General features: G+C 48.7%; 55 protein-coding genes and 2 riboswitches (1 of these 57 running past the window's edge). Of the genes, 8 read left to right on the top strand and 47 right to left on the bottom strand.

What is annotated here, in order from left to right; translation table 11 throughout:
- Positions 1-81 precede the first annotated feature (81 nt).
- The gene (locus EL268_RS11390; RefSeq protein WP_106653554.1) at positions 82-507 is read left to right on the top strand and encodes a Gmad2 immunoglobulin-like domain-containing protein; all 426 of its coding nucleotides are present in this window, start codon (positions 82-84) and stop codon (positions 505-507) included.
- 4 nt (positions 508-511) lie between these two features.
- Here the strand turns inward: EL268_RS11390 and EL268_RS11385 are convergent, their stop codons facing one another.
- From EL268_RS11385 to EL268_RS11365, 4 genes are all read right to left on the bottom strand, one after another.
- A complete protein-coding gene (locus EL268_RS11385) occupies positions 512-1,282 on the bottom strand; it encodes an enoyl-CoA hydratase/isomerase family protein (protein ID WP_106653307.1) in 771 nt (256 codons plus the stop codon).
- An 18-nt stretch (positions 1,283-1,300) separates the two neighbouring features.
- The gene (locus EL268_RS11380) at positions 1,301-2,476 is read right to left on the bottom strand and encodes a CaiB/BaiF CoA transferase family protein (RefSeq protein ID WP_106653306.1); all 1,176 of its coding nucleotides are present in this window, start codon (positions 2,474-2,476) and stop codon (positions 1,301-1,303) included.
- A gap of 131 nt (positions 2,477-2,607) precedes the next feature.
- A complete protein-coding gene (locus EL268_RS11375) occupies positions 2,608-2,958 on the bottom strand; it encodes a DUF4870 domain-containing protein (protein WP_106653305.1) in 351 nt (116 codons plus the stop codon).
- 490 nt (positions 2,959-3,448) lie between these two features.
- Positions 3,449-4,381 (bottom strand): GntR family transcriptional regulator, encoded by a 933-nt coding sequence (locus EL268_RS11365; protein WP_106653304.1) that lies wholly within the window; start codon positions 4,379-4,381, stop codon positions 3,449-3,451.
- A 137-nt stretch (positions 4,382-4,518) separates the two neighbouring features.
- Here EL268_RS11365 and EL268_RS11360 point away from each other — a divergent pair, with 137 nt between their 5' ends.
- Positions 4,519-4,689: a YjzC family protein gene (locus tag EL268_RS11360; protein ID WP_017249478.1), complete on the top strand. Its 171-nt coding sequence runs from the start codon at positions 4,519-4,521 to the stop codon at positions 4,687-4,689.
- Positions 4,690-4,737: 48 nt separating this feature from the next.
- Here the strand turns inward: EL268_RS11360 and EL268_RS11355 are convergent, their stop codons facing one another.
- The gene (locus EL268_RS11355; protein WP_106653303.1) at positions 4,738-4,989 is read right to left on the bottom strand and encodes a hypothetical protein; all 252 of its coding nucleotides are present in this window, start codon (positions 4,987-4,989) and stop codon (positions 4,738-4,740) included.
- Positions 4,990-5,080: 91 nt separating this feature from the next.
- Between EL268_RS11355 and EL268_RS11350 the strand changes: the two genes are divergently transcribed.
- Positions 5,081-5,614, top strand: coding sequence for a DUF309 domain-containing protein (locus EL268_RS11350; protein ID WP_106653302.1), 534 nt, complete (start codon positions 5,081-5,083; stop codon positions 5,612-5,614).
- On the opposite strand, the gene EL268_RS11345 is transcribed toward EL268_RS11350, so the two are convergent.
- Both EL268_RS11345 and EL268_RS11340 read right to left on the bottom strand, forming a co-directional pair.
- Positions 5,611-6,162 carry an RNA 2'-phosphotransferase gene (locus tag EL268_RS11345; RefSeq protein WP_106653301.1) on the bottom strand — a complete coding sequence of 184 codons (552 nt, stop codon included), beginning with the start codon at positions 6,160-6,162 and terminating at the stop codon, positions 5,611-5,613. The two genes, EL268_RS11350 and EL268_RS11345, sit on opposite strands and share 4 nt — an antisense overlap.
- A 21-nt stretch (positions 6,163-6,183) precedes the next feature.
- Positions 6,184-6,864, bottom strand: coding sequence for a CPBP family intramembrane glutamic endopeptidase (locus tag EL268_RS11340; RefSeq protein ID WP_106653300.1), 681 nt, complete (start codon positions 6,862-6,864; stop codon positions 6,184-6,186).
- Positions 6,865-7,058: 194 nt separating this feature from the next.
- Between EL268_RS11340 and EL268_RS11335 the strand changes: the two genes are divergently transcribed.
- Both EL268_RS11335 and EL268_RS11330 read left to right on the top strand, forming a co-directional pair.
- Positions 7,059-8,258 (top strand): MFS transporter, encoded by a 1,200-nt coding sequence (locus tag EL268_RS11335; protein WP_106653299.1) that lies wholly within the window; start codon positions 7,059-7,061, stop codon positions 8,256-8,258.
- Between the two features lie 98 nt (positions 8,259-8,356).
- Positions 8,357-8,836, top strand: a complete 480-nt coding sequence (locus tag EL268_RS11330) for a CcdC family protein (protein WP_106653298.1) — start codon at positions 8,357-8,359, stop codon at positions 8,834-8,836.
- Positions 8,837-8,876: 40 nt separating this feature from the next.
- Here the strand turns inward: EL268_RS11330 and EL268_RS11325 are convergent, their stop codons facing one another.
- Genes EL268_RS11325 through EL268_RS11315 form a run of 3 tightly spaced genes read right to left on the bottom strand, consistent with a single transcriptional unit; the run spans position 8,877 to position 11,036 of the window.
- Positions 8,877-9,758 carry a hypothetical protein gene (locus tag EL268_RS11325; protein WP_106653297.1) on the bottom strand — a complete coding sequence of 294 codons (882 nt, stop codon included), beginning with the start codon at positions 9,756-9,758 and terminating at the stop codon, positions 8,877-8,879.
- Positions 9,759-9,782: 24 nt separating this feature from the next.
- A complete protein-coding gene (locus EL268_RS11320) occupies positions 9,783-10,190 on the bottom strand; it encodes an NUDIX hydrolase (protein WP_106653296.1) in 408 nt (135 codons plus the stop codon).
- Between the two features lie 27 nt (positions 10,191-10,217).
- On the bottom strand, positions 10,218-11,036 hold the full coding sequence (locus EL268_RS11315) for a VOC family protein (RefSeq protein ID WP_106653295.1): 819 nt from the start codon (positions 11,034-11,036) through the stop codon (positions 10,218-10,220).
- 77 nt (positions 11,037-11,113) lie between these two features.
- Here EL268_RS11315 and EL268_RS11310 point away from each other — a divergent pair, with 77 nt between their 5' ends.
- Complete coding sequence (locus EL268_RS11310; protein ID WP_106653294.1) at positions 11,114-12,283, top strand: CapA family protein; 1,170 nt, start codon at positions 11,114-11,116, stop codon at positions 12,281-12,283.
- Positions 12,284-12,345: 62 nt separating this feature from the next.
- Here EL268_RS11310 and EL268_RS11305 read toward each other — a convergent pair whose 3' ends face one another.
- From EL268_RS11305 to EL268_RS32740, 31 genes are all read right to left on the bottom strand, one after another.
- Complete coding sequence (locus tag EL268_RS11305) at positions 12,346-13,611, bottom strand: homoserine dehydrogenase (protein ID WP_106653293.1); 1,266 nt, start codon at positions 13,609-13,611, stop codon at positions 12,346-12,348.
- Positions 13,612-13,697: 86 nt separating this feature from the next.
- Positions 13,698-13,809: riboswitch (SAM riboswitch) on the bottom strand.
- A gap of 65 nt (positions 13,810-13,874) precedes the next feature.
- Positions 13,875-13,981: riboswitch (SAM riboswitch) on the bottom strand.
- Positions 13,982-14,075: 94 nt separating this feature from the next.
- Positions 14,076-14,210 carry a hypothetical protein gene (locus EL268_RS33675; protein WP_269149400.1) on the bottom strand — a complete coding sequence of 45 codons (135 nt, stop codon included), beginning with the start codon at positions 14,208-14,210 and terminating at the stop codon, positions 14,076-14,078.
- A gap of 117 nt (positions 14,211-14,327) precedes the next feature.
- Entirely contained in the window at positions 14,328-14,843 is a 516-nt protein-coding gene (locus EL268_RS11300) for a DinB family protein (protein ID WP_106653292.1), read from the bottom strand.
- A gap of 183 nt (positions 14,844-15,026) precedes the next feature.
- On the bottom strand, positions 15,027-15,650 hold the full coding sequence (locus EL268_RS11295) for a cyclase family protein (protein ID WP_106653291.1): 624 nt from the start codon (positions 15,648-15,650) through the stop codon (positions 15,027-15,029).
- A 20-nt stretch (positions 15,651-15,670) separates the two neighbouring features.
- On the bottom strand, positions 15,671-16,660 hold the full coding sequence (locus EL268_RS11290; protein WP_106653290.1) for a Gfo/Idh/MocA family protein: 990 nt from the start codon (positions 16,658-16,660) through the stop codon (positions 15,671-15,673).
- A gap of 24 nt (positions 16,661-16,684) precedes the next feature.
- Positions 16,685-18,184, bottom strand: coding sequence for a glucose-6-phosphate dehydrogenase (gene zwf, locus EL268_RS11285; protein WP_106653289.1), 1,500 nt, complete (start codon positions 18,182-18,184; stop codon positions 16,685-16,687).
- Between the two features lie 97 nt (positions 18,185-18,281).
- Positions 18,282-18,902 carry an arylformamidase gene (gene kynB, locus EL268_RS11280; protein ID WP_106653288.1) on the bottom strand — a complete coding sequence of 207 codons (621 nt, stop codon included), beginning with the start codon at positions 18,900-18,902 and terminating at the stop codon, positions 18,282-18,284.
- Between the two features lie 139 nt (positions 18,903-19,041).
- Entirely contained in the window at positions 19,042-20,217 is a 1,176-nt protein-coding gene (locus EL268_RS11275; protein WP_106653287.1) for an ATP-binding protein, read from the bottom strand.
- Between the two features lie 185 nt (positions 20,218-20,402).
- Entirely contained in the window at positions 20,403-20,927 is a 525-nt protein-coding gene (locus tag EL268_RS11270; protein ID WP_106653286.1) for a phage tail protein, read from the bottom strand.
- Between the two features lie 15 nt (positions 20,928-20,942).
- Complete coding sequence (locus tag EL268_RS11265) at positions 20,943-21,452, bottom strand: phage tail protein (RefSeq protein ID WP_106653285.1); 510 nt, start codon at positions 21,450-21,452, stop codon at positions 20,943-20,945.
- 27 nt (positions 21,453-21,479) lie between these two features.
- Entirely contained in the window at positions 21,480-21,995 is a 516-nt protein-coding gene (locus EL268_RS11260; protein ID WP_106653284.1) for a phage tail protein, read from the bottom strand.
- A 54-nt stretch (positions 21,996-22,049) separates the two neighbouring features.
- A complete protein-coding gene (locus tag EL268_RS11255; protein ID WP_106653283.1) occupies positions 22,050-22,526 on the bottom strand; it encodes a GNAT family N-acetyltransferase in 477 nt (158 codons plus the stop codon).
- A gap of 390 nt (positions 22,527-22,916) precedes the next feature.
- Entirely contained in the window at positions 22,917-23,555 is a 639-nt protein-coding gene (gene pyrE / locus EL268_RS11250; protein ID WP_106653282.1) for an orotate phosphoribosyltransferase, read from the bottom strand.
- Positions 23,556-23,582: 27 nt separating this feature from the next.
- Positions 23,583-24,320, bottom strand: coding sequence for an orotidine-5'-phosphate decarboxylase (gene pyrF, locus EL268_RS11245; RefSeq protein ID WP_106653281.1), 738 nt, complete (start codon positions 24,318-24,320; stop codon positions 23,583-23,585).
- 15 nt (positions 24,321-24,335) lie between these two features.
- The gene (gene carB, locus EL268_RS11240; RefSeq protein WP_106653280.1) at positions 24,336-27,548 is read right to left on the bottom strand and encodes a carbamoyl-phosphate synthase large subunit; all 3,213 of its coding nucleotides are present in this window, start codon (positions 27,546-27,548) and stop codon (positions 24,336-24,338) included.
- The gene (locus EL268_RS11235) at positions 27,532-28,629 is read right to left on the bottom strand and encodes a carbamoyl phosphate synthase small subunit (protein WP_106653279.1); all 1,098 of its coding nucleotides are present in this window, start codon (positions 28,627-28,629) and stop codon (positions 27,532-27,534) included. Before EL268_RS11235 ends, carB begins: the two co-directional genes overlap by 17 nt.
- Before the next feature lie 57 nt (positions 28,630-28,686).
- Positions 28,687-29,967: a dihydroorotase gene (locus EL268_RS11230; RefSeq protein WP_106653278.1), complete on the bottom strand. Its 1,281-nt coding sequence runs from the start codon at positions 29,965-29,967 to the stop codon at positions 28,687-28,689.
- On the bottom strand, positions 29,934-30,875 hold the full coding sequence (locus EL268_RS11225; RefSeq protein WP_106653277.1) for an aspartate carbamoyltransferase catalytic subunit: 942 nt from the start codon (positions 30,873-30,875) through the stop codon (positions 29,934-29,936). The genes EL268_RS11230 and EL268_RS11225 overlap by 34 nt, the downstream gene beginning before the upstream one ends.
- Before the next feature lie 168 nt (positions 30,876-31,043).
- The gene (locus EL268_RS11220; RefSeq protein ID WP_106653276.1) at positions 31,044-32,402 is read right to left on the bottom strand and encodes a solute carrier family 23 protein; all 1,359 of its coding nucleotides are present in this window, start codon (positions 32,400-32,402) and stop codon (positions 31,044-31,046) included.
- Positions 32,403-32,565: 163 nt separating this feature from the next.
- The gene (gene pyrR, locus EL268_RS11215; RefSeq protein ID WP_007728461.1) at positions 32,566-33,105 is read right to left on the bottom strand and encodes a bifunctional pyr operon transcriptional regulator/uracil phosphoribosyltransferase PyrR; all 540 of its coding nucleotides are present in this window, start codon (positions 33,103-33,105) and stop codon (positions 32,566-32,568) included.
- A gap of 223 nt (positions 33,106-33,328) precedes the next feature.
- Positions 33,329-34,690 (bottom strand): TolB-like translocation protein, encoded by a 1,362-nt coding sequence (locus EL268_RS11210; protein WP_106653275.1) that lies wholly within the window; start codon positions 34,688-34,690, stop codon positions 33,329-33,331.
- A gap of 98 nt (positions 34,691-34,788) precedes the next feature.
- Positions 34,789-35,190 carry a VOC family protein gene (locus tag EL268_RS11205; protein ID WP_106653274.1) on the bottom strand — a complete coding sequence of 134 codons (402 nt, stop codon included), beginning with the start codon at positions 35,188-35,190 and terminating at the stop codon, positions 34,789-34,791.
- A 19-nt stretch (positions 35,191-35,209) separates the two neighbouring features.
- Positions 35,210-36,139, bottom strand: coding sequence for an RluA family pseudouridine synthase (locus EL268_RS11200; protein WP_106653273.1), 930 nt, complete (start codon positions 36,137-36,139; stop codon positions 35,210-35,212).
- Positions 36,140-36,184: 45 nt separating this feature from the next.
- On the bottom strand, positions 36,185-36,634 hold the full coding sequence (lspA, locus tag EL268_RS11195) for a signal peptidase II (RefSeq protein WP_106653272.1): 450 nt from the start codon (positions 36,632-36,634) through the stop codon (positions 36,185-36,187).
- Positions 36,635-36,711: 77 nt separating this feature from the next.
- Positions 36,712-37,353: a serine/threonine-protein kinase gene (locus EL268_RS11190; RefSeq protein ID WP_106653271.1), complete on the bottom strand. Its 642-nt coding sequence runs from the start codon at positions 37,351-37,353 to the stop codon at positions 36,712-36,714.
- A gap of 1,360 nt (positions 37,354-38,713) precedes the next feature.
- Positions 38,714-40,138, bottom strand: a complete 1,425-nt coding sequence (locus EL268_RS11175) for a phosphoglucomutase/phosphomannomutase family protein (RefSeq protein WP_106653270.1) — start codon at positions 40,136-40,138, stop codon at positions 38,714-38,716.
- 19 nt (positions 40,139-40,157) lie between these two features.
- Complete coding sequence (locus EL268_RS11170; RefSeq protein ID WP_106653269.1) at positions 40,158-42,119, bottom strand: glycoside hydrolase family 15 protein; 1,962 nt, start codon at positions 42,117-42,119, stop codon at positions 40,158-40,160.
- A gap of 18 nt (positions 42,120-42,137) precedes the next feature.
- Complete coding sequence (locus EL268_RS11165) at positions 42,138-44,543, bottom strand: sugar phosphate nucleotidyltransferase (RefSeq protein WP_106653268.1); 2,406 nt, start codon at positions 44,541-44,543, stop codon at positions 42,138-42,140.
- Between the two features lie 30 nt (positions 44,544-44,573).
- Entirely contained in the window at positions 44,574-47,411 is a 2,838-nt protein-coding gene (locus EL268_RS11160) for a 1,4-alpha-glucan branching protein domain-containing protein (protein WP_106653267.1), read from the bottom strand.
- A gap of 10 nt (positions 47,412-47,421) precedes the next feature.
- Positions 47,422-48,042, bottom strand: coding sequence for a DUF4912 domain-containing protein (locus EL268_RS11155; protein ID WP_106653266.1), 621 nt, complete (start codon positions 48,040-48,042; stop codon positions 47,422-47,424).
- A gap of 3 nt (positions 48,043-48,045) precedes the next feature.
- Positions 48,046-48,192 (bottom strand): hypothetical protein, encoded by a 147-nt coding sequence (locus EL268_RS32740; RefSeq protein WP_164724458.1) that lies wholly within the window; start codon positions 48,190-48,192, stop codon positions 48,046-48,048.
- A 188-nt stretch (positions 48,193-48,380) separates the two neighbouring features.
- On the opposite strand from EL268_RS32740, the gene EL268_RS11150 reads away from it, so the two are divergent.
- The gene (locus EL268_RS11150) at positions 48,381-51,302 is read left to right on the top strand and encodes a collagenase (protein WP_164724457.1); all 2,922 of its coding nucleotides are present in this window, start codon (positions 48,381-48,383) and stop codon (positions 51,300-51,302) included.
- A gap of 76 nt (positions 51,303-51,378) precedes the next feature.
- On the opposite strand, the gene EL268_RS11145 is transcribed toward EL268_RS11150, so the two are convergent.
- The 6 genes from EL268_RS11145 to EL268_RS11120 all read right to left on the bottom strand — a co-directional run bounded on the left by EL268_RS11145 (position 51,379) and on the right by EL268_RS11120 (position 57,467).
- Positions 51,379-52,170: a DUF4247 domain-containing protein gene (locus EL268_RS11145; protein WP_106653264.1), complete on the bottom strand. Its 792-nt coding sequence runs from the start codon at positions 52,168-52,170 to the stop codon at positions 51,379-51,381.
- A gap of 17 nt (positions 52,171-52,187) precedes the next feature.
- On the bottom strand, positions 52,188-52,694 hold the full coding sequence (locus EL268_RS11140) for a DUF4178 domain-containing protein (RefSeq protein ID WP_106653263.1): 507 nt from the start codon (positions 52,692-52,694) through the stop codon (positions 52,188-52,190).
- Positions 52,695-52,719: 25 nt separating this feature from the next.
- Positions 52,720-53,124 (bottom strand): DUF350 domain-containing protein, encoded by a 405-nt coding sequence (locus EL268_RS11135; RefSeq protein ID WP_106653262.1) that lies wholly within the window; start codon positions 53,122-53,124, stop codon positions 52,720-52,722.
- Between the two features lie 66 nt (positions 53,125-53,190).
- Positions 53,191-53,856, bottom strand: a complete 666-nt coding sequence (locus tag EL268_RS11130; RefSeq protein ID WP_106653261.1) for a PspA/IM30 family protein — start codon at positions 53,854-53,856, stop codon at positions 53,191-53,193.
- Between the two features lie 122 nt (positions 53,857-53,978).
- The gene (locus tag EL268_RS11125) at positions 53,979-56,234 is read right to left on the bottom strand and encodes a type IA DNA topoisomerase (RefSeq protein ID WP_106653260.1); all 2,256 of its coding nucleotides are present in this window, start codon (positions 56,232-56,234) and stop codon (positions 53,979-53,981) included.
- Positions 56,235-56,333: 99 nt separating this feature from the next.
- On the bottom strand, positions 56,334-57,467 hold the full coding sequence (locus tag EL268_RS11120; protein ID WP_106653259.1) for a DUF2515 domain-containing protein: 1,134 nt from the start codon (positions 57,465-57,467) through the stop codon (positions 56,334-56,336).
- Positions 57,468-57,524: 57 nt separating this feature from the next.
- Here EL268_RS11120 and shc point away from each other — a divergent pair, with 57 nt between their 5' ends.
- Positions 57,525-57,671: the start of a squalene--hopene cyclase gene (gene shc, locus EL268_RS11115; protein ID WP_106653258.1), read on the top strand. 1,752 nt of this gene lie beyond the right edge of the window; 147 of the gene's 1,899 nt are visible here — the first part of the coding sequence; its start codon is at positions 57,525-57,527; the stop codon falls past the right edge of the window.

Here is a 57,671-nt window from a genome sequence, read left to right as displayed (position 1 = left end):
CAACGGATAAAGTTCCCTAAGAATAGTTCCATTCCAATTTCGCCAACCTAGAGAGGAAAACGAATGAAGGGAAGGAAACACATGCAATTTCGAACAAACATGCTGACAACCTGCTTACTCGCCATGAGCTTGACTGCTGTCTCATTCCCCGCCATCATTCCGTCCACAGCAGCTAATACACATTCTCATCCTGTTGGCGAGGATAAGGGACGGTACGAGAATGAATCATTTCGGAATATTACGATCACCAAAACAGGCGAAGGGCAATATACGATCAAGGGGGAAGCCCGCGTGAACGAAGCCAACGTACGATTCGTCGTAACGGACGGAGACAAGACATTGGCAAATAGCTTTGTGACTGCAAGCATGGGCGCTCCCGAATGGGGGAGCTTTTCCATCGATCTCAAGCTGGACCCGAGTGCAAAATCACCTGTGCTTTCTTTATTCGAGGAAAGTGCAGCGACAGGACAGCGGATTCATGAATTAACCATTCCACTTCCAAAATAAAACGCTACGCCCGCTTTAGCTTCGCTTGTACAAGCGTCTGAAATTCAGGGCGTGCGATCAGGGACGGCTGCTGTTGCTTTTCCCAGGCCAGAGCATACTCTAGGCCGTTTGCCTGGCAGCGTCCCAACCCTTCTTTTGTTACGGCATACGCTTGCTTCGGCAGGCGTCGTACCGCAGCAACCAATTTTTCAACCTCACTTTCGACTTGACTGGCTTCTGCCGCTCGATAGATCAAGCCGATTTCCTCCGCTTTTTTCCCTGTAATCCTTTCTCCCAGCAGTGCGAGCCTCTTCGCCCACGCCGTACCAACAAGTCTCGGCAAAAGGTATGTCCCGCCAAAATCCGTTGTCAGACCGATTTGGACAAAAGGCTCCTGCAACAGGGCATCTTCCGTCGCAATGACAAAATCAGCATGCAACGCGAGATTGAGTCCCGCTCCGACGGCAACTCCCTCGATGACTGCAATTACAGGCTTTGGCATTTGATGCAAGTTGGTGATGAAATCATTAATGATCGTCAATGATTGATCAGCGTCACTCTTATCCGTCAGCGCGGTCAACACGCCTAAATCAGCACCGGAGCAAAAGTTCCCCCCTGCTCCCCGCAAAATAAGCACATCGACTTCCTCATCTGCTGAAGCTTTTGCGATAGCGTCCTGCAAAAGGGAAAACATTTCTACCGTCATCGCATTGAGTACGTGTGGTCTGTTGAGCGTAATCGTGCAGATTCCATCAGCTTTTGTTACGATCAGTTGCGTATGATGATCCTGTTCCATCATTTTTCTCACCCTTTCCTATGAAGAAGCGGCAGGAATAACCCCCTGCCTTTGCAGCCTGCTCAAATCTTCCTCTGTGAGGTGCAGCTTGCGTTTGAGCAACTCGTGCGTGTAATCGGTGTGCCATGGGGGTGACAATCTCTCCGCCCTGAAACGATGCGCGAAGCTCCCCTCTTGATCGGGCGACTTCTTTTCCAAATAAGGAAGCGTATACGCTATCTCCCTGTTCGCAACGTATGGATTGTCTGCCCAGTTCTCCCAATCTTCAACGGCAGTCAGACAGCAATCCACTTCACTGCCCAGCTCACTCCACTCGGCTTGGGTTCTGGACAGAAACAGTGCCTTCATATCGTCAAACACTTCTGGATGCTCAGCAACGCTCGCCAGGTGGCATAGCTCCCAGTCTGCTCTTCCTACCGCGCGGCAAAAATTGAGCCAAAACTTCTCTTCCAACGCAGCAAGTGCGACATACTGACCGTCTGCTGTCTCAAAGACCTGGTACGCCAGCAAATTTCCTCTCCCTGTCTCCCGTCCAATCGAGGAGCTGTACGACATAAACAGTGCATGCAGCCCTGTCCAAGAACTAAACAAGTCAGCCGAAGAAACATCCAAATATGCTCCTCGTCCTGTCCGCGCACGTTGAACAAGCGCCGCGCATATTTGTTCACTGGCATACAACCCGAGCGCATAATCAGAAAGCGGAATATCTGCAACGACAGGCTTGCCTTCCAGATCGCGAATCAGTGAGAGAAATCCGCTTACTGCCTGGACATTCAAGTCATGCCCCCCTATTTGGTATAGCTCCCCGCTTTGACCATAGCCCGTCACGGAGCAATAAATAACCGCAGGGTGCATCTCCCATAGGCGATCGTAATCAAGTCCCAAATGTCGCATCACACCTGGTCGATAGCTTTCCACCACGACATCAGCCTGTCTGGCCAGAGCAAACGCGAGCGCTTTTCCCTCATTCGTCCGCAAATTCAAGGAAATACTTTTATGATTGCGATGTGAACGCAGGTAAAACGCTCCCGTCTCTCTAGCTTCCGGATGAGAAGGCCTGGGTAACGGTGAGTGAGCTTTGTCGTAAAACGGCTCCACCTCAATGACCTCTGCCCCCAAATCAGCGAGGCGCATCGTACAAATCGGACCTGGAAGATGGCGAGAAAAATCAACTATCGTCACTCCCGTCAACATGATTTGACTCCCCCTTCACCGACTACACTCTCTTGTAATTCGAGATGAACGGCTGTTCACCCTCTTTTTTAATAGAAAATTCAAACAAATACAAAAAGCCGTCCCAAGCGGAACGACTTTTCCAAGAACGGTTATTTTATAAAACGGAGAGTGAGCGGGTAACGGAATTCTTTTCCCTCATTCGCTTTCACCGCAGCAATAATAACGAAGATCGCCCAAAAAATAAAGAGGGCTCCCAATAATAGTGCACCGATAAAAATGATGATCAACAAACTTGAAATTGCGGCATAAATCATTACCGAGATGCTAAAATTCAGTGCCTCTTTTCCATGCTGATAAAAAAAGGCTCCCTCTTCACGCTTGATCAACCATACGATTAAAGGTCCTAGTACGTTGCCGAACGGAACGATAAAACCAAGGAAGGCGGATAGATGTACGATCATCGCCCACATTCGTTCCTCTTTCCCATTCAGGAATTGCATATCCATACCTCCATTAACCCTTTTCCTCTATTGTACGACAAATTGCGCAAAACTTGCGAAAAAACGAAAAAAGCGCCATCACGGCGCCTTTCTCTATTAATACTTGCTCTCGTGACTTCCACCGTACCCGCCACTAGAGGAACCGTAACCATCATAGCCGCCATAGTGGCCACAATGTCCGTGTCCATATCTACGACCGTATGGTTTACAATACGTTTTGTAGTGTGGCTTGTAGTAGCAATGCTTTTTGTACACTTTCTTTTCGCAACATTTATAGCATTTGCGACGAGATCTTTTGCATCCGCAACTCATTAACCTCACCCCCTCCTGTTCGTTACATCTACAAGGTATGAAGGTGAAGACATATCGGCATGGACAGAAGTCTATACACTAGTCAAAATCAGCGGATGTCTCGTAGGCTATTCGATAGTATGAGGGGCGCATCGCTGATGATCGCGCTTTTTCCGACCACCATCCCCGAAAAAATGACTTAATGGGTAACGAGCTTGCGCAGCTCATTAATACCATGGTGGTCAGGGATTTCTTGAAATTCCTTTACTTTTGGCAACGTCAGCAAATGAGGCTTCACCATATAGCCAGGTTTGGAAATATACACGACGTCACAGGTTGTAATCAAATCAAACACTTCGGCATGGTTCGCTTCTATTGTCCGAATGTCCAAATGCGTAATGCCCGCGTTGTAGAGATCATTGATCATGCCTGCTCCACCGCGTATGGTCGCACAGATCAACCCGACTTTCGTATTTCGTGGGTAGGCCTCCATGGCAGGGATCACCGTCGTCGGGTCCGGGATAAAATCAAGGCTAACGATCGGAGGAGCATCCTTCGGGAGTTTCAGCTTAACGCAAGGTGGGATAACGATGGCTTTGTACTGCTGCAAAAAATTCGCATCGCCTTCTACCTGCTGGGAAAAATCCTCGATGGTTCTCCCTTCGACCATCACACTCGGAAGATGGTATTGTACCAAACGCATATATTCAGTGACCTCCAGCTCTGTGAACCGCAAAAAAAGAACCGGAAACTGATTGATTTCTTGCAACACACAGGACAGGACGCGCGAGAATTCATCCATGGAATAGCCCATTGCTTTTACTTTATGAATGGTTTCTTTGGCAAGTAAAGCAAGATGGATCGGATTACGTGTCAAGAGCGCGTCACTTGCGCTATTGCTTACGATCGTCCCCCTGCCTTGCCGAGAATCCACCAGCCCTTCTTGCTGGAGGCGCAAATACACGCTGCGAACGGTGTTGTAATTGACTTTCAACTGTGCCGCCAACTCCCTAACTGTTGGCAGCTGCGCTTGGGAGGGAAGCTCACCGCTTCGAATCGATGATGAAATTTGTTGGTATAATTGCTCGTGATAAGAGATATTTGATTCCTTTTTCAAGGTCAAAGGTAGCATGAATTCACCTCCCCCAAAAGTAATTGAAATGTTCGTATAGAAATTCAAAATCTATCGTCAATAGAAGGGAGGGCATGAAGCCCCCGTACCGGGTCATACTAATTCAGATGACAATTCCTTAGGAAGAAGGTGCTTTCGTGGGAGAACACAGCCGTTTTCGTGAAGGAGAAAAGTCTCCAAAAAATGCCGTATACATGGAGATTGGTGAGTCCGGTGCAAGTGTGCAAAACCCGATGATTATCGAACTTTCCAGAGGGGAAAAGTTCCCCGCTACACGAAATAAAAATCGCGTATGGACACAAAAGTAAGGAATGCAAAAACCAACCTGGCACCATGCACAAGGTTGGTTCTCTTTTTTACTCATTGTCGTCTTCGTCGTCGTCTTCTTCCTCTTCGTCTTCTTCATCGCCGCTCAAGTAAATAATGGTGACACCCAATCTCTCCAATAACGAAAGGACTTCTTTGTTCAACTCCTGATCCATGAGCAATCCCAGGCTTTCCACGAGCTCGAGCTCTTCCAGTTCTCCCTGCTCAGCATCCTCGATCAATTCTATGATTTCGGTCATTCGCTTTTTTTCCAATACGGCTACGAGTTCATCTCTTGTCATAAATGGTTTTACACCTCATTTTCTACTCTCTATGCTTTATAATAGTACATAAACGAACCATTGAAAACCAAGCAGTGAGGTGAAGATCACCATGTATCCGCAACCGTATTTGGATTATTTGATCCAGTTTCATGTAGAACGCGATTATTTTGAGTGTCATGAGATTCTCGAGGAGTATTGGAAAAGCGCTCCTCCACATGAGCGACAGCCAGTGTGGGTTGGCTTGATTCAAATCTCCGTCGCTCTTTATCACCAGAGACGCGGGAATCAGTCAGGTGCAATCAAAATGCTCACAAGCGCCATATCCCTTGTCAAAAAGCATCATGTAGACATCCAAAAGCTTGGGTTGGAAAGTGACAGTCTGGCGAGCCTGCTTGAAGAGCGCCTGACGGAAATGCAAAATGGTCAGCCCTATCGAAGCCTGTCCTTACCCATGTCCGATGCTTTGAAACAGGCGTATCAAGAGGCTTGTACGATGCAAAATCACCCTGAACATCGGGATAGCGATATGCAAGACGCCTACTTGCTGAATAAGCATACCCTGAGGGATCGAAGCGAAGTCTTGGCAGAACGCAAGGCCCAGTTGCAAATGCGCGAAGCACGACGAAACAACGAGTCGAACTAATCTGCGTACAGCTGCAAATAACTGGCGGGGATCGCATCGCTCAGACAATAGTGCTCACCCACTCGGTAAAAGCAAATGCCGGCTTCATGGGCCTCCTTTGCATTCACAGTGACGAGGCGCAATGTGTCTGTCGGCTCTCCAATGTGCTCCGGTCTTACCGCAAGCTGCACATACTCACTGGCAATCGGCAACAGGCCGCCAGTGAGTACCTGTTTCAATAACTTTCGATGTGTCCCGTAATAAAGAACATCAGGTGGTATGATCTCGATGAGCCTGCTTTTTGCAATTGAGGGCAAAAATCCGTAGGTAACTCGAATGAGTGCTCCACCGTCCCACTCGATACTCCGCTCCGGATCGAATTCAACGACTTGATGAAGATCTTGCCTGGTTATGTATGCGCACCCTTTCAGCGTATGAAGATAATCCAGCAACGGCTCAATCGGGGTATAACCATACGTGTCATAGTAGAGTTGAAATGCTTCACTGTTTTGCCGAAGTATACTGAGCAATCGCTTGCGAAGTCTAGCTTCTTCATGAATCGCCAGCATCAGTTTCGCCCTCCTATCCGATCAATAAATCCAGAGAACCACAGCTAGTGCGAGTCCCAAATCCGCGAACAAATGACTAAACCAATTTGGATAAATCGAAGGAAACATTCCTTTCATCCATCCCCAAATCAGCCCTGCACCAAAAACCATCGACGTAATGAACAAGCCATTTCGAAAACCAAATAGGATCGTAGAGATAATCAGGTGATACAAGGAATAAAAAAAGCTGGAAAGAAAAATGGACATCAAGTGGGATAAGGATGCACGCAACCGCTGCAATACGAAGCCTCGCCAGAACAACTCTTCCAGCAACGAGTTAATGAAAACGAGGTAGAAGGAAAAAAACCAAATCCAGTTGTGTTCAATCCCCCAAGCTTCCATACCTGTTCGAACGGCTTCAGGTCTTCCCGGTTCCTGCAGGAGCAACCAAAGTCCAGCCAGCACTCCTGTCAACATAAGAACGCCAAATGCAAGTCCGTATAAAGTACCCTGCCATTCAAAACTTCCCCATGCGAAACGCCAGTGCTTTCGCAAATCACCTTCCCACCATCCGTGAATGACGGGAATACAGATGCAAACGAGCACATGAAAAGAAAAGAACGTGACAATGACGCTATGCTTTTCCATCAGTCCGTAAAAGATCGTGAGTGTCGCAGCAAATCCATACACGATCAACAGTAGCAACGTTCGTTTTCGCGCCATTTACGAATAGCTCCTTTTGGGCGTAATGGCCGCAGTATTGTGTTAGTTTGTCCGTTATGAATACGAAGAATACCCACAAAGACAATAAATATACAAGCGTTTGCATGAATGCTATACTAGAGAAATCGTTTTTTATCAAATGAATGGATCTGTTCAAATTTTTACCTATCTAACGAATGTTTGGAGTGGCTCTCATGTTATGGCGTAATCGTACCTTTCTGCTTTTAATGAGCGGAGAGATCGTCGCGGGAGCGGGCATGTGGATTTCCATTATTGCCAATCTTTCGTTCATGCAGAAACTCGTTCCTTCTGATACGGTGAAGGGCTTGATTCTCATGTGTGGATTGGTGGTCAGCATCCTCCTTGCCCCTAAAGCGGGTGTGCTAATTGACATGTACGACAAAGGCAAGATCATGCTGTTTGCCAGCGTGGTCCGAACACTCAGCCCAGTCTTCATGTTCCCCGCTCTTGCAAACGATTCTCTTCTGTGGATGATCGTATCTTTGATCGTGATGCAATGCTCTGCTGCGTTTTATTTTCCGACCGTGCAGGCTTCCTTGCCAGCCATCCTTTCCCAGGACGAGTTACTCAAGGCGAACAGCGCATATTTGAATATCTCTACCCTCTCGCGTATTGGGGGAACAGCAATCGGGGGTATACTCGTTGCCTCCATGGACCTGTCCATGCTGTATGTGTGCTCCATCATCGCGTATGCTGTACTCGCTGTCGTCACGCTTTTTCTCCGCATTCCGCAAGTGACTTCTCGGAAAATTCAGGAAAAGGTGGAATTTCGCGAAGTACTGACGATCTCGCGACAGGACCCGGCCTTGTTTGTCGGATTGATTAATAACGGGTTGATCACCTTGTTCCTTGGCGGAGTGAACCTGATGATCTTGAACTTTAGCGAGCTGCAACAGGAACCTCAGCTCATGGGATGGATCTATGCAGCAGAAGGAATCAGCATTTTGATTGGGGGTCTCTTGGCAAAACGTTGGATAGGCCGAAGAAACCTCGTGGCAGCGTCCACCGTCATGCTCTTTTTCTTCGCGCTATCCCAGTTTGGCATGTCATTCGCCGATAACAAATTCATGGTGCTTGCTTCCTTCTCCGTGTTCGGCTTTGTCGTTGCTTTCTTCTTTCCGGTCATCGCAACGATTTTCCAGAAGCGCCTGCCTCCACACCAACAAGGGCGATTCTTTTCTTTCAAAAGCATGCTGGATCGTGGATTCTTCTTGTTGGCTCTCGCGATTACAGGAGTCGGGCTGGACCTTCTCGGCATTAGCGGCTACCTCCTCTTCATCGGCTCGGTGACATTGCTCTTTGGCTTGTTGACTTTCTTATACAGTAAAAAGCATAAGCTGGATGTTCGCTCCCACGATGAAGCAGCTGCCTAGCCTCGGAATGTAACATACCATGACAAACGCTTTCCCACAGACCATGCTTTGGTGTACACTAGTGGAAGTATGTTGAACACTTATGGAGGCGTTTTTCCATGCAGATCCTTTCCTCTCCCGTTTTGGGAATCCTGCTGCCTCTCGTGATGGCTATCGCAGTGATCTTTGTGAGAATGCGTCGGCAAAAAAAGCCGGCTTCTGCAAAAAGCATTATTTTGCCACCCTTCTTTATGGCGACAGGCTTTGCGATGTTTTTGTTCCCAGAGGCGCAATTACCGCCCAAGTTTGATATTGCTGCCTTTGTGGTTGGGCTAATCTTTTCGATTCCGTTGATTATGACTTCACGCTTCGAAATCATCGGGCAAGATGTGTATTTAAAACGGTCCCGTGCGTTTTTCTTCATTTTGTCCGGTCTGTTGGTCATCCGGCTGATTATTAAACTGGTGATCAATGACAGCTTTACACCGATTCAAACGGGCGGACTGTTCTTCTTGCTTGCATTCGGTATGCTCGTGCCTTGGCGTATCGCGATGCTGGTGATGTACCGGAATTTAACCAAAAAGACGTTTGGCACCTAATAGAAAACCACCTCTAATCCGAGGTGGTTTCTTACATGAGTCAGTCATCAAAAAAGAAATCTGCATTCGCTTCACATCTGTTTGCTACTCCAGAGCCAGTCGGTAATTCGTAAGGCTTCCCTTTCCCACAAACATTGATGGGGTACCCTTCCGTCGGAAGTTGATCCCTGGTAATGGTTTTGATTTCTTTCCCCAGGATCACATATTTTTGCTGATACTCGTTAGCATCTTTTATCCATTCTCCATCGAATCTGAGGGTATACCCTTCAAATGGTTGTTCCAGAGAAAGGTTTCGAACCTGAACCTCATCCAAAACTTCAAAAAATCTCGAAGCCTCTACGAATTCCACATATTCTAACCCTTCAACTCCAATTTTCTCAGCCCGGATTGTATATCGATTTGTGTCAGCAGAAAAATTGATATCATAATAAACAGAGTCCTTTTCTGAAATGTCGACTACATAATAGGACAAGCGATCTATCTGACCACTTTTTTGATAATCCGCCCTAAAATATACCAGACGTGCATACTCGTCGATTTTGATTTGATCTCGTATCGTCATCCAATCGTTTGTGAAATCGACTTGAAACATATTGTTGCTGGCAGCCACTGCATCTCGTGGACGTTCAAACAGCTCCCTCTCCACTGCTGGAAAAATCACATGCATGATGAGGAAAAATGCTAAACCGAGATAAGCGGAACGGTTTTTTGTTTTCACATTCGCCACCGGACGGAAAAGCAAAAGAAATAGCAAAAAGCCTAAAGGTAACGGGATCTCGTTTACCTTAAAAGCAAATGCCCCTAACCAAAAATATCCAACAACTTTCCACCCCAGCTTTGTTTCGGTTTCTTCACGCTTTTTGTAAATAAAGACAAGCAGAACAATTAGAATTATGGTCAATAAGATACTCATTATGAGCATCCCTATCACCTTCACTTCCTCAGATCAAAACTCTACATAAAACGGATGCTCTTCTTCTCGCAAACACAACTCAATGCGTTGCCGAAAATTTTTCCATGTTACCTTCTCCAGCGCTTCCTCTACCGGAAAAAAGCCTGCCTCCAAGCATTCCGGGGTCGTGATCAATTCTCCACCGACTGGTTTTGCCAAAAATAACGCACTGCAGAGGCTTTTCCTAACATTTTGAAAAATACCGCAAAACTTCGTCACTTCAATCTCTAGCCCGCACTCTTCCTTCGTCTCTCGAATGGCTGCCGCCATGAGAGATTCGCCCTCTTCTACTTTTCCACCGGGCATTTCCCATCCTCTGCGCGGACCCTTAATCAATAAAATCTCCTGACGCTCATTGATGATAATCGCTGCTGCAGAAATCATATGCCGAGGTGATCCCATAAGTACGCCTCCATCTCTTCTAACCGACTATTCCAGCGCTGCTAGAAAGTAAGATCCTCCACCAATCTTATACTCGCTATTTTTGCTTGCTCCTGCCAGCCTCGCAAAAAACGGTCTTTGCCCGCGATTTTTTAATGCAGTCTGCGCCAGTCCCTCCTCAGTCGGTTGGCAAAGCACTACATTTCCACCCGGAAGTGCAAATGCTTGGCAGATGGCCCCCAGTTCTTTATCGTGGAATACTGCGCTCTTCTTCCATCCAAACCAGCTTTGCCAACGTGCGGTTGCTTCTTCCAGATCCTTTACTGCATAGCCTACTGACTGGAGATGGGCTGCACCGTTTGGATGTGCGCCAATGATCCCACGATTCGTCAAATCTTCCAGTCTCTCTTCATCCGTTTGCGACCATTCAATGAGAAATGGCGGTAGAAGGGCACTATCTGCATCTTCGAGGAACAGCATCCGCCACCGAAGCGTCGTGCCATCATCACGCGTACGACTTCCCGCAACAGGTCCAGTAACCTGCAACCCTTGACTTCGCAGGCGCTCTGCCCATGCATCCATCTCGTTGGTCCGAAGCGCAATCTGACCGAATCCTTCTCCCTTTGCTTTATCCTCAATGCATTGACGACGTACGAGCGGATTATCTGATTGTCGAGCAAGCTCTTCGCGTTCAACCGCCAAAAATTCAACATACGAAAGCCCGAAATAACTAAGGCTATTCCATGTCCCCCAAGACGCATGACGCCCTCCAGCTACCGCATGAAATCCCGCTTGGCAAAATTGTTCCGATGCTTCCTGTGGAGTTCGCTGTACAAAATGAACCAAATGATCAAAAGTTAATCGCACCTTTTTTCGCCTCTTTTCGTATTACTTATAGGATATCAAAATTCATTTATGTAAGGATAGAAATACAAGGGGGAAAAATGAACGATACCAGATCAAGCCGGGTAAAAGCTCGGCGCAAGCAATCACGCAGAAAATGGGTACGGGCTGGAAAGAGCACACTCCTATTTAGCGTGTTGGCCATCTTCGTCGTCGGAACCTACTACCTATTCCAAATTGCCATGGATGGAGAACATGCCAACCCGGACACGCAGCCTGCTCCTGACAATACGGTGAACCAAAAGTCTACTGTGCAGCTCACTTTTGTTGGTGACATTATGATGTCAGGGAATGTAGAGAAAACCTTACTCGCAAACAGCTATGACTACCCATATAAGCATGTAAGCTCGCTCTTTTTGCAAGATGACCTCACGATTGCCAATTTGGAGACGCCGGTCACTGCCACAGGTGTTGCTGCACAGAACAAGGCGTATGTCTACAAGTCATCGCCACTTGCTGTTCCTGCCATGAAAAACGCTGGGATTGATGTGGTGAATCTCGCCAATAATCACTCCATGGACCAAGGAGTCCCGGGATTGCTGGATACTTTTGACGCTTTGGACGAAAACCGGATTGAATATGTCGGCGCCGGTAAGGATGCCAGCCGTGCCTATTCACCTGTATTCGTTGAAAAGAATGGCATCAAGATCGCGATTCTCGGCTTCAGCAGGGTCATTCCCGAAACAAGCTGGTTTGCAGGGGATTCCCAGCCAGGTATGGCCGCTTCCTATGATCCGACGCTGGCAGTGAAAGCGATCCAAGATGCGAACAGCCAAGCGGATCTCGTCGTGGTGATTGCACACTGGGGCAAGGAACGCTCCGATTATCCTGTCGATCATCAAAAAGAGCTGTCTCGTGCCTACATCGATGCTGGTGCAGATTTGATTGTCGGTGGTCATCCCCACGTACTTCAAGGCTTTGAACGATACAACGACAAATGGATTTCGTACAGTCTTGGCAATTTCATTTTCACACGATCAAACGAGCCTAAGACATGGGAGACGATGGTCCTGCAAGCAAGCTGTACGAAAAACGCTGATTGTGAGCTGACGATGCTCCCCTTTCACGCAGAATTGGGACAAGCCGTACCGATGAACGAAAGCAACGGCGCTGCCCTGCTAAAACGCATTGAATCCATTTCGGAGAGTGTCGACATACAAAGTGACGGGCGTGTACAGCCGCGTGCAAAAGCAGTGGAGACTGCCCCCTGACAAAAGAAGCCGTGTTTCCAGGTAACTAGAAATACGGCTTTTCTTCTTATTATTCCTCTAACTTACGCAGATTCGATAATGGGGAAGCAGCGCACATCTAAGCCAAAATCATTTTTCAATAGGGACTCATGCTCTTCATTGATTCCTGTCACGATCAAACCTGCACGCAAGACGCCACCCAAGTCAAATTGGACTTTTAGCTTATGCACGTTTACTCCTGCCTGCTGAAGGAAATGCAAGACACGATCTGGCGTAGCAGTATGACATGAGCCCTCAAGATAGCAGAGGACGTGTTCTGCCGAGTCCAACGTGACTCCAGCTTTGTCAGCCGTTTTTTCTTTCCAGGTAGGATGCGGTGTGAATGGCTGCGTCAATAAATAGGCCAAATCCTCGACGACAGCACTTGCTGTAGGGAGCTCTCCTGCCCCTCTTCCTGTAAACAACAAGTCTCCCACGATGTTGCCGGATAGTTGTACAGCATTAAACGCGTCGTGGATTTGTGCCAACGGATGGCTCAGCGGAAGCATGGTTGGTTCAACAGATAGGCGAATTCCTTTTTCAGCTTGATAGGCCTGCGCGATCAGCTTGATCCGGTACCCCAGCTCGCTCGCAATCCGAATGTGACCTGCTGACAAATCTGCAATTCCTTTGCGAACAACATCAGCTAAAGGCAGCGATTCCCCGTAAACAAGCTGTGCCAAGATATACAACTTGTACATAGCATCAAAGCCTTCCACATCCGAGCGAGGGTCTGCTTCCGCATAGCCAAGCTCCTGCGCTTGCTTGAGCACCTCCTGGTAAGAGAGCTGCTCTGCCTCCATTTTCGTCAAAATGAAATTCGTTGTTCCGTTGAGAATACCGCGAACCCCTTGAATATCGTTCGTGCGAAGGAACTGCCTGAGCACGCTCAAGATCGGGATGCCCCCTGCGACACTCGCTTCATAGGCAAGATGTACTTGATGCTGATTTGCCAAATCGACTAGCTCTGTTCCTTTTTTCGCCAGGAGTTCTTTGTTGGCAGTTACTACATGGCAGCCCTTTTCGATCAAAGCACGGACGTAGTCATAGGTAGGTTCTACACCGCCCATGACCTCCACCACGATGTCCACATCGCTTCTCAATACATCCTCAAAGTCAGTTGTCAGTAAAGCAGGGTCGACATGAACCGCCCGCTCTTTATCCGAGTCACGTACCAATGCTTTGACGATCTCAATTCGTTTTCCCAGACGAGAAGCCAACTTCTCCTGTTGCGAACGGATCGTTTTGATTACGCCTCCACCCACTGTTCCCAATCCCAATAATCCCACGCGTACCACTTCTGCACTCATTCTGACCACCCCATACCCCGAATTTTAGATAAAAAGAAAAGCCATCTTCGATAAGAAGAAGGCTTATTAGCAGCTAATGCTCCCCCTCCTTATCTCCCAGGACGTATATGTCCTGCAGGAATTGGCACCTTGTCACAAAATATGTGTGACGGTTGCCGGGCTTCATCGGGCCAGTCCCTCCACCTCTCTGGATAAAGAAAATATGAAATTAAAAAAACCTTCTTCGCTAAGAAGAAGGTTCATCTACTAATGGAGTAACCCGCTTCTTATCTTTCGAGACGAAACGTCTCGCAGGAATTGGCACCTTGTCGCAATATGCAACGGTTGCCGGGCTTCATCGGGCCAGACCCTCCACCTCTCTGGATAAGAACCATTTATGCTGTTGAGCTTTATTCTAAGAAATTCCAAGGCAAGCGTCAACAAAATTCTTTCTTTTCTGATTGCAAGCTGATTTGGCAAGGCTTTCAATTGTGGGTGAACAGGCTTTCTACCTCTTCCATCGTGCAGCAAGTGCAATGAAACACGCCCTCCTGGCATTCCTCAGGCAGCTCTTTTTCCTCGACATATCCGCACCATTGACAAATAAAAAGTTGCATCATCGCACACCCTCCTCTTCTTTTATCCTACCCAAAAGAAAAAGAGCATTTTCCACTCGACCGTGACGATCGTTAGAAAATGCAAGAAAAGGAGGGACGTACTCGTCCACAGATTTTACCTTACTCCAAATACCGCTCTTTCAAAATGGTACTGTGGTGAGCTTCATGTCCAGCAATTACATAGGCCAACGTCCTTGCAGATAGCTTGTTTCCGTTGGCAAGTCCTGTACGCAACCACGCTTCTGGAGAGATTCCGCGGACCTGCGCGATGGTGGAGGCCCGGACAGCCTTATACTCTTCCAATAAATCTGAGAAGTCTCTTAGCTGAAAACACCCGTGTTCGACAAAAGCATTCTCATCAAAACCGACGAGGGGTGTCTGATCTCCTCTCGCGATTCTCAGCAAGCGATAGCTCATGATGCGTTCTGTATCGACGAGATGACCCAACACCTCTTTTACCGTCCATTTGCCTGGTGCATACCGATAATCAATTTGCTCGGGGGCAAGTGACGAAAATAACGCGACTTGCCTCTCTCCTTGTTGTGTGAGGATCGTTTGCAGCTCCCCCTCCGGTACAAGCCCAATATAATAGTCAAAATAAGCAGCGTATTCATCGCGCTCTGGTCGTCTGAGCATGTGTATCCCTCTCCTCGTTATTTCGTTTCGATAGACAAATTATACCACCTTGCAGTCACTGCCGAACAAGGAGGTTGAAAAGTCTGAATCAATCAAAATGTTTTTTTGAAAGGTGGACGCGGGCTATTTCTTGCCCAATACAAACGCACCCGCCTGATCTTCACAGGCGGGTGACCGTCACCATTATACGCTATGTAAGCCTTCAAACAATAGAACCCTTGCCGGGGCTGCGTCCGTACCGATCAGCTTGAGTGGTGCAGCCACCAAAAAATACTCGCCTGCTGGCACCTCTGCTAGCCGCAAGCCTTCCACGACAATGACTCCCGCTGCAAACAGTTTTTTATGTGTCGGGTGTCCTTCTTGGCTGCGTTCGATTCCAAGTGCATCGGTACCAATGCCCCGTACCCCCAGCTCACTTAAATATTCCGCACCTTCCTGTGACAGAAAGATGAATTCAAAAGAGAACGCCTCTTCAAATGAGTTTTTCGTTTTAAACAGGACAAAATCTCCTTGCGCAAGATCGAAGCTCTCCAAGTCGGAGCGAGTGATCCTGTCCTCTACCGCTGTGAGATCGAGAACCTTGCAACTGCCTACCAGCTTCTCCAATGAAATACTCTCAAATGTATCACCAGCATTCACCATGTGCAGGGGAGCATCTACATGGGTACCCGTGTGAAGGTCCATGTCGATTCTCGATTCTGTTACATAGCCACTGGTAGCAGTACGTATTTTCGGCTGCTTTTCCGGCTTGTTTTTATACACCGTCATTCCTTCGTATACGGTGGCGGTAACATCATACATTTTCATCCCAAACGCCCTCCCCTTGCTTACTGTTTTTTTCGATCCGCTGGAAAAACAATCCCCATCTGTCTTCTCGCTTCATCCATGACCTGCATGGCCATTTTGGAGACTTCATGCGAATTCGTTGCAGATTGTCTACCCCCGCTCCTCGCCAAGTGCAGGAATTCTCTTATTTCATAATGCATGGTCTTCGGGGTTTGAGGCCTTGTCACTTGCTCGATTCGTCCGTCCCTGTAACGAATGTCCACTTCTTTGAGATGATTGATTCGATCGATCACCATCGTAGCGTCCTCCCCTTGAATTTCTGCTGGCTGATAGGAGGTCGTAATTTTCGAGAAGCTAATGATTGCATCCATCTCTCGATACTTCAAAAGCATACTGCCTTCTCCGTCCACGCCAGAATCAAGCACAATTCCTTCTGCTTTGATGTCGTCTGGTCTGCCAAAAAGGATGAGTACCGGATAAAGACAATAGATACCGATGTCCATCAAGGCTCCGTTTGAAAAAGCAGGATCAAAAGCACGTAAAACCTTCCCTTCGCGATAGGCGTCATAGCGCGAAGAATATTGGCAATTGCTAGCAATAAAACGTCGTACTTTTCCCAGCTTGTGCAGGTTGTCTTGTATCGCAAAAAAATTGGGCAACAGGGTAGATTTGACTGCCTCCATGAGCAGCACGTCATTTCTCTTCGCTGCTTCGATCATGGCTTCTGCCTCAATCGCATTGGAAGCCAGTGGCTTTTCACACAATACGTGCAGCCCCGCGTCCATGCATTGGATCGCTTGCTCAGCGTGGCAGGAGTTGGGGCTCGCAATATAGACCGCGTCAATCTTTTTGCTTGCAGCCATTTCTTCTAGGCTGTTATAGGCGAATGGAGCATGGTACTTGTCAGCGAATTCCTTGGCGCGTTCGATGGTACGTGAATAAACAGCCTGAAGGGAAAATCCTTCTACTTCTTGACCAGCCTGGATAAATTCCTCGGTAATCCAGTTCGTTCCGATTACGCCAAATCGCATCTCATCCGCTCCCTTTTCTTTTGTCTATCTCGTTGCAGTGACCGGTACTCGTTCTTCGACCTTATCCAGCCACCACACGAATCCGTCTGCTTCAAGCAATTGCTCTGCGGCCTTCGGTCCGAATGAGCCAGCTTCGTACGTAAAGAGCGGCACCAAATTTTCAGCGAAGGCTTCCAAAATCGGTGTCACCCACTCCCACGATAGCCGGACCTCATCCCAATGCGCAAAGTAAGTGGAATCCCCTCGGAGTGCATCGAACAAGAGCAGCTCGTACGCTTCTGGCACGTCTTTTGTCCCTGCACTGAAATCTACCGTCACCGGCTCAATCTTACCGCTATTTGTCGGATTCTTTCTATTTACTTGCAACGCGATTCCTTCATATGGATTCACGCTAATGATCAGCAAATTAGGCAATGTTGTTTCATTTTGCTCCTGATATAGCTGCTCGTGCGGATTTTTAAACTCAATGACGATTCTCGTTGATTTTTCTTGCAGTCTTTTTCCGGTGCGAATATAAAATGGCACCCCTTGCCAAAACGGATCATCAATCCAGACTCGAGTCGCAATGTACGTTTCCGTCATGGATACTGGATCAACACCAGGCTCGTCCCTGTAGCCAATGACAGGCGTACCTTGGATATGTCCTGCACAATACTGCCCGCGAACGACATGGTTGTGAACTTCTTCTGTCTTTATCGGGCGAACGGCCGCCATCGCCCTGCGCTTCTCTTCGCGAATATGTGCCGATGTGATCCGCTTTGGGAGTTGCATCGCGATCATCATCAGCATTTGAAGCATATGATTTTGCAGCATGTCACGCAGTGCACCGGAATGGTCATAGTATCCAGCCCGATCCTCAACCCCAACGGCCTCGTTTGCTGTAATCTGCACATTGGCAATGTATTGGTTGTTCCAGAGAGCTTGGAAGATTGGATTGGCAAATTCGAGTGCCTCGAGGTTTTGAACCATCGGTTTTCCCAAGTAATGGTCAATGCGATAAATTTCTTCTTCCAAAAATGCTTTCCCTAGCTTTTCATTCAATTCTATGGCGGATTGCAAATCATGTCCGAATGGCTTTTCAATGATCAGACGTTTCCAGCCTGTCGTTGAACCGAGTCCGCTGGCTTTAACATTGGTTGCAATTCCCTCGAAATATTGCGGGGCTACTGACAAGTAAAACATCCGGTTTTGCGGGATCTGCAGCTCTTGCTCTCTTTGCAGGACCAGATGATGTAACGTTTCATAAGCACGCGGTTCCATGACATCTACTTCCGCATAGCGACAAGCAGACAAGAAAGCGTCCAGCTCGCGGGAATCAATCTCGGTGCGACGGGAAAACTCATGGACAGACTGGCGAACCGAGTCCTGAAATTCGTCATCAGACCAGGCCCTTCTCCCCACACCGATAATCGAAAAGGCAGCAGGTAACTTTTGATCTACATATAAGTTAAAAAGTGCAGGGAAAATTTTGCGTTTGGCTAAATCTCCTGTCGCGCCAAAAAGGACAAAGGTCATCGCTTCCATCTACTTTTTCATTCCCTTCATACCGTACGCCGTAATGATGGTTTTGTGGTTACACTGTTATTATTCGAGAAAATCACTGCTTTATCAATACGCAGGGTTACGAACGACGCAAGATTGCACGTACCGGACTTCCATCTGCTTCCATCAAAAGCAGCGGCAGTGCGATCAGTTCGTAATCACCCGATTCCACATGATCGAGCAGGAGCCCCTCCAAAATATGAATATCATGCTGGTGAAGTCCATGATGAGCAGCCAGTTCCTTGCTGTCCAACGGATCAACGGATGGGACATCCACTCCAATCAGCCGAATGCCTTTTTTGGCGAGGAACGCTGGCAAATCTGCTCGCAGATGACAGATGGTTGACGGAAACTGATTGGGGTCGCTCCATGATAACGTTTTGAGCAGCAAGCGTTCCACCCCCTCCAGATCAATCTGGGCAAAATCTTCTGGGCCAATGCTGGAACGTCCAGTAAGCTCTACTACTCTTGCCTCTCCCATGTACAGGTCCAAGGGCAAAGCTGCCATTTTTCGGCCATCATCATCGAAATGGAATGGAGCATCCACATGTGTACCCGTATGTACACTCATCGTTATTTTACCGACATTGACTGAGCCACTCTCCGCTTTGGGCCAGTTTACGACATAGTGAAAGGGAGTGTCCCCTGGCCAGGTCGGCATACCTGCCATGAGCGGACGGGATATATCTATTATTTTCATCGCGTATCCTCCACCTTCCAGCAACTGTTCGCGCCTATACTCAGCGTACAAAAAAGAGAATATTGAGTCAATATTCTAACATTTGTGTCAAAAAAGAAGACCGCAGCCTTACAGAGAGCCGACAGTCTTTTCGTTGATTTCAGATTCTACTATGAAGAGACAGGTAGTCCCACACTTCATCATAAATTCCGTTGTAATCCACTTGTTTCAAATGTTCCTTCAAGGTCCTCAACCACTCAATGGTTGTTGGATAGGTAGCTGCAATAGCCTCCCGTAGATCGCTCATCTGAATCGGGCGATCTACCCCTTTTGTTACGATATCATGCCATACCTGCTCCGTCGCAAGCTCCACTACATACTCGATGTCTGCCCCCGAATAAAACTCTGTCCATCCTGCTAATTGTTCATAATCGAGCATCTCAGAAGGACGGTCCTCCAGTTTTAAGCGAAAAATATCCTCCCGTGCTTGCCGATCTGGCGGTCCGACAAAAATCCAGTGATCAAAACCAGCCGCTCGGAGCAGGGAAGGCTCCAATTCCCATGGAACGTTGGTTGCGCCCATCAGGACGAATCGTTCGTCGCACTCGCCTGCCTCCGCTATCTGCTGAAGCCATTTGGAATCGATCCCCTGTCTACGTTTGGAGTTCGGATGCTCTTCGTCATGGCTGGAAGCGTCTAGCTCATCTAAAAAGAACAGAAGCTGTTTATCGGCAGGGACTGTTGCCAGTAAGTCATGGATGTTGAACTGCCTGTTCGAAGTATGCATACGTCGACCGCCTGTGATCTTCATGGAGAAAAAACGAGCTTGGCATTCTTCTGCGGTTGCTTTTGCTAACAAAGATTTTCCGCATCCCGATGGTCCGTAAAGTAAAATGGTACTTTTCTTTTGAGGCAGCCGTTGCGAAATAGGATGTAGGAGTCTTTGAAAGATTGCCTCTTTTACTCGTCCAAGCCCGCCGACCATTCCAAAACCCGCTGTTTTCTCAACGAGTTGAACCGATATCGCGGTGGTCTTCCCTTTTCCCCCTTCTATGACGCGTATCTTAGGTGGAAACATCGTCGTATATGTAGAGGAATCCTTCTGGCTGATCCCTTTTAACGTCCGCGAAAATGGGGATTCCTTTTGCAGCTTGTTGAGCTCGATCACAATTTTTTCCTTCATCGCTTCATTTCCATAGGCAAGCGCCTGCGTAAACGCCTGTAAAGCCTCCGTACGATCCCCCTGCTCAGCATGCTCTAACCCTAATAACAGCCATACTGGCGCATTGCGTTGATCGCTCGTCAACATGCTCTTCAGTATTTCTATCTTCGTCATCTGCTTCATCCTCTGCGATCGTTCTGCTTCAAGCGATCGTTTAGTATCACGGACATATCCATTATAATGCATACGTCTCGCAAGAAGAATACGAAAAGTAGGAAAAGATGGAAGAAAGGGCTGTGACTGTCATTTTAAAAAAGACGCCTCCTGCTACAAAGCATCGGGCGTCCAAGCTACGGTTCCTATCCTCTCGACGGAAAATTTCCGCCTCTCACACAAATGATAAACGAGAGTCCGAGATAGGGTTGCATATTATTATGTGGTTGAGTCCCGCCTGTCATGCCGATTGCCTCTGGGCTAAGCTGTGTTCCATCACTCGTGTTGGAGTAAGGAATGACAGCTCCTCGGCCAACGGTAGAAGACCATTTCGCTCCTGTTGGTGTATCCTCTGTAGGAGTTACGCACGCATTCGGAACATGAGTATGCGCCGGAATATCGTTTTGCAGCAGCGTGATGTTGGCAGCACCACCTGTCTCACCTGCCACACGCGGTGTCAATCCAGGTCCTTCCCCCTGGTTCATCGGGGCTGTAGCTCTTAAGTTAGGAAGGGCGAATGTCGTTTTGCCATCTCCACCATACTTCGTGCCCAATATTGAATACAATACAGGATTGGAAGAGATCGGGATCAATTGTCCATCACAAAAAGCCCAGTCCCTCGGTGCGAAATTGCCACCGAAGATACGAATTTCTCCAATATACGGATCCATATGATAGTACCTCCTCTAGTCTCTTGACGGGTAAATCCCTTGAATCGCGATACAAAAATTCCCGACCAAATACGGCTGCATATTATAATGAGGTGCACTGTTTCCTATCGTTTGCAACGCGCTCTCGCTCATCGTCGTATCAGGGGTTGTCCCATAGGTTGTAGTGGAAGCTTGTGCCCAGTAGTTCCCAGCGCATACTTTTTCATTGGCAGCTGCATTTGAGCCGGTTGCCGTATGGGTATGGGCGGGTATCTCGTTTGTCGTTAATACATGCGTTTCTTCGCCAGCTAACATACCAAGCGGTACGATTGGACGATCCTGTTGATTGTTTTTATGAACAGGGACACGCCCTCTTAAATCGGGTAGAGCAAACGTGGTTGTCCCGTTCCCCCCATAAGTAACTCCTAGCAAGGAATACAGTGCCTGGTTTCCGTTGATAGACAGCACCGCACCATTACACAAAGCCCAACCCTCTGGCGCAAATGAAAATGGAAAAAATCGAATTTCTCCAAGAAATGGTTCCATCTAAAACCCTCCTGTTCGATTGGAATGTTAATTTTGTTGAGGATAAATCCCATACAGAGCGATGATGAAATTAATAACCGTATACGGCATCAGGTTACTGTGTGGTTGATTTCCACCTACAGCGCTCAAGCTGGACGCGTTCATCACTCCATCAGGTGCATTCGCTGAATATTGCTGCGCATTCTTTGCCCATACCGCATTGGCAGGGCTGTTCTGAGTTCCTGGCTGCGATGATGCGTGGACCGTATGCGTATGCGCGGGCAATTGCGAGACGGTTAAGGTGACTGATTCCACACCATTTTTTTCACCCATCACGTAGGTAGTTCCTGTACTCGGATTTTTGCCTTGATGGAGCGGGATACGTCCCCGTAAATCAGGCAACGCAAAAGTCGTTTGTCCATCCCCGCCATATGTGGTTCCAATCAAACTAAACAGCGTGTCGTATTCAGAAATAGATAAGATCTGTCCATTGCATAATGCCCATCCTTGTGGTGCATAATCTCCTCCAAACATCCTGATTTCTCCAAGAAATGGCTCTGCCATGTTGCTTCCTCCTTATGTAAAGTGGTTATTTCCCTTGTCGAACGAACAGATTGGTCATTTTTGCAGAAGTGGCTGCCATTCCATTTGGATATACAGACCCGTTGAGTCTGTCACGCTGAAATGGAGTCGTTCATATAGTCGAAAGGCGGGATTCCCTTGTAGAACACATAAACGGATTGGTAATTGCAAAGCTAGTGCCTCTTTTTGCAGATCGCCAATCATACCTGAACCAACACCCTGTCCCCGATAAGCAGGCAGCAAAGAAATATCTACGAGATGCAGTGCATCTCCTCTCGCATCTGTAATCATACGACCGATAGGCTGCTCGGATCGGAGAATGATTTGATGATTTTGAGCGGGAAACTGCATTTGGTAAGATTTCTGCTGCATCATAAACTGCGACTGTAAAAAAGCAAGCTTGTCCGACTCACTCCAACCCCAAAGAGCCATTTCTTCGGTTCTGGTAGAACAGTACAATTCCCAAATAAAGGCTTCGTCTTGCTCATATTCAAAAGGTCTGGTATGTACCATAATCCTCCTTGCATGCAATCGTTGTACTTTTCTGTCATTTGACCGGTTACCTGCTTGCATCCTTTCAGGCCTGGATACGCCGACTTGTCCTTCCTATGTGTACCGCTCTTCCTCCTTCGAACTTTTTCTGATATCCTGCCTGATTTAATAGCCATCATGAATAATGATATCATTAGCCAATTTCCTTCTAACACTAACTAAAGTTAGCTCTTTTGCATGAAAAACGCTTCGGCAGCAAATCGTCTTGAAAATATTAAAACAAGCGGGCCTAGTGAGCCGACAATATACTCCAGTTCTATCAATCCGAAGGGGTCCTGATTATGATCCACACGAAACAAAAAAGAGTAGGACGGTTTGACCGCCGCCCTACTCTTCATCATGTATCTCTTCTTATTCAAAAAAAGTACGTGGAGATTTCCGCCATTCGCCCAATACTTTTTCCTGTTCGCTAGTAATAACTCCTTGCTCTGATGCTACTTCCAAAAGTGCTGTGTAATTCGAGATGGTGGTGCAAGGAATGCCTGCTTCCTCAAACAAGGCTTGGGCATCCGGGAATTGGTAGCTGAAAATGGCTACGACCCCCAGTACCTCTCCACCCTCAGCCTGTACTGCTTGGGCTGCTTTCAAGGAGCTGCCACCTGTGGAAATCAGGTCTTCAATTACGACTACCTTTTGACCAGCTGCCAATGCGCCCTCAATCTGATTTTGGCGACCGTGGCCTTTTGCCTTGTCCCGTACGTATATCATAGGCAGATCAAGCAGCTCTGCAACCCATGCAGCATGTGGAATACCAGCAGTCGCTGTTCCCGCCACGACTTGCGCATCTGGGTACTGCTCTTTGATCAAATCAGCAAATGCTTTCGCAATGGCACGGCGCACATGCGGATAGGACATCGTGATCCGGTTGTCGCAGTAGATCGGGGATTTGATCCCGGACGTCCATGTAAAAGGTTGCTCCGGTCGCAGATGAACTGCCCCGATTTCAAGAAGATTCGCTGCAATTTGCTTAGCGGTTGTCATTGTCGTCATATCACTTATTCCCTCCAGCTGGCTACTTTACGAACGGTCTTTTTCCACTGCTGCGACGATACTTTGCCAAACCCCGACTGGATCTTTTGCAACCGTAATAGCGCGACCAATCACAAGGTAATCGCTGCCCAAGCGGAATGCCTGCTCTGGCGTCGTGATGCGCGTCTGATCGCCTTGATCCGCTCCCAGTGGACGAATGCCTGGCGTTACGGTTACAAATGCGTCTCCAGCAGCTTTTTTGATCATCGGTACTTCTAGTGGAGAAGCAACGACCCCATCCAAACCAGCTTGCTTGGTCATCAGCGCATAGTGCACCACAACATCTTCTACCGCACCTGGAATCGCCAATTCTTGATTCATCGTTTGCAAACCAGTGGATGTCAGCATCGTCACACCGATCAGGAGGGGACGAGCAGCACCTGCCGCTGTCCCTTGCTCCAAGCCTTCTCTCGCTGCCGCCATCATGGCTACGCCGCCTGCCGCATGAACGTTTACCATGTCTGCTCCCAGACGCGCAAGGCTTCTCATCGCGCCTTTAGCGGTATTGGGAATATCGTGAACCTTCAAGTCGAGGAATACTTTGAGTCCTTTTTCCTTCAAGAAGGAAACGATCGCTGGCCCTTCTGCGTAAGCGAGCTCCATCCCCACTTTTACATAGCGGATATGCCCCTGTAGAGGCTCGATGCACTTCTTGACTTCATCCAGTGAGGAAAAGTCGAGCGCAACAATCATGCGTTCGCGAATATCGGTTAGTTGTTGTTGCACGCTGCTCTCCCCTTTTTATACAGTTACTGCCACTTTTGCACCAGCACGCTGGGCTGGCATTGCTTCTGTAGAGAATGTGATCGTCTCCAGTACGTGCAGGAGAGCGGAAGCTGTATCCAGTGAAGTCAAGCATACGGCGCCGTTCTCTACTGCTTCCCGACGAATGCGGAAGCCGTCGCGTTGTGGCGTTTTGCCTTTTGTCAGTGTATTGAGTACGATGTTCGCTTCGCCTGTATGGATGACATCCAACAGGTTTGGCGTGCCTTCGGACAATTTGCTTACGCGTGTGACTTGCAGTCCCGCTTGCTCCAAATAATCGGCTGTGCCTGCGGTTGCCATCAGCTTGAAGCCGAGGTGGCGGAAGCGTTTCACGATGTCTAACGCTTCTTCCTTGTCTTTATCTGCTACGGTTACGAGCAAGGTGCCTTGTGTCGGGATATTCATGCCTGCTGCGACCAAGCCTTTGTACAACGCTTTTGCCAGCGTGCTCTCGCGACCCATGACTTCTCCGGTCGATTTCATTTCAGGGCCGAGCGTAATATCGACGCGGCGCAGCTTTGCGAAGGAGAAGACTGGTACTTTGACAGAAACCATCGACTCCTCTGGATGGTAGCCCGGTGTAAAGCCTTGTTCGATGATCGAGTGACCAAGGATCGCTTTCGTTGCGATGTTCGCCATTGGAATCCCCGTTACTTTGGAGAGGAATGGCACCGTACGAGACGAACGCGGATTGACCTCGATTACGTATGGGCGGTCTTTATAGATGACGAACTGGATGTTGAGCAAGCCTTTGATTTGCAGGGCACGCGCCAGCTTCGTCGTCATGTCGATCAGTTCATCCTTGATCGCTTGGGACAAGGATTGTGGAGGATATACGGCGATAGAGTCACCGGAGTGCACCCCTGCGCGTTCGATATGCTCCATGATGCCTGGGATCAGAACGTTTTCGCCGTCGCAGATCGCATCGACTTCCGCTTCTACCCCAACCATGTAACGGTCTACCAGTACAGGGTGATCAGGATTTACCTTCACCGCTTTCTCCATGTACTCCAACAGTTCGGACTGGTTGTAGACGATTTCCATCGCACGTCCGCCAAGTACGTAGGATGGGCGAACCAGGACAGGGAAGCCAAGACCTTCTGCTGCTACAACTGCCTGCTCGACTGACGTCACCGTTTTGCCTGGTGGTTGAGCGATTTCCAGCTCGCGCAGCAGCGCTTCGAATTTCTCGCGATTTTCCGCTGCGTCGATGTTTTCCAGACTCGTACCCAAGATTTTGATTCCGCGTGCAGCCAGCTTGTCAGCCAGGTTGATCGCGGTTTGTCCGCCGAATTGTACGATGACACCCTCTGGTTTTTCCACATCGAGAATGTTCATAACGTCTTCGATGTACAGCGGCTCGAAGTACAGGCGATCAGAAGTGTTGAAGTCTGTAGAAACAGTCTCCGGGTTGTTGTTGATAATGACCGCTTCATAGCCCGCTTCTCTCAGTGCCCAGACAGCGTGGACAGTTGCATAGTCAAACTCGATTCCTTGACCAATGCGGATTGGTCCGGAGCCCAGCACGACCACACGTTTTTTGCCAGTCTCGATGCGCTCGTCTTCCACTTCATACGCGGAGTAGTAGTACGGTGTTTGCGCTTCGAATTCTGCCGCGCAAGTATCTACCATTTTATATACAGGTACAAAGCCTTTTTCTCTGCGCATTGCGTGTACCGCTTCTTCTGTCTCACCGCACAGCTCAGCAATTTTGCGATCCGTGAAGCCCATGCGTTTAGCTTCGTACAGCTTTTCACTCGTCAAGCCTTTTGCCAGTTCCGCTTCAAAGGCAATCATTTTATGGAACTTGTGCAGGAAGAACAGATCGATCTTGGTCAGGCTGTGCAGTTGTTCGATCGTCCAGCCACGGCGCAGTGCTTCTGCCAGCAGGAAGAGGCGTTCGTCATCCGCGTGCACCAGTCGTGCTTTCAGTGCTTCCTCGCTGATTTCGCCTGCTCCCTTGATCTCGATGTGATAGCTGCCGATTTCCAAGGAACGGATGGCTTTCATGATCGATTCTTCAAAAGTCCGACCGATCGCCATGACTTCTCCGGTCGCTTTCATTTGCGTACCGAGCTTGCGGTTGGCGGATTGGAACTTGTCGAACGGCCAGCGTGGAATTTTGCTGACGATGTAGTCCAGTGTAGGCTCGAAGCATGCGTATGTTTGGCCTGTCACCGGGTTTTTCAGTTCATCGAGTGTGTAGCCGATTGCGATTTTGGCTGCCATTTTTGCGATTGGGTAGCCTGTTGCCTTGGAAGCCAGTGCGGAAGAGCGGCTCACACGCGGGTTCACTTCGATCACATAGTACTGGAAGCTGTCCGGGTCGAGTGCGTATTGTACGTTGCAGCCACCCTCGATACCGAGCGCCCGGATGATGTTCAGTGCGGACGAGCGCAGCATTTGATATTCGCGGTCAGCCAGTGTTTGGCTAGGCGCTACTACGATGGAGTCACCTGTATGCACGCCGACTGGGTCGATGTTTTCCATGTTGCAGACTACGATGCAGTTGTCGTTGGCATCGCGCATCACTTCGTACTCGATTTCTTTCATGCCGGCAATGCTTTTCTCGATCAAGCATTGCGTAATCGGAGAGTATTTCAATCCGCTTGCAACGATCTCGCGGAGGGTTTCTTCATCTTCACAAATTCCGCCGCCTGTACCACCCAAGGTGTAGGCAGGACGAACGATGATCGGATAACCGATTTGATTTGCAAAATCGACAGCTTCTTCTACCGTGCTCACGATGACTGATTCAGGTACTGGCTCGCCCAGTTCATTCATGAGGGAGCGGAACAGGTCGCGGTCTTCTGCTTGCTTGATCGATTCCAGCTTGGTTCCGAGCAGCTTTACATTTTCTTGCTCGAGCACGCCTGCTTCTGAGAGGGCAACAGCCATGTTCAAGCCTGTTTGACCTCCAAGCGTAGGCAGAAGTCCATCCGGCTTCTCTTGACGAATGACGCGCGCTACGAATTCAGGTGTGATTGGCTCGATATATACTTTGTCTGCCATGTTTGTATCGGTCATGATGGTCGCCGGGTTGGAGTTGATCAGAACTACCTCCATGCCCTCTTCTTTTAACGCTTCGCATGCTTGCGTGCCTGCATAGTCAAATTCTGCAGCCTGCCCGATGACGATTGGTCCAGAGCCGATTACGAGGATTTTTTTCAGATTATCTTGTTTTGGCATGAGTTTTTTCCTCCTTAGCGGTTTCCATCATCGCAAGAAACTGGTCGAACAGGTAGCCGGAATCATACGGACCTGGAGCTGCTTCTGGATGGTACTGTACTGAGAATGCATTCTTTGCTGCATGTCGTACGCCTTCGATGGTGCCGTCGTTGAGTGCGATATGTGTAACTTCCAGTTCCGTGCCAGCGAGCGAGTCTTCTTTGACTGCATAGCTGTGGTTCTGGGATGTGATATAAGTGCGTCCGGTTGGCAGCTCTTTTACCGGATGGTTGCCGCCACGGTGTCCGAATTTCATTTTCGTCGTGTCAGCGCCAGATGCCAGTGCGAACAGCTGGTGACCGAGGCAAATTCCGAACAGCGGATATTCACCCAAGATTTCGCGAATCATCTCTACGGCTTGCGGTACGTCTTTCGGGTCTCCAGGGCCGTTGGACAAGAGGATCCCGTCCGGCTGAATGCGGCGAATCTCTTCTGCTGTCACATTGTAAGGCACAACGACTACGTCGCAGTTGCGCTTGGTCAGCTCGCGCAAAATCCCGTGCTTGGCACCGAAGTCTACGAGCACTACCCGATGGCCTGTACCTGGGCAGCTGAAGACGCTTTTCGTAGACACGCGTGATACTTGGTCTGTCATCAATGTCGTGCCGTTTAAGGCAGCAACCAATTCAGCCAACGGGGCTTCACTGGTTGTAATCATGCCCTTCATCGTGCCGTGGTAACGAATTTTTCTCGTCAGCATCCGAGTGTCGATGCCGGCAATGCCTGGGATACCGTATATTTTCAGCAGTTCATCGAGCGTGTTCGTATTGCGCCAGTTGCTTGGCGCCTCGCAATGCTCGCGAACAACGAAGCCGTGAATGTATGGACGAACAGCTTCAAAGTCGTCTCGATTGATCCCGTAATTTCCGATCAGCGGGTATGTCATGGTGACGATCTGTCCGCAGTAGGATGGGTCGGACAAAACCTCCTGATAGCCAGTCAGCCCTGTATTGAAAACCACTTCCCCGTAGGACTCCTTTGTCGCTCCAAATGCCGTCCCGATAAATTCTGTTCCGTCTTCCAAGATCAATCTTGCACGCATCTATGCTCCTCCTCCATTGTCGCGTAAAAACTTGTGTCTCTTGTCTGTCAGTCGTTTTTACACGTTTTGATATACGATCTTCCCATCTACCAGCGTCAGGGTTGGCCAGCCTTTGCATGCCCAACCAGCAAATGGTGTGTTGATTCCTTTACTTGCGAATGTGCTTGGGTCAATTGTTTTTTCTGTTTCCAGATCAATCACCGTCAGGTCTGCTGGTGCGCCTACTTCCAGGCGTCCGTACGGCAGTTTGAATGCTTCTGCTGGCTTCACGGTCAACAGCTCAACCAGCTTTTTCAAGGTCAGCTCTCCAGTTTGCACGAGATTTGTGTACAGAAGCGGAAATGCTGTCTCCAGTCCGACGATTCCAAATGGTGCGCGGTTCATCCCGTTTGCTTTTTCCTCTTGGGTGTGTGGGGCATGGTCTGTTGCAATCATGTCAATGGTGCCATCTTTCAATCCTGCAATCAGTGCAGCGCGATCCTCACGAGAGCGCAGCGGCGGGTTCATTTTCCAATTCGTATCCAAATTGTCCGGGATATCCTCGTCACACAGCAAGAGGTGATGCGGACTGACTTCACACGTTACATTTACGCCAGCACGTTTCCCGTCTCGTACCAGACGCACCGACTCTTTCGCGCTAATGTGGCATACGTGGTAGTGCACACCTGTCTGTTCTGCCAGCAAAATATCGCGGCCGACGTGGATGGACTCTGATTCAGAAGGAATTCCAGGGAGTCCGTGTCGAGCTGCTACCACCCCGTCATGCAAGGCTGCTCCCGGGATCAACAGGTCTTCGTCCTCGCAGTGAGCAACGATTGCGATACCGAGCTCTGCTGCTTTTTGCATGGCCTTTTTCATCATCGCTGTGGATTGCACACCCACACCGTCATCTGTCAGCGCGAAGATCCCCGCTTCTTTTAACCCTGCGAAATCCGTCAGCTCTTTTCCCAATTGGCGAACGGTAATCGCACCATATGGGATTACGCGCGCCATACCAGCCTCGCTCGCTTTGTCCAGAATGTAGGTCACGGTCTCGACACTGTCGATGGACGGTCGTGTGTTCGGCATGCATGCTACTGTTGTAAATCCGCCTTGGACCGCTGCTTTTGCTCCTGTTTCGATCGTTTCTTTATGTTCAAAGCCTGGTTCACGCAGATGGACGTGGACATCGATGAGGCCTGCGCTAATCATACCGCCGTGGCAATCGATCCATTCATGCCCATCGCGATCGAGCGTTTCCCCCATCGCTGTGATTCTTCCCTTTTCCACCAATATTTCCATCGGGGTAAGCTCCCCCGCCTGATTTAGTACGTTGCCGTTGCCAAGGATGATTCCCATGTCATTTCGCTCCCTTTCAAAAGAGTTTCTAGAACTGCCATTCTTGCTGCGACTCCGTTGGTCACTTGGGGTTGAATCAAGGACGTTTCGCATTCTACCAAATCGGTATGAATCTCAACCCCGCGATTGACGGGAGCTGGATGCATGATGACTGCGCCGGACTTCATCATTTTGGCTCTTTCCAAAGTGAGCCCGTGTGCCTTGTGGTACTCTTCCTTCGATAGATAGAGGGATTCCGCATGGCGCTCCAGCTGAACACGCAGCATCATGACCACATCTGCGGTTTGAACCGCTTCTTCCATTTCCACGATTTTGACACCTTGCGGGATATGTGCCGGCATCATTGTAGCAGGACCTGAGAGCAGCAGATTCACACCGAGCTTCGGCAGCGCATGCAGATGAGAACCGAGTACGCGGCTGTGGCGCAAGTCTCCAATGATCGCTACCGTGAGACCAGAGAGCTTGCCAAACTTCCTTTTCATGGTCAACAGATCCAGCAGGCATTGGGTCGGGTGCTCATTCGTTCCATCTCCCGCGTTGATCAGCTTCAGGTCTACGCTTTCTGCCAACTCTTGCAGCAGGCCTTCCTTCTTGGTGCGGATAACGGCTGCTTCCACGCCCATTGCTTCCAAGGTGCGGATCGTGTCATAGACCGTCTCGCCTTTTACGGTAGAGGAGGTTTCCGGAATGAAGTTCAAAACATGCGCGCCCAGTCGCTTTTGTGCTACTTCGAAAGAAAAGCGGGTTCTGGTGCTGGCCTCGAAGAACAGATTCGCGACAAAACGTCCGCGCAGGATATCCGCTTGCTCAGTTGGTCTGGCAGCCCAATACTCTGCTCGCTCGAGGAGCTGGATGATTTGTTCTTTCGATAAGTCTTTGAGGCCAATCAGGTGCGCTACATTTTTCATCATGAATCCCTCCGATTCTTTATGTTCAAAAGAAAAAGCTTCTTGGCATCGCTTTGCATCTGGAGGCAAGCGAGACAAGAAGCTGGTTGAGTGCCTTTTTTGGGCAGCCAAAACAGCGTTCTTTGCCTTGCCAGCCTCTCTGGACTGGATTTAAAGGATTGGGAACGTTTAGGCTATTTTTTTTTGTTCTTCGCGGTGCGCTTCGCCCATCGCGGACTCTTTTCCCGGAAGGATCAGGTGCAGAATAATTCCCAGGAAAGTAGAGAGTGCGATATTATCGATGGTCAGATCGTTCAGGAAAGCGATACCTGTACCTGCAAAGCTGATTTTGTATCCGCCGATTCCCGTCACGAGGATGACCGCTGCGAGAATCATGTTGCGCTTGTCTGCAAAATTCACTTTGTGCTCGACGTACATCCGCAAGCCTTGTGCCGCGATGATACCGAACAGGATGATGGAGACACCGCCAAGTACCGGCGTTGGGATCGTCATCAAGAAGGCACTGACCTTACCAGCGAAGGCGAACATAATCGCGAGTACAGCAGCCAAACCGATGACGACGCGGCTGTATACCTTTGTAATCGCCAGAACTCCGATGTTCTCCCCGTACGTTGTTGCAGGTGGACCGCCCATAATCGCAGCGAGTGACGTTGCAACCCCGTCCCCAAGCAAGCTGCGGTGCAGTCCAGGGTCTTTCATCAAATCACGATCCATAACCTTACTCGTTACCAGCAAGTGACCCAGATGCTCCGCCAGTGTGACGAAAGCGACTGGTGCGATAACCAGGGCAGCGATCCATGCGCTCGGATTCGCCATTGCACTCGTTACCTCTGCGAATTTGAAGTGGGAGGTGAACATTTCACCGAATCCAACAACCCAAGGAGCATCTTTGACCGTTTGGAAATGAATCAGATCAGGGTGACGCAGCAGCGTGTATACATAACCTGAAACCATTCCGATCAAGATTGGGATAAGACCAAGGAAACCGCGCAGCATGACCGCAGCTAGCACTGTTACGACTACAGTAACGAGCGAGATTTCAATCGAAGTCAGTGACATTTGCGATTGACCGTCTACGGTGACTTTCGTTGCCATGTCTACTGCTACGCCAGCCAGGCTCAGACCGATCACAACGATGACGGATGCGATGACAACTGGTGGCAGTACCCGATCGAGCCATTTGACTCCTGCCTTCTTCACAATCCCGGCGACGATGATGTACACAATCCCGGAGAGGAAGCAGCCCAAGAGTGCCGTCCCTACGCCATGCGATTGGCTCACGACGATAATCGGACCGATGAAGGCGAAGGAAGAACCGAGATAGTTCGGAAGCTTTCCTTTTGTGATCCACAGGAACAGCAGTGTCCCGATCCCACTCGCCAAGAGAGCAGTTGCAACATCCAGACCCGTCAAGATCGGTACGAGTACAGTCGAGCCGAACATCGCAAACAAGTGTTGAATACTAAGTGGCAGCAATCGCGAAATATGTGGTGTTTCGTCTACATCGATGTAATTTTTTTGGCTCATGCCTGTATGCCCCCTGTTTTGTTTCTTTCATTCAAAAAGCTTCTTTTTATACAAAAAACCTCTTTGTGCGGACACAAAGAGGCTAGCTTCGCCATGCTCATGGGAAGTTTGTTGCCTCTTGCCGACCTCACGGGATCGTTTTTAAAGAGGAGTTATTTTATTTTTACAGGAGCTGTCGGATGGACACAATGTCCATTACATCCACTTCTGCCAATTGTACATCGACAATTTCCGTTCGAGCAGTTGGGAGGTTTTTTCCGACGAAATCAGGGCGGATTGGCAGTTCGCGATGACCGCGATCAACCAGGACAGCCAGTTGAATCATTCGTGGGCGGCCGTTATCGATGAGTGCATCCAAAGCAGCACGAACGGTACGTCCGGTATAGAGAACATCGTCCACCAGAATCACAGTCTTGCCTGTGATTTGATCGGGGAGCTTGGAGCCTTGCAAAATGGCATCTTCGGACTTGTGTTGCAGATCGTCACGATAGAACGTAATGTCCAGCTCACCGACTGGTACCTTCACATTCTCGATCATTTCGATTCTTTCCACAAGACGTTGCGCGAGGTAAATCCCTCTGGTCTTGATGCCCACGATAATGAGATCCTCAACGCCTTTGTTTCGCTCGATAATTTCATGTGCGATTCGCGTGAGCGCGCGGCGGATCGCCGCTTCATCCATAATAACGCTTTTGTTGATCATCTCAATATCCCCCTTCTCGACGGGAACAGTGGACCTTACGAAAAAAGGCTCCTTGTCAGGAGACAAGAAGCCCTCGGACAAACTGACCGGACTATTAAAGTCCCGCCTATTTGTCATTCCGTGCCCTTGCCAGCCTCACTGGACTGGATTTAAAGGTTCCATTCGTCATGTAGAATTATGTCACGATTCTGGACGGGTGTCAATGCAGCACGAAAAAGTCTAACTATTCCCAATAGACGCTGACCCACGGCGGCAAATAGTTGGCATAATAACCAATGTCCCCTGTAATGTTTTTGATGAGCTCGATTTGTTTGTCCGCATCCTCGCCTATTCCTTGGATAAACAGGGAGCCATGCTCCGCTCGATCCAAGCGCAAGAAAAGGAGCTGTCTCCCATCTGGAGATGGCGCAGGATAGTAGTCAGCTGTATTCGCTTCCCCTTTTGTCACCTGCTGCTCAGCTCCATCTGCGGACCGCCGCCAGATGCCTTGTTGCGGTACCATGACCTTCTTTGGGTCGTATGAATACTCTGTAGCCAAGCCTCTGGTGAAAAGCAGCGTGTACGGAGCTTTTGGAATCCATACCGGATAAGTATCTACCACGATTGGACCAGGACTGACTGTTTTGACCTTTCCTGCTCGATCCGCCAGCTTCAACTGCTTGTTAGTCGTGGCTACCCGGTCAGTGCCATCGACAAAAGCGAGCTGTTCGCTATTTGGTGTCCAGGCAAGCCAATCAGGATAAGCCAATCCTGTACCGAGTTCTATTGGCTTTTTGCCAGGCTGAGTCAAATCAAACCATTGAATAGGTACGCCATCAGCAGACAAGGAGCCGGAGTTATACCGGACAAAGTAGGCCACAGCCTTCCCATCCGGAGATACTTGTAAGCCTGTCGCTGCCCATGGGTAGATGCCTTCCTCCACTTTTGGCGGTTCCGCAATCGGGTAGGCAGCCAACGGTTTACCTGCAAGTGTGCGCAAGGCCAGCGTCATCGACTTATTTTTTTCGGCAGGTAGCGAGACAAGCATGTTTTCCCCATCTGGCATCCAGGCAAAATCTTCGAAATCAGCCTTCGTTGTACTTTGTAAGGCTAATTCTCCATGCGCTTGGACGTCTTTTACAATCAGCAATGGTCTCGGCGCTTCATTACTGCCGATATTCACGGTGTACGCTAGCTTGTTCGCTTTCGGGGACCATTTTGGCGTTTCATAAATCGGGCGTTCATCTACCTGCACAGCTTTGCTGCCGTCAGCTCTGACAATCCACACGTAGCCTGGTGTCGAGTAATTGTCATTGCCTTCGTATTTCACGAACAGGAGCCAATTGCCATCTGGCGACCAGCCCACGATCTGTGCATAGCCGTCCTTGGTTATTTGCTTTATCTTTCCCGTCGTATCCCGTCCGTCTACCAAAAACAAATGCTGGTTGCTCGTAAATGCAATTTTCGCCGGAACGCTTATTTCCTTGTTCACACGCTCTGGCTGTTGGCTGTGAGCTGCCACTTTTGCTTCACCGTTTGCTGTGACAAGTACAACCAAAAGGACAAAAAGGCTGATCGCCTTCCCCCATTTTCCGTTCACAGGCATTCACTCCTTACACTCTCTATTGAATGATAAAAAAACGCCAGAAGAAAGTAATAAGCTCTCTACTAGCGTTTTCCAATCCAACTTCCATTATGTAAGTGTCATAGGAAGACTGGCTGCAACAACAAAAAACGATTGCCATACAGATCCTCGAAAACAACCTCCATGCCGTACATCACTTCGTTTGGTTCACTCACAAACTTCACGCCGCGTTGACGCAGTGTTTCGTATGTGGACCCAAAATCATCCGTCTCCCAAACCCACATTGGATTTTTGCCGACCTGACGAAGCATTTCCTGCGCAACTTCTTCCTGATGCCAATGGGTAGGGTCATGCAATACGATCTCGATCTCCTGCCCAGGAAGGCCGACGGTGAGCCAACGAGAACCATCATCCATACGAGAATCCATGCGTTTTTCGAAACCGAGTTTTTCCGTGTAAAACCGCAATGCCTCTTCACAATCGTGAACGTACAGCGTCACATGCGCTAATCTTTTTAGCACGGCTTTTCCTCCTGTTCACTTACGCTTGTCTGAGAACGTCAATAACATCAAGCATTTCCTTCGGCATTGGCGCTTCGAATTCGAGCTGCTCTCCTGTACGGGGATGGATGAAGCCCAGTGTTTTCGCATGCAGCGCTTGTCCATCGAGCTCCAATGTATTTTTCGGACCGTATTTCGGATCGCCTGCCAGTGGATACCCAATGTATTTCATATGTACACGAATTTGATGGGTACGTCCTGTTTCGAGTTTCAATTCCACTAACGTGTACTCTTTGAAGCGCTCCAGCACGATAAAGTGCGTGACAGCCGGCTTGCTGTTTTCAAAAACAACCGCCATTTGCTGGCGATTTTTCGGATCGCGCCCAATCGGTGCTTCAATCGTCCCCATTTCATGCGGGATGACACCATGAACAATCGCGACATACTTCCGATTGACCGTATGTGCCTTCAATTGTTCAGCCAAACCCATGTGTGCCTTGTCGTTTTTGGCTACCATCAACAGGCCGGATGTATCCTTGTCAATGCGATGGACAATTCCCGGACGCAAAACGCCATTGATTCCGGACAAATCCTTGCAATGTGCCAAAAGCCCATTGACGAGCGTCCCACTGTAATGACCAGGAGCAGGATGCACGACGAGGCCACGTGGTTTATTCACGACCACGACATCGCTGTCCTCGTATACAATATCAAGCAGCATCTCCTCTGGCTGGATCGCCATTTCCTTTGGCGGCGGAACACGGAGGGTCACTTCGTCCTCTGCCTGCAGCTTGTAGTTGTTTTTGATCGGTTCACCATTGACAGTGACACGGCCTTCCTTCACCCAAGCCTGCACCTGTGAACGGGACCAATCTTCATTTTGCAGCGTGATAAACTTGTCGATGCGCTCGCTCGTATCCGCTGGCTCTACCGTCCAATCGTAACGTTCAAACAATTGCGTGTCATTCATGTATGTTCTCCACCTATCCGAGCTTTCCCACTATTATTCTCATGACTATCTGTTTTTCTTCCCATCCAGAAAAACATCGAGAAGCAAAATCCCCACACCAATCGTGATGGCCATATCAGCCACGTTAAAGATCGGGAAGTTAATCAACGTAAAATCGAGAAAATCTACGACTTGACCGGTCATTGCACGATCAATGAAATTCCCGACGGCTCCACCCAAGACCAATGACAGCGCCAACGATGCACGAGGTTGGTTTTTTCCCAATCGAATCAAGGAAATGACAATCCCAATCACAACGACAATGGTAATGACAATAAAAAACCAGCGTCGATTTTGCAGGATGCCAAATGCCGCTCCCATATTTCGATGGGAAGTCAGATGAAAGACGTCCGCGATCAAAGGAATGGATTGTCCCAGTTCCATATACTTCACGACTAAATACTTTGTAAACTGATCAAGCGCAATAATTACTGCCGCAATGAGATAGTACAACAATGGAATGTCCTCCTTATTCTGCTTCGACCAGCAACTGTACAAACACAATGTCAAATGATCATTTTACCAGAGACAGTCTACGTGAACAAGCGTTTTCCTTTTTTATACAGTCGATAGCCTTTGCGCACGACTTCCAGCATCCACAATGGAATTTTCCATCCACGATCCTTGATAAATGGCAGGTATACCTTGTAATACGCCTTGCGTAAATCACGCCATTTCGTGTCTGTCTCATTGACATAGTAATCCGATACGTCAATCAGATAACCTCGTCCCTGATCCATTAAAACGTTTTTCCCATGGACATCATGCGGAAACAAACCCTTCCTGCGGGCCTCTTCTAGCGCGTCCTCCACGTCTTCAATCACCTGCGGAGGAATGGGAATACCAAAGCGGACACAGTCAAACAGGGGGATGCCGTTCATCCGCGTAATGACCAAGTATCCTTCCCCATAATCATAACAGACGGGGAAGGAACGAGTCTCCCCAAGCTTGCGATAGACTTCGATTTCCTGTTCAGCTCCTGGTCTTCCAGGTGCGTACAGCTTGATCACTACCTTTGGATAGTCCGGGTGGGCAAATACGGCAGCATAATTGCCGGTACCGACCAGCTCCCACGGGTATGGTGTGTGGTGAACTACGACTGGATCATCCGGTGACAGACTCTCCACTTTAACTTCCTGTAAAAAAGCTTGCAATATATGCTGATCGATCCGCATCGTTTCTCATCATCTCTCATCAGTTACCGACTTCGAACTACGTTAAAACAAAATTATAGAAGGTTCATCTACTACGATCATTCAGACACTTCCTATAAGGGGCAAAAAATCCTTTACACTGGTGAGGCCAGGAGATCCTGTCCGATTCCAATGAAAGGATTGCATATGGACAAGAATACCTCATTTTTTTGATTTGGTAAATGGGTAGTCAATGTCCACCATTAGCACCTGTTTCATGTAGTGTATAACGAATGATTGTATCTGATTCATGAAGTCTCTTGTACGCTGCTGTCGTGGTGGGGAGGAAACAGGAGAAAACGCTCAGCTTCTAGGGCCACCCCCTGTGGGATTGACTGCACGACTCCATGCAAAAAGCGAAACCGCGTCCAAAGTGGTTCTCTCAGGATGTGTTTTCAGAGGTGGACGCTTAAGAACGTGTTTCGCTTTTTGCATTGCGTCTCGGTCGGTGTCCCTAAGATCTTCGCTTATTTCTCCTGTTTCCTCTACGAACTTTCCGTGTTCCCCCCACTTTTTAAAGCTTTGAAAGAATGAAGAAAGACATCAGTTACGCCAGAGAAGAATATTTCCAGACGTAGCGACTTGTGGAGTCCTACCAAGCTCCGAAGGGATTCGCGGGCAAAAGAAACGCAACGTGCTCGCGCTACGAAGCGGCTACCACTTTTGCGTTTCCCCGCGAATCCCTTCGGAGCGGACAGTCTTAGCCCCCAGCAGGACGGAGCCTGGAGCCTAGACTGGAAATATTCTTCTCTTCACCGCAGCCACCTAACAGGAGCCTCAAGGAGCTGTCGTGGTGGGGAGGAAACAGGAGAAAACGCTCAGCTTCTAGAGCCACCCCCTGTGGGATTGACTGCACGACTCCATGCAAAAAGCGAAGCCGCGTCCAAAGTGGTTCTCTCAGGATGTGTTTCAGAGGTGGACGCTTAAGAACGTGTTTCGCTTTTTGCATTGCGTCTCGGTCGGTGTCCCTAAGATCTTCGCTTTTTTCTCCTGTTTCTTCTACGAGCATTTTGTGTTTAACGAGCTTTTAAGACTTGAAAGAATGAAGAAAGACATCCGTTACGCCAGAGAAGAATATTTCCAGACGTAGCGACTTGTGGAGTCCTACCAAGCGGAGAAGGGATTCGCGGGCAAAAGAAACGCAACGTGCCCATGCTACGAAGCGGCTACCACTTTTGCGTTTCCCCGCGAATCCCTTCGGAGCGGACAGTCTTAGCCCCCAGCAGGACGGAGCCTGGAGCCTAGACTGGAAATATTCTTCTCTTCACCGCAGCCACATGACAGGAACTTACGTAAAAAAAGAAGAACCTCGCACATCCATGCAGGCTCTTCCCTTCATGATTTACACATTAATCTCCAAAAACCATTCGCGAATCGCATCTTCCAGCTTCTGCAATGCAGTCGCATTCGTTGCTTCACAATAGATGCGCACCAACGGTTCTGTCCCAGACGGACGGATCAAGACCCAATGTCCTTCCTCGAGCAACAGCTTGACCCCATCCACTCGTTGAATCTCCAAAACCTGATAAGGACCAATTAGTGCAGGTGGCTTGGCGATCATTTGCTGTACCCATTGATCTTTTTCCGGCAATTTCATATCAAGACGCGTATGGAACAGCTCGCCGAATTGCTCGTATACATCTCGCAATATTTGATCGATTCCTTTGTTTTCATACGCGCACATCTCGGCGAGCAACAAATTGATGAGTACGCCGTCTTTCTCCGGGATGTGACCGAGAATACTGGCCCCGCCACTTTCTTCTCCACCAATGAGCACGTCGCCTTTGCGCATTTCCTCGCCTACGTATTTGAAACCGACTGGCGTCTCCACCAGTTCAAGACCATAATGCGTAGCCATCCGATCCAGTAGATGCGTGGTCGCTACTGTCCTGACAATCCGTCCCGTCAACCCACGATTTTTTCGCAAATGATAGGTCAGGAGGACGAGCGCTTCGTTTGGAGTGATGTACTGTCCAAAGCGGTCGACGACTCCGAAGCGGTCCGCATCCCCGTCATTGGCAAGACCAAGAGACGCTTGGCGTTCTACCACTTCTTTTTTTAGCAAATGCAAATGCTTATCGTTTGGCTCAGGCAAATCTCCTCCAAAAGCCGCATCCGGGACTTCTCGGATTCCGACGTTTTTCACCCCCGCCTCAGACAAAAAACCGCTCACGTAGCCCATACCGGCACCATGCATAGCATCGACTACAACGGACAAGGAAGAGTTTTGCAAAACGTCCATGTTTACCATCCGTCTAAGATGCGCCTCGTAATGAGGACGCAGCACAATGACTTGCAGCAGCTTGCGGGCCTTTGCTTCCGCGAGGGAAATCGTACGCACCGAGTTGGCCTGGCAGGTTTCGGTGATCCACTCTTCCAATCTTTGCGTGATCGCAGGCGTTGCAGGTCCAGCGTACTCCGGAATGTATTTGATGCCGTTATATTCGGGTGGATTGTGACTGGCTGTGATCATGATTGCACCACTCGCTGCAAAATGCTTCACTCCAAAGGCTACGGCAGGTGTTGGCGCTGCTTCGTTCACCAAATAGGTACGAATGTCATTCCCGGTCAGGACAGCTGCAACTTCCTCCGCAAAGCGTCTCCCCAGAAACCGCGTGTCGTGCCCGACCAAAACAGGCTGCTCCTGTTGTCCGATTTCTTTGGTATAGCTGGCGATGGCTTGTGCAACAATGCGGACATTCTCGACAGTAAAGCCATCTGCGATGATATCGCGCCAACCGTCCGTACCGAAACGGATCGTTGTCATCTCCTCATCTCTCCCCTCGTTACCGCAACTCATTCACCTTCTCCAAATAACGCAAAACAGTGGCAACATAAGTAGCATGCGACCACGTCAGCGGTGCAACGGATACGGGAGCACCTGTATACGGATCGAGCTGTTCGGATAGTACGCCGCTTTGCAGGGCATAGCGTACGACCCAGGCCAATCTGTTCTTTGGCTCTTGGAGTTCATCGAGTGATTTCGCCTTGGCAATTTCCCAATCAGCCACCCATAAGGTGCAAATGATCCATGGATTGCCCGGCACCTTCGCCGTGTCATGTGATTTTTTAAAATAGTAATCCCCTTGGTAGCGAGCAATTCCACCAATCGCCGTATCTACTTGCAAACTCTTTTTGACAGCTTCCATCGTCCGCTCCACTCTCGGATCCTCTACGGAAAACACATCAAGCGCAAACAAGGCGAACAAGCTGCTCTCCACCGTGAAATCTTTTTCGACACTCCCATCTGCTCTTACATAAATCCCACGCAGAAAACGCCCGATTTCAGGGTCGTACAGATGTTTTTCCATTGCCCCGCGAATGCGCTCTGCCCCTTCTGCGTAGCGTTTGTAGCGTCGATCATCACCGAACAGCTGGGCAAAACGAGCCGCGGCCATTAAGCCCGCGAAAACCGTAGCACTGGTAAACGTAAAAATTCCTCGTCGCTCTTCCCATAAGTCGTAGCTTGGTTTTGGGAGTTGCAGCTCTGGATGGACATACTCCAGCAAAAAGCGGGCCGCCGGACGAACCAGCGTGGGATAGAGTGCCTGGCAGTCTTCAATTTGCTTGTCGCTCTTGTATTGCTCCCAGAGCGCGTACAGCACGAGCGCAGTCTCATCCTCCTGAATCGGGAGCTGAATGTCTCCGTCTACAATATACGGATGCCAACTGGAGCCGACAGACCCGTCTGGATTGTACTTGTGCAGCAAATACCCGTCCTTATTCAATGCGTCTGCGCAAAATCGGAAAAATGGTGCGACTACTCCCGTATAGCCAGCTTTGGCCATCGCACTCGCAATCAGTGCCCCGTCTCTTGGCCACATGTAGCTGTAATGGTCGCGATTGAATTGGAGAATATCCGAGTCATTCGCAGCGAGAATCGCTCCGTTCTGATCGATTTGCGTGCGCACGAGAAGCAAGCTGGTCTTGTACAGATTGACAACCTCTGCCGGTAGATCAGCAAAGTCCCGCTCTTCCTTATTGACCCAACGCTGCCAATACACCGCTACCCGATTGAGCAAACGTTCCGGATCGCTTTCGAGTACATACTGGTTCAATACTTTGATATCCTCATACGATTCACCAATGCACATCCAGTAAAAAAGCGTCTTCTCTTCTTGCGGTTGCAGCATGAGGGAAAAAGAGATCGTACTATCTACGGAGCCTTGTGCAATCGGATTGCCGGACAAAAGCCCATCCTCCGCGTCCCTCCAGGTCCCCTCCGCATAGTTGAACCGCTTGATCCCGACACTATATTGATCGATCCCACCCGTATCCGTTTTTCCATTCGCCATGATGTACACATTGCGCTTGTAGTGATAAATAGTGCCCAGGATGGGATCAAAAACAGCGGTATCCCCTACCTCCGTCTCATTCAAGCTGAAATCGTGATTAAAAAACAGCCTGACCTCCCGCATCTCGCTCGTCAAATTCCGAACGCACACCTTTTTCAAATAAATCGGGTCACGCTGATGCACCCCATCTGCGATTTGCAAGGAGATGCCCAGATGTTCATGATGCGCATGAACATCTGTCACCAAAGACTCCTGTCCGTATCCGAGCTTCCGCGTCCAGCCGTCTTCATCCAGCCAGGAAAAACGACCTTGTACCCATATCCCCAGCTTGCTAAAGTGTCCCCCGACATGATTCAGCTGACCGACATACGGGAAGTAGAGATCCCGCATATGCAGCTTGTCATCAAAATTAATCAGCAGTTTTCCGTTCCCGACGACGAGCGGTCTCGGCATGCCTTCACGTCCTTTTCGTTATAGGCTGTCGATCTCTCTCTTTTCGTGAAACTGATATTCGGCAATTCGCCTCGCGTAGGAAGAAGCAAGCGTAGCCGCGGTCTCTGCCGTCGCCCCTTGCGAAATCACTTTTACGTGCGAATCCTCTGAATCGGGTAAAATCAGCACCCAGCCGTTCGAATCGTATACCTTGATTCCATCGACGAGCTCCAGCAGCTTGCCTTTGTTTTCTTCCATCACTCTGCGCATGACCTTCCCTTTTGCTGCCCATGGGCAAAAGACAGTCTTTTTCTCCATATGGCACGCTGGCAACAGCTCGAGCAAAACGCTGAGCGGTTTTTCCTCAGAAGCGAGATACGAAAGAATTCTCATGAGGCTGTACACGGCATCAAACATCGGATGAAAGCGCTGTTCGCTAGATACCTCCATCATGGAACGCGGAGAGACCTTCGTGCGTACAACCTCCATTTGCAGCAGCTGGGCCATATGCTCCAATTCAATCGGTGCACTTACAGGAAGGCCGATGCGCCGGTGCTCACCACTGCAAGCCAGCAGCTGCAAAGCCGTGATTTGCTCGTTCGAGAGCTTTTCTCCGTGCTCGGTAAACAAGACAAATTGCTCGCCATTTTTATCGAGACGAACTCCTAAATCCGCTCCCTTTTTACGAATACCTTCTTGTATGGAGCTGTAATGGACAGTGACTCCCAGTGCATGCAGAAGTGGCGCAAGAAAAGTCGGAAAAAAACGCTGTTCACAATCGATCAGCAGGTGGAAGCGCTGACGCTGGATGGACGATACATTCAACTGTTGGCTCAAAGCGTGAAGATAAGCTTCTTGTACCTGATGCTCGACTTGTAGTGCTCCCAACCGATGCAGGTTGCGAACATAAGTCTCTTGCCAGTAAGCATTCTCAATTTTGCGCTCCATATCACGGGAAATCGGCAAGCCCGCATGATCAATGAATTGGATGACAATCTCTTTATCATCGACTGGCTCTGCCATAAAAACATGAATGCCGCCTTTGCAAGCCAGGGAGCGCACGCCGTATCGGATCAAGGGTGAATTGCCAATCCCGAGATCGACTGTATCAATTCCGGAAGAGCACAAACTCGTCATGATGCTATGCTTCAATAGCTGAGCAAATGGGTGTGAGCATGCCGAGAGCGCAATTTTATCCCCCGCTTGTAGTAAATACGCGTAGGCAGCAGCAAGTCTTGTAACAAATTCGGGCGTGATGTCAACGTTGCCAATGCCCTTGATTCCATGCGTCCCAAACAAATTTTTGGTTTGCTTGGCACCGTAGATGAGTGAGGTGGTGACAGTCGCATTTTCCCCGACTTCCTTATCCGGCCAAATTTTGACCCCTGCCTTTACCACCGACTTCGCCCCAATGAGGCACTGGTCTCCAATGACCGCCCCATCCCCGAGTTGTACGCAATCTGCAATCCGGGTGTTGCGGCAGAGGGTCGTTCCTGTGATCTCGGTTTTTTTCCCAATGACACTATTTTCCCAAATGATCGTCCGGGACAGCTTCGTACCGGAAGAAATGACCGTATTTTTTCCCAGAATGGAATAAGCACCAACGGCTACTCCAGCCTGCAAGTGTACATTTTCACCGATATAGACAGGGCCTTCCAAACGGACCGATGAATCGATGCGAACATCATTTTCCAAGAAAATGCGCGGCGCAATTTCCTGTGCTTTTATTTCGAGATGCACGCGTCCATCCAGCAAATCAAACTGGGCTTGCTGGTAAACCTCCAAGGAGCCAATATCAGACCAATAACCGCTTGCCTCATATCCGTATAGAGGCTTTGCTGCTTGTAAAAAGGTCGGGAAAATATCCTTGCTGAAATCCACTTCCCGCTCTTCTTCTATATAAGACAAGACCTCAGGCTCGCAGACGTAAATCCCGGTATTCACCGTATCGCTAAAAACCTCCGCCCAGCTCGGCTTTTCTAAAAAGCGGGTAATGCGCCCGTCCTCATCTGTCATGACAACTCCGAATTCCAGCGGTGTTTCTACGCGCGTCAAAATTAACGTAGCCAGTGCGTTATTATGCTCATGAAAGCGTATGGCTGCCGACAAATCGATGTCTGTCAACGTATCCCCACTGATCACGACAAAGCGATCATCGAGAAAATCCGCACAATTTTTCACGCTGCCTGCGGTGCCCAAAGGAATTGTTTCTTCAAAATAGACGAGCGAAACACCGTAGCGAGATCCATCACCAAACGTATCGCGGATGACATCGGGCAGATACTGGAGTGTCACTGCTATATCTGTAATCCCATGCTTTTTCAATAGATCAATGGTGTACTCCATGCAAGGCCGGTTTAAGAGTGGCACCATTGGTTTTGGCGTGTGGCATGTTAATGGACGTAGTCGTGTACCTTTTCCCCCAGCCATGATTACTGCCTTCATCTTCTTTCCTTCCTCCTTCATCGTTGCAATCTATGTTGTCATGCTGATTTCCGCGGGGACGTCAAGTGAACGGTATAGCTCGATGGTTTGACTAGCCAGAAGTGTCCAGTTATAAAACTGTTTGACATCTTGCATTGCCGTCTGGGCCAGTTGCTGCCGCTGAACAGGGTCGCGCAGTAGCCAGCGGAGTTGATTCGTCAAGGATTCGGGGTCGCCTGTGTACATCATGGCGCCGTTCTCTCCATGGCGAACGATCTCTCGCAGCCCTCCCGTATCCGCAACCAGAACAGGCGTACCCAAAGCCATCGCTTCCAGCGCAACAATTCCAAAAGGCTCATACAAGCTCGGGAATACCGCCACATCTGCCAAGGCGAACAGCTCATTTCGCCTTCCATCGTCTACGAAGCCCAAGAACCGGACTTGCTCAAAAAGTCCCAGCTGATGAACCAACTGCTTCCACTCGTCTTGCATCGGTCCTCTGCCGGCCACAAGCAACTTCGCATGCGGAAACTCATCGCGCAGCCTTGCCATGGCTTCCAACAATAGGTGAACACCTTTTTCCTGGACCAAGCGCCCTACAAAAAGGAGAACAGGGCCATCCCCAATCGCTAACTCCTGCCGAAGCTGCTCACGATTGACATCCGGTAGGGGAATGAGATCGACGCCATTGTGAATGACACGTAATTGGGAGGATGGTGGTCCGAACAGGCGCATGACTTCCGACTCCATATACTTGCTGCAAACGATAATGGAGTCAGAGCTTTGTGTTAGCGTACGTTCACACTCATGAATCCTTCGCTGCAACGGTGTATGAATGCCATGGTGCCGACCATGTTCCAAAGCATGAATCGTGCTGACGAGTGGAAGAGAGTACCTCTGTTTCAGTTCGATCGCAGCCCAGCTGACAAGCCAATCGTGAGCATGGATGACATCTGGTCGCACCCCGAGTGACCAGATATGCTCAACTGCATCGACCATCGCCAAATTCAGTTGAAACACCCATGCCAGAAAGTCAGCTTGTTCAGAGGGAATGTACGTAGGTAAACGGTGTACGTGAACCCCTTCCATCGTCTCATCTATGGAGCATGAATCTGTCGCACGTGTCAGGACGTGCACCACTATTCCTTGCTGGACAAGATGCCTGGCGAGATCGTAGACAGCCCGACCAAGCCCCCCTACCACATGAGGGGGAAATTCCCATGCAAGCATCAACACTGTTTTTGTCGAAGACTGGTCTTGCGCGGCCGCTACCAATTGACGCGATACGTTCACTCTATGCGTTTGTTTAGGCAAATAGAACGTGATATCCAAGTCAGGAAAGATCGGAAAGTCAGCTTCTGCTTGGGTAATTGCCCCTTCATCCAGTTGATGCTCGCGATACATCGCCAAGAGAGCCCGCATGCGAACCAAATGGTCATGAATGCGTTGCAACGCATACCGGGTGACCGTTTGACCGTCTAAAATAAACGCCCAATCACTGCTTTGGGCCAGCATCAATTCGCGGGCAGCCTGCTTGAGGCATCGTAGGGCAAGCTGATCTCCTTTCTTTTCATAAAACGTAGTAATCGCTGCGATCAGTTCGCGCTCTGCTTGATGCAGATGCCTGTATATCCAGCCATTGTTCTCATTCAGCCAGACTTCTCCGTAGCCATTTCTTCCCCACGTAGACATAGGCAAGTAACCGCGATCCTGCTCTGGATACTCCTCCAAATATTCAGATGGTGTCATTAATTTCACTTCTTTTGAATCACAAACCGTTTTTCGTATGAGGTCATCCAAAAACTGCGGACCCTCGAACCACCAATGACCAAACAGCTCCGCATCATAAGTGGCGACGACCAGCGGCTTGCGATCCATCCAGTGACTGGCTTCCTCCACTTGGCGCTCTCGGTGATACAGGAAGTGTCCCGCATGTGACGCTGCTTTTTCACGAGCCCAGCTTGGCTCATACCAGTCTTTATCCCCTTCTTTTCCGGTGATCCGATAGTATTTCAAACCGGTATGCACGCGTATGCCGTCAGGATGGATGTACGGCTCGATGTAGCTCATCTCCCTGTCAAATCCGATATCCCGGTAGTATTCACGATAGTCATAGTCCCCTGGATAACCATCGATCGAGCTCCATACCTGACGGGAAGCCACTTCATCTCGGGCAAAGGCAGCTACATCATGCGGTGTGAACAAGGGAGCCAGCACCCCTCTGCGAGGTAAAGGCGTCGCATGCTCTATCGTGTGACTGTCTACAAAGAAATACCGAAGCCCTGCCTCTTTCAGCAAACGGTCCAGTCCAGGTGCATACCCGCACTCTGGCAGCCAAATTCCCTTCGGACGTCTTCCCAGAAGCCGCTCATGCGTATCGATGCCCACCTGCAGCTGTGCCCGAATCGCCTCTTCTGTTTCGACATAGGGCAAAAAGGAATGCGTCGCTGCGCAAGTGATGAGTTCGAGGCATCCGCTGTCCGCGATATGCCGAAAGGCCTTAATCAGTTGAAAATCCCACTTGCGGCAATAGGCAATGATGGTTCGAAAACGCTCCACGTACATTTTGGAGATACGGTGTTCTTGCGGTTGACCTGCGGTTCGTTTGACTTCCTTCCCAGCCAATTCAACGGTCTTCGTTAGATGTTTGCGAAAGCGTGTCACGATCAGATCATCATCCAGCATGGAAAGTAATGTCGGAGAAATAGCAAGGGTCATGCGAAAAGTGATGCCGTCTGAGAGGAGCTTGTCGAAAACCATGAGCAAGGGAAGATAGCATTCCAGCATGGCTTCATACACCCAGCGCTCTTCCAGGCGATCGTCCCGATCCCCGTGTCGGACATAAGGCAAATGGGCATGCAACACGAGGGAGAGATAACCTTTGTGCACAAATGACACCTCACTTATTTGATGTTTTGGCATACAACGAGTAGGAGGAAAAGTTCTCAAACCAGGAAGGTGTAGCTGGATCGTGGACGGGCTCAACTAACGGTTCCCCCCAGTTCGCTTTTGAATGGCGCGGGGTAACTACCGTTTCCGAGCGCAATATCGGGCAAAACCGATTCTGTTCATATAAACCAAAATCAACAATGTATGTACGTCCTGGCTCTACATCTTTCACGTACCAGGAATGAGCCTCTTCATGTACTTGCACATCTCGGACGGAATGCGCATTTTTCCCATCAAATAAGCGTTCCGTTACATCATACAAGCGCAAGCCCTTCTGGATGTGACGATAATCGGCTTGCAGGTACGATGCGACCATTCTCATGCGTGGCCAAGTGATTTCCCAATAGATGAATAACACAGTCGGTCCTTGTGCCATGACTTTGACAATGTCCCGGCCGTAAAACGCAGGCAATTGCCATTCCAATTCCGTTTTAGCGGGAGGTAGTGTCACTGGCTTCGCACGGTCTTTTTGCAGGCGATACTTAACTTGACCAATCGTTAAGCCGCATTCTTTGGCAATTTGTGCAATGGACATGGATCGTGAACGCAGTTCGAGAATTTTTTCCAGCATTTTCTAGCACTCCCCTCCGCCAACTTCGCCTATCTGTGATTTCCCAATGTCAATCATAGCCAATGCTGCTAACAAAGACTGTCGAATGCTGGATGCACATCCCTTCTTCTTTTGTCGATCAACAATCATGTTTTCGTCATACGCAAACAAAAGTCGCTCTCCTTTCATTCTTACAAAGCTACTTCTCTAGACATTCTTTTCTTTTTTGACAAATAGGAAGAAAGAGCTATATTCCCTCATCATTTGTTTTATTTGTAAGGATTTTCATATTGGATACCGATACTATAAAATATTCAGTTCTACTACCAAAAAGAATGAAAAAGGAGTCAACGAAAGAAATGAATCGTTCATGGATTAGCATGGTAACAGCAGGATCAATTGCAATTTCAACGGTAGCGGCAGGTTTGCCACTAGCAGCTCAAGCCAAAAGCACACCGCCAAGCACCTCCCAAGAGCCCATTGATTCGCAGATTGGTCATACACCGGTTCAGGAAAACATGTCGAAGAGTCAGTTACGTCAAGCAGCCAAACAGGAGAAGTACAGCATCTCGCACCTGAATACATTGGACAATTCAGAGCTTGTTGAATTGTTGAAGGAAATTAGTTGGACGCAAATCCCTGAGCTGTTTACTTACAACGACGACACCCAGGAATTTTATGAAGATCGGGAGCGGGTTCAGTCCATCATCGATGCCTTGCAAGAGAGTGGCAAGAACTTCACCAAAGACGACGAGCAAGGCATTCATACATATGTAGAGGTTTTGCGTTCGGGGTATTACTTGGGGTATTACCATAATGAATTAAAGTATTTGATGGAGCCAAAGTATAAGCAGAAGATTATTCCAGCACTTCAAGCAATTACTTCCAATCAGTATTTCGCCTTAGGTACAAAGACTCAAAATGAAATCATTAGTTCTACGGGAAAATTAATTAGCAACACAACTGTTGATTCGGAGACAATCGGTGTTCTGTCAAAAGTAATGGAGGACTTTAACGACAATCGAGATCAGTGGTCAGAGGATCGCGAAGCAAGCGAGGCCTTTTACAGCGTCCTTCAAGGTGTTGGCTATGTTCTGATTTGGGGAGTAGATGATTCCCAAAAAGATGAGCTGGAAGGCAGCATCGACGCATTTCTCGACCCCATTTTTGACATGGCGGAAAATGGTGACACTTCCGCTGATCACGTATGGTTGACGAACAATGCCTTGTATTACACAGGGAAATTAGGAAGCTACTACAGTGATCCAGACAAAGCCAATGACATATTGACGAAAGCGATGAAAACTTATAAAAAGTGGAGCGAGCCATACTTCACTGCCGCGCAACAAATCGAGGAAACGTATGGCGAGGATGCCAATGGTAAAAAAATCGACCTCGAGGAAATGAAAAAAGAAGGGAAAAAGCATTATCTTCCGCAGCAATTTACTTTTGATGACGGAGCGGTTGTGTTCAAAACGGGAGATAAACTAACAGAAGAACAGGTTGAGCGCTTGTATTGGGCATCCAAGGAAGTGAAAGCACAATTTCATCGAGTGATCGGCAATGACAAGGAGCTTGAGAGCGGTAATCCGGATGATGTACTGACCATTGTCATCTACAATACGCCTGATGAATATAAAATGAATCGCTTCTTGTACGGATACGACACAGATAATGGTGGTATCTACATCGAGGGTACCGGCACTTTCTTCACCTACGATCGGACAAAAGAACAAAGCATTTACAGTCTGGAAGAGCTGTTCCGTCATGAATTCGTCCACTATTTGCAAGGCAGATATGAAGTGCCCGGCATGTGGGGACAGGGAGAGATTTATGAGAACAGCCGCTTGCCTTGGTATGAAGAAGGCGGAGCTGAGTTTTTCGCTGGTGCAACCCGAACAGAAGGAATCAAGCCTCGCCAGTCAGTTGTAGGCAATATTCGTAATGCAGCGTCTTATCTCGATTACACCGCGGCGGATATGATGCGTGCCAAATACGGTACCCTGGCATTCTACGACTACTCTTTCGCGCTTCAGTACCATATGTTCAAAAATGATTTTGCTCGTCTGGATAAAATCAATGATACGATTCGCTCCAATGATGTATCTGCTTATGATGACTTGATCGAGGAATTCAGCCGTGATCGCTCTCTTGAACGTGGCTATCAAGAAACATTAGAAGAATTGATCGACCAGTATGAAGAGTTGGATGTCCCTCTCGTTTCAGATGATTACTTACAAAAAGTGGACGTGACGAGCAAAGAAGAGGTTTATCGTCAAATCACAAAGGTCGCCGCTCTGACCGATGTAAAAACAGATGAAAAAGACTCTGGAGATTTCCGCAGCTTCACGTTGCGTGGGGTCTATACGGGAGGAGCTTCCCAAGGGGAATATCAGGATTGGCAAGAAATGAACCGCCTCACAGATGGATTCCTCAAGGAGTTATCGGATCTTTCCTGGAATGGCTATGACACGGTTACGAGCTACTTCACCAATTATCGTACGACAAAAGATGGACGCTTTGCCTATGATGTCGTGTTCCACGGGAAGCTGTCTCATGAAGATGGCTCCGAAACGGAACAGCCAAATCCAAATCCTGAAGACTCGTCTATTTCATTGGGTAAGCCGATCACCGGTATCATCCATCCACAAAAACCAAGTCAGGAGTTCCGTCTCGATGTGAAATCAGCCCAACAGCTTCAAGTAGAGATGGAAACAAAACAAGGAGATGGAGTGGCGTGGCTCTTATTCCACGAGTCCGATAGAGAGAACTACATCGCCTATCCCAACAAGCGTGAAGGCAACAAGCTGATCGGATCATTCGATGCGAAACCAGGGACTTACTATGTAACTGCTTATACGTATGGTACAGGGCAAGAGGACCGACCGTTTACCTTAATGGTGACGGGTGAAGATAGTCCGCAAGAGCAACTCTATCAAGAAAGCGAGAGCAATGATTCTACCGAGCAAGCAAATGGTCCATTGCCGATAGGTACGACTGTTTCAGGCGACATGAAAGGAAACGATTGGCAAGATATCTTTGCCTTCCAAGTAGATAAACCAGAAGACATACGTATTTCTCTCAACCCTCAGCAGGGACAAGGTGTGACATGGATGCTATTCCACGAAGGAAATCCAGATCAGCCTGTAGCGTACCCGCAAGAGATAGAGGGAAATCTGCAAAGTGCCCACTATCAAGTAAAGCCAGGCCGTTACTACCTGTATGTGTACAAATATCAAAATGAAGACGTTGTGTATACAGTAGAGACCAAGCAGCGCTAATCTACAAAACAAAAACAGCCCCAAACGAGTTACAAAAATTGTTTGGGGCTGTTCGTTTCTCACCTATTTTTTACAGTTATCGGCGCTTTGTAATTCGCCCGGAGCCCCCTACCTTCGTTCGTGGGGGCGATTTACTTTTCGGCGGTGAAAAGCTCGAGCGTTTGGATGAGACAGAACCACTCGACTTCGACGATTGACTGCTGGAAGAACGAATAATTTTACCTGAACTACCGCTAGAAGACGAATCCCCCTGCTTCTTGAAAAGGCTGCCGTCAGAACCTACCGTACCATCCGCGTTCTTTGCATTACTCCGTTTGAAAATACTTCCCGTACCCTCTTTGGTAATCGGCGGCGCTACTTTTTTGTCCTCGGTTGTAGGCACGCGATACGTTCCGGAAGGCTTGTATATGTCCTTGCTAGAATAGCCACGATAGCTGCCCTTTGTACTTTTCTTAAGCCCGTCGAACAAATCGTCCAGTACGCTGGCTACAATGTATCCCTGCAAAAACGAAGAATCGTAGTTTTGCCGGACGTACTCTTTGCTGTCGACCTCGATCAACGTATCCGTCGGCTTGGCAGCGTCTTGCTGCAAATGGTATACCTCATCCGGGTAAATGAGGAACATATGCTGCGGATCTTCTTTGGAGATTTCATCTGGCGTATTCTGCTCCGCCAGCTCCAAGGCTACTTCCGGTACAGTCTTGTCTTCCGCACGATAGATGCGTGACGACTGTCCATTGTCCTTGGTAGAGACAGATTCAAGCGGATATGTCTCGCCAACCGCTGGGCTGCCGCAACCCGCTAGCGTAAGGAGGAACAACGCCGGAATCAGCAGGAGCTTGATTGATTTCATCCATGGATTTGGCATGTACTTGTCCCTCCTCTCTACGTGCCGCGCAGTACCTGCACGTCCGCTGGCAGAACACTTTCTCCCTCATAGAGCATGAACCGGCCATCCTGCCACTCGATTCGCAGCAATTGGCGTTGATCGGATTGGAATTGCCAGATGTACTGCTCCCCTGATGTGTGAAACGGCGCTTTCCCCACAGTTTGGACGGCGCCATTATATTGCTCCTCCAAATGGTAGGTGACATCGTCCATCTCGATTGTGGTCGGTACTTCGTCTATTGAATCCAGTCGTCCATCAATCACGCTATACAGATGATAGACAATCTTCTCCCGTTCCTCGATATACAGGTAGCGAATGGTCGTTCCATCCTGCAAGGTAAGCATCGTGGCTTTGCGACTCGCATTGCTCGCCTTTCCTATTACTTGATAGGTAACGAGCGATACATCGACCACATCACCCGGCCCCACCGTCAGGATGCTCTTCTCCGGTGCAGGAGGCTCATGCTTGGCAAAAATGTTTTGGATTCGCTTCATCAAACTCATGCTGTACTCCCTTCCCTATCACGTCTTACAGACATGCAGCCAAAATCAAGGCACCCACAAGATGGAATGAACCAGCCATCATGGCATGTGCCACTTTTCCTTCCTGCGTCCCTTTTTCCAGGTCCAGTCCGGCCACTTGCTTTAACAGCCATTCCACGATTCTCTCCAAAAGGAACAGAATGACAAATGAGAGCACAGAAACGAGCAGTGCTGTCCACAATAAATTGGAGGTAATGATGGATTGCGATAAGATATACCCTTGCGCAAACAGCTTCATGACAAAACGCGTCGTGACCGCTATGTTTCCATTTTTGATTTCCGTAATGTCCTTGTATTTCGTAAACAACGAATCGATCCACATCAAAACAAAAAGCAAAATGCCGCCGGCTCCTGTCCAAACCAGCATCCCTAGTATTTCTGTCCACGTCAAAGCGAATCACTCTACTTTCGTCAAGGTGTTTAAGGTCTGAAAAAAAGGGAAACCGCCTGAAGCGGTTTACCCCTCGTATTTTTTCATCAGAGCAGCCAGTTCGTCCTCGACGGCTTGATCCTTATTCAACTTCGCAATTTCTTCATCTAAAGAGCTCTGTTTTTTGTAAATCTCGCCGCTGGCTTCTGCTTCTGCTTCCATTTGCAGTGCTTTTTCTTCCATGCGTTTCAAGCCAGCCATAGCCGAGTTCGTGTCGAAGCCACCCATCGCCTGATTGATCGTCTTTTGCGCTTTGGCTGCATTGACACGGGCAACTAATGTTTCGCGCTTGTTTTTCAGTTCGGTAATCTGTTTTTTCATCTCAGCCAGCTTCTCGCGCAATCCATCGGCTGCCAGCTTGTTTTTCTCGTAGCTGTCCTTGTATTCGTTCATTTTTTGCTCGGCAGCTTTCTTTTCTTCTAGAGCTCGGCGAGCCAGATCAATGTTCTGCGCTTGTGCTGCGATGTGAGCCTGCTCATCACGCTTTTTCACCAAGGCTTCCTGTTCTTCATACAGCACCTTGAATTTCTTTTCCAAGGCAATTTGGGCGGCAACCGCTTTTTCTGCTTCATTCAAGTCTTCTTGCATATCACGCAAATACTGGTCTGTCATTTTGATTGGATCTTCTGCTTTCTCAATCAAAGCGTACAAATTGGACATGGTCAAATCACGCAGTCTTTTAAAAATGGACATGGATTATTCCTCCTTAAGTACGTGCTAGGTAGTTCGGCCTAAAATTGCCGCCCCCGTTATACCTGTATTTACGATAGTTACGCAAGTAAGTTTCAACAATTTATTTTTTATTGGTTCCCTTACTACTCGAAAGTAAGTTCGCCCGATTCTACACTTTTCAAAATAAGTTTTGCTTGAAATTGTGTCCCATCCTGACGTTCAAGCTTCATTTTACCCGTTTTGCCTTTTTCAATGAGTGCTTTAATCTGTGTATCCGTCAGCATACGTCCATAATTCTCTTTCCATATGACGAATTTACAGCCCACGTTGTAATTCGAACAACCGTAACCTTTTCGCCCCATGAAAATGGAGCCTCCGCAACCCGGTCGTGGACATTTGGTGATGATACTCGAAGTTGTACTAGCGGTCTTTGCTGCCGTTCGAGTTGAAGCCTTTGTTGTGGCAGTCCTGCCCCCTGATCTGCCTGTACTTCGCCCGCCAGCTCGTCCTCTTGTTTTGGAAGATCCTTTCTGAGTGGTACTCTCACTCTCAAACAAGGTCTTCTCAGCACGAGATTGTACGCGAACCTTTTCTACAATCATCGTAGCGAATTTCTTCACATTCTCCATAAATTGCCCGTCGGAGGCGGTCCCTCGGGAGATCTCATTCAAGCGGCGCTCCCAATGCCCCGTCATTTCAGGAGAGGTTAATAGTTCGATACCTGCTCCCCTAATCAATTCGATAACGGTACGGCCTTTTTGCGTAAGTTGAACCTTTTTCCCCTGCATCTCAACGTATCCGACCTTTTTCAGTCGTTCGATGGTAGCGGCACGAGTTGCCGGGGTTCCGAGACCTGATTCTTTCATCGCATCACGCAGTTCCTCGTCCTCGATTTGCTTGCCTGCGCTTTCCATGGCCTTTAGAAGCGTTCCTTCCGTAAAATGCTTGGGCGGCTGTGTTTCTTTTTCCTTTACCACCGCATCTGAGCATACTACGCTGGCATCAGGTAGAATGATAAAAGGCTCGTTCACTTCAATCTCTTCTTTATCCTCTTCTTCTTTGGCCGCACCTTTCACATTCTTGGGCTTTTCCTTCTGCTGATCGGCATAAATAATCTTCCAACCAAGACTTTTCCGTTCTTTCACCGACGTTTTGAACATTTCATTTTCCACATCGGTTATGACCGTATGCATCTTATATTCAGCTGGCGGATAAAACTGTGACAGAAAGCGGCGAACGATCAAATCGTATAGCTTTTGCTCATCTGGCGTAAGCCCTGAAGCCTTGCGATTTGTCGGCAGGATCGCATGGTGGTCGTCTACTTTTGCTGGATTACATATAAATTTGTTGCCTTTGTGAACCAAACTACGGTTTGCACCCTTTACCAAGTTGTCATATCCAGTGCCTTGCAACGACGACAAGGTGTTGTGCATTTCGGGAATATTTTGCTCTGTCACATAGTTGGAATTCGTCCGCGGATAAGAAATCACCTTATGCTTTTCATAGAGTGCCTGAGCTAAATCCAAGGTTTTCTTGGCGGAAAATCCGTACTTGCCATTGGCCTCACGTTGCAGCAATGTCAGGTCATACAACTTGAATGGATACTCCTTGGTATCCTTTACTTCGTAGGATGCTATCCGCCCTTGTTTTCCTTTCACTTTACGAGCCAACATTTCTGCTTTAGATGGATCGGTTAAGCGATCACCTTGCCAAATACCCTTGTACGACCTCTCCCCCTGCGAAAAATGCCCTTCCACTTGAAAGAATGTAACCGATGAGAAAGCCTCAATCTGTTTCTGTCGATCATAAATGAGTGCAAGGACAGGGGTCTGTACTCGTCCGACCGAAAGGAGTACATTATGTTTGGTTGTAAATGCACGTGAGCCATTCATCCCGATTAGCCAATCTGCTTCACTACGAGCTTTTGCTGCCCTCGTCAAGTTTTCATAGGCTGCGGCATCCTTCATCTCCGCAAATCCTTTCCTGATCGTTTCAGGGGTCAAGTCTGAGATCCACAGTCTTTTAACGGGGTGGCTCAATTTTAGATGTCGCTGAATGAGTGAAAAGATGTGTTGACCTTCCCGCCCGGCATCGCATGCATTAATCAGCAGATTGCTTCGTTTGGCCAACTGCCCAATAATTTTTAGCTGATCGATTGTTTTCCGATTGGGCACTAGCTTAAATGGATTGGGAATGATAGGAAGATCATTGATGTTCCACTTTTTATATTTTTGGTCGTACGCCTCCGGTTCCGCCAGTTCAATTAAGTGCCCGATTGCCCACGTAATGATGTATTTTTCACCTTCTAAATAGGTACGGTGATTTTTCGCTTTAGGATCTATTGCGGCGGCAATATTTCGTCCCATGTCAGGTTTCTCCGCAATAATTAGTGTCTTCAAATGGTTATCGCTCCTTCTAAAACTCTCTAAGCAAATGTACCTTTCCTCTTCTGCCATGATCATTTTTATCGAATAAATACCTCTCTATTTTACTACAAGTTAGCCAAGTATTCTCGTTCTGGCTGCGACAGCCCACTCGATTTTTGCCAACGCCTGGCAATACGCCTCACTCATCTCCGCTGCATTTGCTGTCTCCTCCGGTCGAGTCAGCACACGCCATACGTCGCTCTTGTTTTTGTACCAATCTAACTCCTTTGGCGGCTCATGATGAATAGGCCTCCAAACTTGACGCAGCGTTGGGGAAAACAGCCGCTTTGCCCCTGGGTGCAGCTGACAGTTCATTAGTTTTACCTGATAAGGCTTGCCAGGAGCTGTATCATTCACATCGTGAAAAAGATGGGGCCAATAATCTTTTCGCGAACCTGTGTGTGGCTGATCCAATGCCCAAGCACACGCTGCCTCCTGCCTATTCGTACCCCCGAACAGCAGACTGTACAGCCTTTTTCCCAAGCTGATTCTCTCTCGTAAGGAGGCAAAATGAAACACTCGCTCACCCGCGAGCTGCAAGGAGCCTCCTTGCCCATCAGCCACTTTCCGCTGAGGAAGCAAGATCATATTCAGATGCAAAAGCTCCTGCAAGGCAAACGGGAGTGTGCGGACAACTGAATTTTGATAGCCCGAGTCTTTCATGACCTGTTCTTCCAAGTAGTTTTGTTCATTGATGATCAAACCAATGGCGAGCAGCTCTTTGTCCGTTGTCTTCCAAAAATGATTCCAGATCGCCTGCATGAAAGTGGAGACGCCCAGATGAGGCAGCAAATAAAAAAGGTTGGTCTGTCGCCTGACACTCTCTTCATACAGTAACAATTGAGGGTACGCATCGTGAAAAATCAGCCAGTTTCCCCGCTCCAAAAACGAAAAATAATCCTGCTGCTCTTTTGTTCGAAGCAAGCGAGGCAACAATTCTCCCCGCAAATCAGTCATACTCCATCCCGCATTGCGCGATACGAGATGTGCCAATAGCGCCCAATGAATTTGTGGATGCTTTTGATAAAACGACAAATAGGCGCGCGTTCTGTCTATATTGTCACGGTTGTGGGCGAACGTCTCCTGACTAATCCGCTCTACCGTCTTTTGATCTTCTGCTGGCAACGTGGCAGTCGCCGTACGGACTTTCCCCAGATTCATGGCAAGCGGCAAGCGAGATGCGTATTGGTACCACGACAAACCCATCGATGCTCTTCCCCCTCTCTTCCTGAGGCGTGTGTATTTTATCGGGAGGTGAATGAGTTGCGCGAAGTCCAGCAAGAAATTAGCCGCATGCAAGCCTTTTTGTTACAGCGCCAGCAAGCGGATGGCACTTGGCGCTTTTGTCTGGAAAGCTCACCGATGACAGATTCTCACATGATCATCCTATTGCGCACACTTGGCATTCAT

The organism is Brevibacillus brevis, from assembly GCF_900637055.1.
Classification (GTDB): Bacteria; Bacillota; Bacilli; order Brevibacillales; family Brevibacillaceae; genus Brevibacillus; species Brevibacillus brevis.
The sequence above is the reverse complement of the archived record's forward strand: the minus strand, read 5'-3'. Positions and strand labels throughout refer to the sequence as shown.

Bases quoted from the DNA above. Each gene is read 5' to 3' on its own strand.
- zwf (WP_106653289.1), bottom strand. From the start codon at position 18,184: ATGGAAGCGATGACCTTTGTCCTTTTTGGCGCGACAGGAGATTTAGCC.
- EL268_RS11210 (WP_106653275.1), bottom strand. From the start codon at position 34,690: ATGCCTGTGAACGGAAAATGGGGGAAGGCGATCAGCCTTTTTGTCCTT.
- EL268_RS11340 (WP_106653300.1), bottom strand. From the start codon at position 6,864: ATGGCGCGAAAACGAACGTTGCTACTGTTGATCGTGTATGGATTTGCT.
- EL268_RS11235 (WP_106653279.1), bottom strand. From the start codon at position 28,629: ATGCGTGCAAGATTGATCTTGGAAGACGGAACAGAATTTATCGGGACG.
- EL268_RS11295 (WP_106653291.1), bottom strand. From the start codon at position 15,650: ATGAAAATGTATGATGTTACCGCCACCGTATACGAAGGAATGACGGTG.
- EL268_RS11130 (WP_106653261.1), bottom strand. From the start codon at position 53,856: ATGTCCATTTTTAAAAGACTGCGTGATTTGACCATGTCCAATTTGTAC.
- EL268_RS11330 (WP_106653298.1), top strand. From the start codon at position 8,357: ATGCAGATCCTTTCCTCTCCCGTTTTGGGAATCCTGCTGCCTCTCGTG.
- EL268_RS11260 (WP_106653284.1), bottom strand. From the start codon at position 21,995: ATGGCAGAGCCATTTCTTGGAGAAATCAGGATGTTTGGAGGAGATTAT.
- EL268_RS11165 (WP_106653268.1), bottom strand. From the start codon at position 44,543: ATGAAGGCAGTAATCATGGCTGGGGGAAAAGGTACACGACTACGTCCA.
- EL268_RS11320 (WP_106653296.1), bottom strand. From the start codon at position 10,190: ATGGGATCACCTCGGCATATGATTTCTGCAGCAGCGATTATCATCAAT.
- EL268_RS11325 (WP_106653297.1), bottom strand. From the start codon at position 9,758: ATGCTCATAATGAGTATCTTATTGACCATAATTCTAATTGTTCTGCTT.
- EL268_RS11380 (WP_106653306.1), bottom strand. From the start codon at position 2,476: ATGTTGACGGGAGTGACGATAGTTGATTTTTCTCGCCATCTTCCAGGT.
- EL268_RS11310 (WP_106653294.1), top strand. From the start codon at position 11,114: ATGAACGATACCAGATCAAGCCGGGTAAAAGCTCGGCGCAAGCAATCA.
- EL268_RS11365 (WP_106653304.1), bottom strand. From the start codon at position 4,381: ATGCTACCTTTGACCTTGAAAAAGGAATCAAATATCTCTTATCACGAG.
- EL268_RS11155 (WP_106653266.1), bottom strand. From the start codon at position 48,042: ATGCTGGAAAAAATTCTCGAACTGCGTTCACGATCCATGTCCATTGCA.
- EL268_RS11150 (WP_164724457.1), top strand. From the start codon at position 48,381: ATGAATCGTTCATGGATTAGCATGGTAACAGCAGGATCAATTGCAATT.
- kynB (WP_106653288.1), bottom strand. From the start codon at position 18,902: ATGAAAATAATAGATATATCCCGTCCGCTCATGGCAGGTATGCCGACC.
- EL268_RS11175 (WP_106653270.1), bottom strand. From the start codon at position 40,138: ATGACAACGATCCGTTTCGGTACGGACGGTTGGCGCGATATCATCGCA.
- EL268_RS11270 (WP_106653286.1), bottom strand. From the start codon at position 20,927: ATGGATCCGTATATTGGAGAAATTCGTATCTTCGGTGGCAATTTCGCA.
- EL268_RS11145 (WP_106653264.1), bottom strand. From the start codon at position 52,170: ATGCCAAATCCATGGATGAAATCAATCAAGCTCCTGCTGATTCCGGCG.
- EL268_RS11385 (WP_106653307.1), bottom strand. From the start codon at position 1,282: ATGGAACAGGATCATCATACGCAACTGATCGTAACAAAAGCTGATGGA.
- EL268_RS11290 (WP_106653290.1), bottom strand. From the start codon at position 16,660: ATGCGATTTGGCGTAATCGGAACGAACTGGATTACCGAGGAATTTATC.
- EL268_RS11255 (WP_106653283.1), bottom strand. From the start codon at position 22,526: ATGGTACATACCAGACCTTTTGAATATGAGCAAGACGAAGCCTTTATT.
- EL268_RS11170 (WP_106653269.1), bottom strand. From the start codon at position 42,119: ATGCCGAGACCGCTCGTCGTCGGGAACGGAAAACTGCTGATTAATTTT.
- EL268_RS11355 (WP_106653303.1), bottom strand. From the start codon at position 4,989: ATGACAAGAGATGAACTCGTAGCCGTATTGGAAAAAAAGCGAATGACC.
- EL268_RS11200 (WP_106653273.1), bottom strand. From the start codon at position 36,139: ATGAATGACACGCAATTGTTTGAACGTTACGATTGGACGGTAGAGCCA.
- EL268_RS11230 (WP_106653278.1), bottom strand. From the start codon at position 29,967: ATGGGAATCATCCTTGGCAACGGCAACGTACTAAATCAGGCGGGGGAG.
- pyrR (WP_007728461.1), bottom strand. From the start codon at position 33,105: ATGATCAACAAAAGCGTTATTATGGATGAAGCGGCGATCCGCCGCGCG.
- EL268_RS11140 (WP_106653263.1), bottom strand. From the start codon at position 52,694: ATGAGTTTGATGAAGCGAATCCAAAACATTTTTGCCAAGCATGAGCCT.
- EL268_RS11275 (WP_106653287.1), bottom strand. From the start codon at position 20,217: ATGACGAAGATAGAAATACTGAAGAGCATGTTGACGAGCGATCAACGC.
- EL268_RS33675 (WP_269149400.1), bottom strand. From the start codon at position 14,210: ATGATGCAACTTTTTATTTGTCAATGGTGCGGATATGTCGAGGAAAAA.
- EL268_RS11345 (WP_106653301.1), bottom strand. From the start codon at position 6,162: ATGCTGGCGATTCATGAAGAAGCTAGACTTCGCAAGCGATTGCTCAGT.
- EL268_RS11335 (WP_106653299.1), top strand. From the start codon at position 7,059: ATGTTATGGCGTAATCGTACCTTTCTGCTTTTAATGAGCGGAGAGATC.
- pyrE (WP_106653282.1), bottom strand. From the start codon at position 23,555: ATGACGACAATGACAACCGCTAAGCAAATTGCAGCGAATCTTCTTGAA.
- EL268_RS11265 (WP_106653285.1), bottom strand. From the start codon at position 21,452: ATGGAACCATTTCTTGGAGAAATTCGATTTTTTCCATTTTCATTTGCG.
- EL268_RS11375 (WP_106653305.1), bottom strand. From the start codon at position 2,958: ATGCAATTCCTGAATGGGAAAGAGGAACGAATGTGGGCGATGATCGTA.
- EL268_RS11220 (WP_106653276.1), bottom strand. From the start codon at position 32,402: ATGAGCCAAAAAAATTACATCGATGTAGACGAAACACCACATATTTCG.
- EL268_RS11390 (WP_106653554.1), top strand. From the start codon at position 82: ATGCAATTTCGAACAAACATGCTGACAACCTGCTTACTCGCCATGAGC.
- EL268_RS11305 (WP_106653293.1), bottom strand. From the start codon at position 13,611: ATGAGTGCAGAAGTGGTACGCGTGGGATTATTGGGATTGGGAACAGTG.
- EL268_RS11225 (WP_106653277.1), bottom strand. From the start codon at position 30,875: ATGAAAAATGTAGCGCACCTGATTGGCCTCAAAGACTTATCGAAAGAA.
- EL268_RS11300 (WP_106653292.1), bottom strand. From the start codon at position 14,843: ATGCTCAGACGACCAGAGCGCGATGAATACGCTGCTTATTTTGACTAT.
- EL268_RS11350 (WP_106653302.1), top strand. From the start codon at position 5,081: ATGTATCCGCAACCGTATTTGGATTATTTGATCCAGTTTCATGTAGAA.
- EL268_RS11190 (WP_106653271.1), bottom strand. From the start codon at position 37,353: ATGCGGATCGATCAGCATATATTGCAAGCTTTTTTACAGGAAGTTAAA.
- carB (WP_106653280.1), bottom strand. From the start codon at position 27,548: ATGCCAAAACAAGATAATCTGAAAAAAATCCTCGTAATCGGCTCTGGA.
- EL268_RS11120 (WP_106653259.1), bottom strand. From the start codon at position 57,467: ATGGGTTTGTCGTGGTACCAATACGCATCTCGCTTGCCGCTTGCCATG.